Genomic DNA, 57,671 nt, shown 5'->3' on the forward strand with positions numbered 1-57,671 from the left:
TAGGTGATTGGTAATTGGTAATTGGTAATTGGTAAAAACCTTTTCCCAGTCCCCAATCCCCAATCCCCAGTCCCCAGTCCCCAATCCCCAATACCCAGTCCCCAGTCCCCAGTCCCCAATCCCCAATCCCCAATCCCCAATCCCCAATCCCCTGCTGCCAACAGAAACAACTGAAGATAAGGCATAATGGTTAAAACATAGCTCAAATACAAATTTCCATCCTGAAAACAGCAGCCATCAGGGCTGTAAACTCTGTCCCACTTATTGTTAAATAATTTTGTATGATTGTATCGCAGTCAGGAAATTACCCCATCAACAGCTTGAGTCCCATTGGCATTAGCTGTAACTACAGTAGCCCTAACAACATCGTACCGATGGTGGTAGAACAATCTGGTATGGGAGAAAGGGCTTTTGATATCTACTCACGCTTACTGCGAGAGCGGATTATTTTTTTGGGAACGCCCATAGATGATAATGTAGCCAATTCAATAGTTGCCCAATTGCTATTCCTGGACGCTGAAGATTCAGAAAAGGATATTCAACTTTACATCAATTCTCCTGGTGGCTCAGTTTACGCAGGAATGGCAATTTATGATACTATTCAACAAATACGTCCTGATGTTGTTACCATCTGTTTTGGTCTAGCAGCAAGTATGGGGGCATTTTTGTTAACCGCTGGGACGGCAGGAAAACGGATGTCTTTGCCTGATTCTCGGATTATGATTCACCAACCCCTTGGTGGCGCTCAAGGACAAGCAATTGACATTGAAATACAGGCACGAGAAATTCTTTACATTAAGGGCAACTTGAATCAGTTAATGGCTCATCATACTGGTCAACCCTTAGAAAGAATTGAAGCAGATACAGAACGCGACTTTTTTATGTCAGCAGAAGAAGCAAAGAACTACGGTTTAATCGATCAGGTTATTTCTAGACAAAACCTGCCTTCAGCAGGGGAAACCGTCACCATTCTGAAATAAGAGGCTTGGTATGTCTAAATACGACTCCCATTTAAAATGTTCGTTTTGTGGCAAGTCTCAGGAGCAGGTGCGTAAACTAATCGCGGGTCCGGGAGTCTACATCTGCGATGAATGCGTGGACTTGTGTAATGAAATCCTAGATGAAGAGTTACTTGATACAAGTGGTGCGGCTGCCCAACCTGCACCAAACGCAGAAGCACCTCAAAAACGCCGCACTAATTCTGCCAATCTCTCATTTAACCAAATCCCCAAACCAAGAGAGATTAAAAAATATTTAGATGAACACGTAATTGGTCAGGACGAAGCGAAAAAAGTTTTGTCAGTTGCAGTTTACAACCATTACAAGCGGTTAGCTATTGCTCAGTCTAAAGGTAATGGTAAAGGTGGGGCTGATGATGCGGTAGAACTACAAAAGTCCAATATTTTATTAATGGGACCGACTGGTTGCGGTAAAACCCTGTTAGCGCAAACTCTGGCCAAAATCCTGGATGTACCCTTTGCTGTTGCAGATGCCACAACTCTGACAGAAGCGGGTTATGTTGGGGAAGATGTGGAAAATATCTTGCTGCGACTTTTGCAGGTGGCAGATTTGGATGTGGAGGAAGCACAACGGGGAATTATCTATATTGATGAAATTGATAAAATTGCCCGCAAGAGTGAAAACACTTCCATTACCAGAGATGTTTCTGGGGAAGGGGTACAGCAAGCCCTGTTGAAAATGCTAGAAGGGACAATTGCTAATGTACCACCCCAGGGCGGACGCAAGCATCCTTATCAAGATTGTATCCAGATTGACACCAGTAACATCCTGTTTATCTGTGGTGGTGCGTTTGTGGGTTTGGAAAAAGTCGTAGATCAGAGAGTGGGTAAAAAGTCAATTGGTTTTGTGCAATCAGGGGAAGGGCAATCTAAAGAAAAACGGGCAGCAGATACACTCCGTCATCTGCAACCGGATGATTTGGTGAAATTTGGCATGATTCCCGAATTTATCGGGCGGATGCCAATGGTAGCCGTTGTAGACCCACTGGATGAGGATGCGCTCATGGCGATTCTTACCCAACCACGTAGCGCCTTGGTGAAGCAGTACCAAAAACTGCTGAAGATGGATAATGTCCAATTAGATTTTAAAACAGATGCGTTAAAAGCGATCGCTCAAGAAGCATATCGTCGCAAAACTGGAGCAAGGGCGTTGCGGGGTATTGTGGAAGAATTGATGCTGGATGTGATGTATGAGTTGCCATCTCGTAAAGACGTAACTCGCTGCTCAGTGACGCGGGAAATGGTTGAAAAACGTTCTACTGCTGAACTGATAGTACATCCCTCTTCACTACCTAAACCAGAATCAGCGTAATTGAGGAGTCAGGAGTCAGGAGTCAGGAGTCAGGAGGCAGGAGGCAGAAGGCAGAAGGCAGAAGGCAGAAGGCAGAAGAAGTTCTTTAATTTTGACTGTTCCCTGTTCCCTGTTCCCTGTTCCCTGTTCCCTGTTCCGAATTTTTAATTGTGAAAAATGGCTTATATAAATGTTCGGGGTGTTGAGCATTATTACGAATGGATGAAACAACCATCAGATGTGGTAAAGCCTGTGATGGTTTTTATTCATGGTTGGGCTGGTTCGTCTAGATATTGGCGCAGTACAGCTGAGGCTTTATTAGATAATTTTGATTGTTTGCTGTATGATATGCGGGGTTTTGGGCGTTCTCATGGTAAACCCACTATTAACCAAGCTGCGGAGTCTGTAGTTGAGTCGCAGTCTACCCAGGAAAAAGCTGCGGCTATTGCTGAGTTAAGTTATGAATTAACAGAATATGTGGAAGATTTAGCTGTTTTATTAAATGAGTTAAATCTTAATCGTGTCTATATTAATGCCCATTCAATGGGTGCTTCTGTTGCTACTTTATTTTTTAACCGCTACCCCGAACGAGTGGAAAAGGGGATTTTAACTTGTAGCGGTATTTTTGAATATGACGAAAAAGCCTTTGCTGCTTTTTATAAATTCGGGGGAATGGTAGTTAAATTCCGTCCTAAATGGTTAGGGAAAATACCCTTAGCTGACAGAATGTTTATGGCGAGATTTTTGCATAGTCCTATTCCCAAATCCGAAAGACAAGCTTTTTTACAAGATTTTATTGATGCTGATTATGATGCAGCTATAGGGACAATTTTTACTTCTGTGAGTAAGGAACAAGCGGAATTAATGCCCCATGAGTTTGCTAATTTGACTGTTCCTACGCTGTTGGTAGCGGGAGAATATGACATTATTATTCCGGCAGAGATGGGACGGCACGCAGCATCATTAAATGACAAAGTTGAGTTTGCTTTGATTCCTAATACTGCCCATTTTCCCATGTTGGAAGACCCAAAAACTTACTTGGAAAAGGTGCGCGAGTTTTTGAATAATTGATAATTGCATAGTGTGTTATTTTAGAGGTAAATAGGGGGTAAATTTATGATAGTTACTACTAATTTATCACAACTCTATGAAACTGATGACTATGAATGGTTATTAGCCAATATTGAATTATTAAAACAAGGTAGATTTAATGAATTAGATTTAGAGAATTTAATTGAGGAGTTGGAAGACTTGGGGAATGAAAGGAAAAATGCTGTAGAAAGTTTATTACAGCAAATTATTAGACATTTATTATTATACCAATATTGGCAGATTGAAGTTGAAAGAAATTCTGGACATTGGCAAGCTGAAATTTATAGTTTTCGAGATCAACTAAATGCTAAATTAACAGCAAATTTACGTAATCATTTAGTTGGACAAAGACTAAAAATTTATCAAAGAGCTTTAGGATATGTCCAAAGAAAAACTAATTATGAAGTTGATTTTCCTGAAGAATGTCCTTATACTCTTGAACAGTTGTTAGATATTGATTATTTTGGTTAAATTATATCTTATACCAAGCGATTAAAAATCGCAGCTACACAGACAAAACCCACCTTCGTGGGTTTAATTTCTTTCAGTCCAGGTAGGTGGACTTTGTTTGTATAGTAGCGTTCGCCTTTGGCGTGGCGTAGCCATATTATATTCGCCTTAAACTTTGCTATAATCAAATAATTAGGAGGTGAAAATATGAAAGTTCTGACTAATTTATCACAACTATATGAAATTGATGACTATGAATGGTTATTAGCCAATATTGAATTATTAAAACAAGGGCGTTTTGATGAGTTAGATTTAGAAAATTTAATTGAGGAGTTGGAAGACTTGGGGAATGAAAAGAAAAACGCCGTTGCTAGTCTTTTAGAACAAATTATTAGACATCTTTTATTACTGCAATTTTGGACAGAAGAAGTAGAAAGAAATGGTCATCATTGGCAAGCGGAAATTGTCAGTTTTAGAAACCAATTAAAACGCCGTTTAACTGGTAATTTACGTAATTATTTATCTCAAGAAATGCTAGATATTTATGCTGATGCTTTAAAATATGTCCAGGTAAAAACTAAGTTTAAAGTGGATTTTCCTAAACAATGTTCTTATTCTCTTGAACAGTTGTTAGATGTTGATTATTTTGGGTGATTGGGAATTGGTGAAATAAGAGGTGAAGTTATGAGTGTAATGAGTAATTTGGAGTATTTACAACAACTCTATGAAACTGATGACCATTTGTGGTTATTAGAAACTATTGAATTATTAAAACAAAGACGTTTTGATGATTTAGATTTACAGAACTTAATTGAGGAGTTGGAATCATTGGCAAAAAGAGATCAACATAAAGTTAAAAGTTTACTGGAACAAATTATAAGACATCTTTTATTACTGCAATTTTGGCAGGAAGAATATGATAGGAATAAAAATCATTGGCGTTCAGAAATTAGAAGTTTTCGAGTACAGTTAAAAGATAGATTAACAACTAATCTGTATAATTATTTGAGTTCTATTTTTACAACTGTTTATCAAGATGCTTTGGGTTATGTTCAGGAAAAAACAGGTTTTAATGTGAATTTTCCCCCACAATGTCCTTATTCTCTTGAACAGTTGTTAGATATTGATTATTTTGGTTAATAGAAATCCAGAAATCCAGTTTGAAAAGCGATTATAAATCGCGGCTACACAGACAAAACCCACCTATTCCTTCGGAACGCTCCGCGAACGTGGGTTCAGAAGCCTTGATTTTTCATTAGTCCACGTATCCCTTACGGGACCGAAGGAATAGGTGGACTTCGCTTGTGTAGTAGCGTATCCCTAACGGGAACCGGAGGCATCTTTATATTCGCTTTTCAAACATCCTCTCATAGCTAAAGTCTGTTAAAACCGACTATTTTATATATACCAGGAGTGTGTTTTATGAAATTCAATCGCAGTCAAGTTAAAAAATATCTGCAATTATCTGATTTTACATCTCTATTTATTGAAGAATTGGGTTGGGATTATGCTGAAACTTCTCCCATTTATTTAACTGTAGATGAAGAAAATTATACCATAGAAGCTACTGCCCAAAAACGCGGGATGATGGTTTATCATTGTGTTTCTGATAAGGGGATTTTACCTATTTCTAAAATTAGAAAAAAGATTGATACAGAAATTACAAGTTATAGTCAAGAACATTTAATTATTTATACTGATAAAAACCAAGAAAAACAAGTTTGGCAATGGGTAAAAAGAGAATCTGTAACTAAAACCAAAAGCAAAGAAACTACTTTTAATATTACTCAATCTGGAGAGTTATTAACTCAAAAATTAGAATCTTTATTTATTGATTTTGCTGAGGAAGAAAGTTTAACTTTAACTGACGTTACTAAACGCACTCAAAACGCTTTTGATATTGATAAGGTTACTAAAAAGTTTTTTGATGATTTCCAGTTAGAACATCGGAAATTTGTTACCTTTATTCAAGGAATAGATAATTTAAAAGATGCTAATTGGTACGCTTCGGTAATTTTGAATCGGTTGATGTTTATCTATTTTCTCCAGAAAAAGGGATTTTTAGATCATGGTAATACTAATTATTTACAAGATAAGTTAAAAATTAGTCAAACTAGAGGTACAGATTTATATTATCAAGAGTTTCTCACAACTTTGTTTTTTGATGGTTTTGGTAAAAGTGAGAAGTTCCGTAAAGATGAAACTCCCGCTTTAATTGGCAAGATTAAATATATCAATGGTGGTTTATTTTTACCCCATATTATTGAGGAGAAATATCACGGTAAAATTACCATTAGTGATGCTGGTTTTGAAGATATATTTAAGTTATTTTCTGGTTATACTTGGCATTTAGATGATACTCCAAGCGGTAAGGATGATGAAATTAATCCTGATGTTTTAGGGTATATTTTTGAGAAGTATATTAACCAAAAGGAGTTTGGGGCTTATTACACTAAACCGGAAATTACTAATTATCTTTGTGAACGGACTATTAATAAATTTATTAGTGAGAAAATTGGTAATGTTCAGGTTTTTGAACATCTGAATAATCAATTGTGTCAGCAATTATTAGATGATGTTTTACCTCAACTTTCAATTTTAGATCCTGCTTGTGGTAGTGGGGCGTTTTTGGTGGCTGCTTTACAACATTTAATTAAGATTTATACGGCGATTTTTGACTTTATTCAAGTTTCGGGAAATGAGTCAAATCAAGCTAGATTAAGTAAGATTAAAAAAGATCATCCTTCTTTAGATTATTACATCAAAAAACGGGTAATTACAGATAATCTCTATGGTGTGGATATCATGGAGGAAGCGGTGGAAATTGCAAAGTTACGCTTGTTTTTAAGTTTGGTTGCTTCTGCGAAAACTGTTGATGATTTAGAACCTTTACCTAATGTTGATTTTAACATTATGGCAGGTAATTCTTTAATTGGTTTAATTCGGGTTGATAATGAACGTTTTGATATTCAGGGAAATCTGAAAAATCCTGATATTTTACAACTATTAAATGCTAGGAAGTATCAAGATATTTTAAATGAAAAAAATGAAAGTATTAGGAAGTATAAGGAACACGCTTTTATTATCGGAGAGGTTGAAGGAACTGAACAAGAAGATCGTTTAGAAAGTTTGAGACATCATATTCATGATGTTAACCGAGAATCAATGATTAAGTTAAATGAATTGTTATTAAAAGAGTTTGGGAATTTAAAGATTAAATATGAGGAAGTGCAGTTAAAGGGAAAAGCTACTAAACGGGTTTTAAATATTGCTGATATGGAAGGGTTAAAACCTTTTCATTGGGGTTATCATTTTGATCAAATTATTGCTAAAGGTGGTTTTGATATTATTTTAGGTAATCCTCCTTGGGAAACTTTTCAACCTAATGGAAAAGAATTCTTTTCTCAATATAGTGACAATATTTTTAAAAATAAAATGTCTTTAAAGGAATTTAAACATGAAATTGATAAATTATTAGTCAATGAGGATATTAAAAATAATTGGCTACAATATCAAAGTAATTTTGTTCACACAAGAGAATATTTTAGAGTTGCTGAACAATATCAAAATCAAGTTCCTATTATTGATGGGAAAAGACATGGTAAAGATATTAATTTATATAAGTTGTTTGTAGAACAATGTTTAAATTTACTTTCTCCACATGGTGAATGTGGTTTGGTTATTCCTAGCGGTATTTATACTGATTTAGGATGTAAGCAATTGCGAGAAATGTTATTTTCTCAAACTAAGATAACTGGTTTATTCTGTTTTGAAAATAGAAAAGCTATTTTTGAAGGTGTTGATAGTCGGTTTAAGTTTGTGGTTTTGACTTTTGAAAATGGCAATAAAACTTTATCTTTTCCTGCTAAGTTTATGCGTCATGATGTAGGAGAGTTAAATAGTTTTCCTGATAATGATTGTATGAATATTTCTGTCGATTTAATTAAACAGTTATCCCCTGATTCTCTTTCGGTAATGGAGTTTAAATCTGATTTAGATATTGTCATAGCTGAAAAAATGAGTCGGTTTCCTTTGTTGGGTGAAGAAATTCAGGATAAATGGAATTTAGAATTACATCGTGAATTTAATATGACTGATGATGCTTATTTGTTTAAAACTGAACCAGAAAAGGGAAGATTACCTTTATATGAAGGGAAAATGATTCATCAATTTACCCATCAATGGAGTCAACCTAAATATTGGATAAATGAATCAGAAGCAAGAAAAGCATTTTTGAAAAAAAAGCAACATGATACAAACATAAAATTAGATTATCAGTATTATCGTTTTGCTTATCGTGCAATTGCTAGAAATACAGATATTCGTACTTTAATTGGAAGTATTGTTCCTAAAAATGTCTTTTGTGGTAATTCGTTAAATTTAGCAACGCCCAATTTCAATACTAAAGAACTATTAGTAATTTCTACTTTACTCAACAGTTTTGTTGTTGATTTCGCTTTGCGTCAAACAGTTTCTGCGAACATTAATATGTTCTACATTTATCAATTACCCGTACCCAGATTAACAGAAAAAGACGCATATTTTAACGAAATAGTAGAACGTGCGGCCAAACTAATATGTACAACACCAGAATATGATGAATTAGCGAAAGAAGTTGGTTTAGAAAGTCATAAAAACGGAATTACAGACGAGAGAGAAAGAGGGAAAATCCGCGCAGAATTAGATGGAATAATTGCCCATTTATATGGGTTAACAGAAGGGGAATTTAGTCATATATTGAGTACCTTTCCTATTGTTGCAGAAACGGTGAAAGATGCGGCTTTAAAGGCTTATCGGGAATTACAAGATCCCCGACTTCTTAACTAAATCTGGTGGATAAATGATAAATTAATCATAGAAGTCGGGGATCTGAATTAACCTCATATTAAAAGTTTATTCCTTGCGATCGCAAAATTTCCTCTAAATATTCTACTCTTTTTCTTTCTTGATCAGCACGTTGTTTTTCTTCATCAGCGCGTTGTTTTTCAATTGCTACTTTTTCATCTCCTATTAATAGAAGTTGTCCTTTTTCATCACACCATCTTAACCATTGATAGTTTTTCCCTTCAAATTCTCCTTCCCAAACAATTAAACCTAAACCTACTCCTTCTAACCAATTTGTAGATAATAATTGATAATTAACACCTATTAATTGATAGATGTAAAGATTTGATTTTCCTAAATAATAGAAAGGATCAAAAACCACATAATAACCTACTCTCGCTTGGGTATAATCTTTTAATTTAGTTCCTAATTCATTTCCCACTTTATTAGAAACTATTTCAATAACTATTTCTGGAGATTTACCAAAATTCCAAGTAAAATAAGATTGATCTTTTTTCTCTGACCAATCTTCTGGTAAAGTAACTTCTAAACTTAACATAATATCAGGAACAAGGGGAGGTTTATTCGCTGCATAAAATAAACCTACATTAGCAGTAGCTAAAAATGGTTCACTAACATTAAAAGAACTATAAAGAGAAGAAACTAATAAACGTTGTTGTTTTTCAGAAATTAAATTATCCACTGGTTCTCCATCATCAATAATCGCATCCGTTAGATCAGGAATAGCAGGTTTTTCAAAATCATCAGGACTAGGTTTACGATTGGTAATTTCTGAGGTTAAAGATTGAGTCATTATAGAATACTCCTGGGAGTAAGGGAGACAATATCTTATGTTAATTATTATATCATTTGATTGTTAATGATGAGAAAATTAAGTTGTAATTAGTTACATTTATTGAACTATTTAGGGCATAACAAGTATAAACAATACGTAATTAATAAAATCTTGAATAAACTTTATGCTCAACTGTCAAGAGGTAGAATCTATGTTAGGAATCACACTCAAGCAAACAAGAGTTTATCAAGAAATTAAAGAAGAAGGCCGGGAAGAAGGAAAAGAAGAAGGACGAGAAGAAGGACGAGAAGAAGGACTAGAGGAAGCAACTTTTAATTTAGTCATGCGACTGTTGAGTAAGCGGTTTGGTAAAATATCGCCGAAAATACGCGGTTCTGTTGCTGGTTTATCCTTACATATTTTAGAAGAGTTGAGTGAAGCATTATTAGATTTTAAGAATGTGGATGATTTACTTGCTTGGTTAGCAAAAGTTGCAGATTAAGATTTGATGATAATTAAAGATCCCCGACTTCTTTGATAAATCTTGTGAATAAATGATAAATTGATGATAGAAGTCGGGGATCTGGAAATGTGTTATAATATCTAAATTAGTAAAATGTTTAAGGAGTTAAAAAAATGAAACGAGAAAAACTAATCACTTTTTTAAAAGATCATGCAGTAGAGATTCGAGGTTATGGTGTAAAATCTCTCGGTTTATTTGGTTCGGTAGCGAGAGATGAAGCGACGCTTAAAAGTGATATTGATTTATTAGTAGAGTTTGAGGGAAAAGTGACATTTGACTGTTATATGGATTTAAAATTTTTTCTGGAGGATAGTTTAGGATATCCAGTAGATGTAGTTAGTAAAAAGATGTTAAAACCTCAAATTAGAGATGTAGTTGAATCAGAGGTTATCTATGTCTCGTAGTCTCAGATTGTATTTTGATGATATTTTAAATAGTTGCAATAAAGTTTTACGATATACGGAAGGTATGGAATATGCTCAGTTTTTTGAAGATGAATTAAGGTTTGATGCTGTACTGCGAAATCTGCAAATCATCGGGGAAGCAATTAAGCAAGTACCGATGGAAACTAGAGAGCGATATCCTTCAGTAGAATGGCGGAAAATAGCAGGTTTAAGAGATGTTTTAGCTCATGCTTATTTCAGTCTAGAAAATGAAACAATTTGGGATATCGTGCAGAATAAAGTTCCTATACTGCAAGCACAAATTGAGGATATTTTTCAACAAGAATTTGGTAATTAATAAAAACTATGCCCCGGATTTTTGATAATATTAATGATCAACTATTACCTATACTCAAAAAAAGCCTCCAATCTGCCAATAGGGCTGATTTTTGTGTGGGTTATTTTAACTTGCGAGGATGGAAATTAATACAAGAGGAAATTGAACAATTTAGCGGAGGAGAAAATAATAGTTGTCGGTTATTAATTGGAATGCAAAAACTCCCCAAAGATGAACTACAGGAAATGTTAGGTTTAGGAATATCTCATAAACCTATAGATACAAGTAAATCTTTGCAACTACAAAAACGCATAGTTCATGAATTTCGACAACAATTAATGATCGGAAAACCAAATAATGCTGATGAATTGGGTTTAAAAAGACTTAAATCACAATTAAAATCTCAAAAAGTAATTGTTAAACTCTATTTACGTCATCCTCTCCACGCGAAATTATATTTAGTTCCTCAAAATCATGCCAATTTACCCGCTATCGGTTTTTTAGGAAGTAGTAATTTAACCTTTTCAGGATTATCAGCACAAGGAGAATTGAATGTAGATATATTAGATCATGATGCTACCAATAAATTACAAACTTGGTTTAATGAACGCTGGGAAGATAGATTTTGTTTAGATATTTCTGACCAATTAGCAGATATTATAGATGAAAGTTGGGCAACAGACAAGTTAATTGATCCTTATTATGTGTATCTGAAAATGGCTTATCATCTCTCTCAAGAAGCGCGAGATGGTTTGAGTCAATATCAAATCCCTTCTGATTTTCAATTATTTCCTTTTCAAGCAGCAGCGGTGAAAATAGCCGCGCATTACGTTAACCGTCGTGGTGGGGTGATGGTTGGTGATGTGGTAGGATTAGGAAAGACATTAGTAGGAACAGCAATAGCGAAAATTATCGAAGAAGATTTTGGCATTAGTACCTTAATTATTTGTCCTAAAAATCTCGTTTCTATGTGGGAAAAATATCGAGAAGAATATGGTTTAAGAGGTGCAGTAATTTCTATTAGTAAAGTTACTAAAATCTTACCCACAATTCCCGCGCGTTTTCGGTTAGTCTTAATAGATGAAAGTCATAATTTAAGAAATAGAGATGGACAACGTTATGCAGCTATTAAAGAATATATAGAACAAAGCGGAAGTCGTTGTATTTTACTTACCGCAACTCCCTATAATAAAAGCTATTTTGACTTATCTGCACAGTTGCGTTTATTTATTCCTGAATCCAAAGATTTAGGAATTAAACCAGAACATTTAATTAGAGAATTGGGGAATGAAAAAGAATTTAAACGCAAATATCCCCAAACTGATATGCGAACTTTAGCAGCATTTGAAAAAAGCGAATCTTTTGAAGATTGGCAACAATTAATGAATCGTTATATGATTAGAAGAACTCGCAGTTTTATTAAAAATAATTATGCTGATACAGATCCTCTGAATGGACGCAAATATTTACAATTTACTGATGGTACTCGTTCATATTTTCCGGTGCGGATTCCTAAAACTGCTAAATTCACTATTAGTAATACCGAAAATGATCACTATGGAAAATTATATGCTAGTGAAGTTGTCGAAATTATCAATTCTCTCTCTTTACCCCGTTACGGTTTAGGAAATTATACTTTAGATAAATATAAACAACCTCCCACAGCAACAGAACAACAAATTTTAAATGGTTTATCTCGTGCGGGAAGAAGGTTAATGGGTTTTTGTCGCACGAATTTATTTAAAAGATTAGAAAGTAGTGGTATTGCTTTTTTAGAATCTTTAGAACGTCACATTTTACGAAATTATGTTTATTTACATGGGTTAGAAAATCAGTTAGATATTCCTATTGGTACACAAGATGCCGAGTTTTTAGATACTTATAATAATGATGAAGATGCTGATAGTGTTAATTCTACAGCTTTAGATTTTGAAATAGCTGATGATGATAATGATGAAACTGAGGAAATTAGTTTTGCAAGTTTAAATAATAAAGAAGCAGAATATAAACGCCAAGCACAAGCTATTTATGAACTTTATCAAAGTAAATATCCAAAACGGTTTAAATGGTTAAATTCTCGATTATTTAATGCTGAATTAAAAAAACATTTACAGGAAGATGCTTTATCATTATTAAAATTATTAAATAACTGTGGAGAATGGAATTATCAACAAGATCAAAAATTTCAAACTTTGCAAAAATTAGTCACAGAAACTCATGCAGATGAGAAGATTTTGATTTTTACTCAATTTGCTGATACAGCACGTTATTTACAAGAGTCTTTAGAAAAAGCAAATATTCCCCAAACTGCATTAGTCACCGGGAAAATTAATGATCCGACAACCTTAGCATATCGTTTTAGTCCAGAAAGTAACAAACAAAATATTCCCCAAAAACAACAAATTAGAATTTTAATTGCTACGGATGTTTTAAGTGAAGGTCAAAATTTACAAGATTGTCGGATAATTATTAATTATGACTTACCTTGGGCAATTATTCGTTTAATTCAAAGAACAGGAAGAGTTGATAGAATCGGCCAAAAAGCTTCGGAAATTCTCTGTTATTCCTTTTTACCTGCGGAGGGAGTCGAAGAGTTAATCAATCTGCGCGGAAGATTGGGGGAAAGATTACAACAAAATGCTAATGTAGTGGGAACAGATGAATTATTTTTTGAAGATACTCTTTCCTATCAAGAAATACTTGATCTTTATCATGAGAAATCAGGTATTTTAGATGAAGCAGAAGAAGGAGAAGTTGATCTGACTTCAGAAGCTTTTCAAATTTGGAAAAATGCTATAGATGCTGATCCGAGTTTAGAAAAAATCATCAAAAATCTGCCTAACGTCATCTATTCTACTCGCTATCATCAAGAAACAAATTTAGATCCTGAAGGGGTGTTAATGTATCTTAGAACTGCTGATGGTACAGATGCTTTAGCGTGGATAAATAGGGAAGGAAAAAGTGTTACTCAATCACAAATGAGAATTTTAAGAATGGCTAGATGTAATAGGGATACACCACCTTTAGAAAAGCATCCTCAACACCATGAAATTGTCTCCCAAGGGGCTGATTTAGTATTAGAACAACAAAAATCAACTGGAGGACAATTAGGAAGCTCTAAAAGCGCAAGATATAGAACATATTATAAATTAGATAATTATATTAAGAAAACAGAGATTAAAACACCTTTATTTACATTAGGAGAAGATTGGTTAACTTTGAAAAAGGCTGTTGAAGAAATCTATCTTTATCCATTAAAAGAAACCACTGTTGTGAAAATTAATCGACAGTTGAAAAGTGGTATTAGTGATGAACAATTAGCGACAATGATTATCTCTTTGCGTGATAATAATTCACTGTGTATTATTCATCCTGAAGACTCACAACAAGAAGCGCAAATCATTTGTTCATTAGGGTTATTTTCAGGAGAATAGACGACAGGATGCAGAGTAGGGGCGAAGCATTCGGGCGTTCAATTATCATTTTTTTCCAAGTCTATTTTCCAAATGCTTCGCCCTACGACATTTACGGGCGAAGCATTCGGGCGTTCAATTATCATTTTTTCCAAGTCTATTTTCCAAATGCTTCGCCCCTACGATTCCTCTTAAATTAAACCCAATTCACGTTTGAGTAAATTAATTGATAGAGAACCAATGTAGTTTTCACAGCGAATTAGTTTAGGTGGACGAATCAGGTCTTCTGCGACTATTTGCATTGTTGATTGTGCGGTAGAATGACTGACTTGATCTGTGCAAAAAATTATTTCTGAGCGTTTAACTATAGCATTTAGTTTATAAGCATCCTTGGGTTGAGAAGTCATGACTAATAATTCATCTCCCCGCAAACCGTGCAGTATGATTTCTGTAGCTCTAAGAATGCCTGGACTAAGACTGATGATGCCAATGCAACTAGATTTGAGCAGACCTTTGACAAGATTAAGTTCTTTACCATAGTCATGAATATCTAGAGGAATGACGCGGACGGCTTTGGGTGCAGCGATCGCTTCCACTTCTCCGATAAAATAACGACTAGTGACTAATGTGGCAGAAGTAGTTTGTTCCAGTACCGCAGCTAATTCTTCCATCGCTACGAGTTGGACAGGAATTTCTAGAGATTCTTCCAATTCATCAACCATCAATTCCCCAGCACCAATATCTTGTAATGGGACTACTACCAGCACCCTAGCACTACAACGCAAACGCCAGTCAACTTCTGCGAGAAATAACTCCCGTGCTTGGTTGAGAGAACAACCTTGACCTAGTAATTCATCTAAAGTTTCTTGAACTACTTTGTATGCTTCAGGATATTGCTTGAGAATTGGCAATTGTAACCGACTACCACTCTCATGGCCTTGAGTGCGGACATAAATTCCTGAACCTGCCTGACTTTCAACAAATCCTTCTTCTTCCAACTGACGGTAAACTTTACTAATGGTATTGCGATGTAATCCGGTTTGCATAGCTAATGCCCGTGTGCTGGGCAATTTATACGCAGGTGGATACTGCCCGGAGGCGATCGCAAAGCGAATTTGATTAAATAGTTGACTAGATGCTGGGATTTCACTGTCTGGCTGAATACGGAATTGAATCATTACCAATTCTCCTAATTAGTGGTAGCTGCACTTAACTATCTGTGTATACTACCTGTTAAATATATGATTTATTTCTGAAATTGCTCTAGGGGGAAATAGCTAATAGGACTTACATAAGTTTCACACCAAAAATCTGTTGTAGGGTGCGTCAGATATCAGGAATCTGTTTATTTGCAGAGTTTATGCTGTCTGACGCACCCTACCAATGTGCCAGTTGCGTAAGTCCTGGCTAATATACTCACTTTTGTTAATTGATAAGTTGGTTGAAAATAGCCTGAAGACACTGGCATAGTTATATCAAAGAATTAGATAATATTGGGGAAAATTATGATGACAGAGCAAGCAATAGAAACTAAAAAAGTTAAACTTTCCCAAGATGATTGTCAAATAGATGCCTATTTAGCAACACCAACCGCACCAGGTAATTACCCAGGAATTGTAGTTTTACAGGAAATTTTTGGCGTTAACGTTCACATTCGGGATGTAACAGAACGGATTGCTAAATTGGGGTATGTAGCGATCGCTCCTGCACTTTTTCAACGTCAAGCACCGGGCTTTGAAACAGGTTACACTGCTGAAGATATTGAAATCGGGAGAAAATACGCCTGGTCACAAACCACAGCCTCACAACTGTTGAGCGATATTCAAGCAGCTATAAACTACCTGAAAACCCTGCCCGAAGTCAAAAAAGATGGCTTTGGCTGTATTGGCTTCTGTTTTGGTGGTCATGTAGCCTACCTAGCAGCCACCCTTTCTGATATTAAAGCCACTGCATCCTTTTATGGTGCTGGGATTACCACCCGCACCCCCGGAGGTGGAAACCCCACTATCACCCGCAGTAGAGAGATTTCAGGGACTATTTACGCCTTCTTTGGTGTGGACGATGCCAGCATTCCCCAAGAACAAGTGGACGAAATTGCAGGAGAATTAAAAAAATATAACATTTCTCATCGTCTGTTTCGCTACGATGGATCTGATCACGGATTTTTCTGTGACCGTCGTGCCAGCTATAATCCTAAAGCTGCGGCTGATGCTTGGGAGCAAGTACAACAACTTTTTAGTCAACTGCTCTAACAATCTCACCGGTCCTTAGTCAGTAGTTGGTAGAAAACAACTGACCACTGACAAATAACAATTTACCTTCAAAAGTCATGAATTCCGAATCAAAACCTTCTCAAACAGCCAACTCGTCTTTTTCAATGGACGATTTTGCCAAAGCACTGGAAAAACACGACTACCAATTTCAAAAGGGACAAGTCGTACATGGTAAGGTGTTTCAACTTGACCATGATGGCGCTTATGTGGATATTGGTGGCAAGTCGTCCGCTTTTCTGCCCCGCGATGAGGCTTCATTGAGAGCAGTAACTGATTTATCGGAAGTGCTACCGATGAATGAGGAACTAGAGTTTTTGATTATCCGGGATCAGGATGCGGAAGGTCAAGTTACCCTTTCTCGCAAGCAGTTGGAAATTCAGCACAATTGGGAGCGACTGCTAGAAATGCAGGAAAATTCCCAGACTGTCCAAGTGCGGGTTATGGGTGTAAATAAAGGTGGTGTCACTGTGGATGTTCTCTCTTTACGGGGTTTTATTCCGCGATCGCACCTAGCCGAGCGTGATAACCTAGAAGCTCTCAAAGGTCAAAATCTCACCGTTGGCTTTTTGGAAGTTAATCGCAACACAAATAAACTCATTCTTTCCCAACGTTTAGCCACTCGTTCTAGTAATTTCAGTTTATTAGCAGTCGGTCAGTTGGTAGAAGGAAAAGTTACGGGAATTAAGCCTTTTGGTGTATTTGTAGATTTAGATGGCATGAGTGCTTTACTACATATCAAACAAGTCAGCCAAAAATTTATTGACTCTTTAGAAAAAGTCTTTCAAATCGGTCAACAAATTAAAGCTGTAATTATTGATTTAGATGAAGGGAAAGGTCGAGTTGCTATCTCTACCAGAGTATTAGAAAACTACCCCGGTGAAGTGGTAGAAAATATGGCAGAGGTGATGAGTTCAGCAGAAGCTCGTGCTAACCGTGCAGCTAATAAATCGGCAGAATAAGTGATTGGGGATTGGGGATTGCTATTTCTTGGTAAGTATTCAACTATAGTAATCGTTCATATCCAGATCCCCGACTTCTGAGAGTAATTTATCATTTATGGACACAATAAATAAAAGAAGTCGGGGATCTGATCGCCTTACCATAAAGCAATTAAAAATAATACAGCGCCAATCCCTCTATGGTGAAGGCTGACGCTGTACTGCTTTATACTTATCTGTTATCAGTTAGGGTCTTTATTTGCTTGACCCAATGTTATTAATACTTATAATCTCCGATTTTTCAGAAAACTCTAGATTTCTTAAGTATTTCTTTAGGTTTACTTTTGTAACGATTTATCAATGTTTATTAATTGTTGTGTGCTTGGAAGTAATAGAAGCACCGAGTATTTCTGATACCCAAACTTCAAAGTTACGAATAGGATGAGAACGGAGGACAGCATCAGCATGAACAATTGGTTCAACTAAAATACTAAACATTCCTAAGCGATTACCTACTATGATATCAGTAAATAAGCGATCGCCTACCATTCCCACTTGATGTGCAGGTAAATTCATTCCTGTCAATGCTGCCTTAATTTTACGGCGTGAGGGTTTAGCCGCACCCAGATAATAAGGGATATTAAGAGAATTGGCAATACTACCAATTCGCGCTTCACTTAAATTATTGCTGACCAACCACAATGCCGCAAAGCTACGGATTTCTTCTACCCATTGTTGTAATTCTGGGGAAGCTGCACTCGCAGTAATTGGTACTAAAGTGTCATCTACATCCAACACCAATCCTTTTAGCCCATATTGTTGGATAATATCTGGTGTCAGGTTTAGCACTGAACCGTCTAAAGTCAAGTCAGGTTGTAAGAGATTATTCCAAGTCATAATAATTGATACAGCAGAATTCAGGAGTAGAACCCTATGGTGACATAGCTTTGGGATGAAATTTTGTACATTATGTACTTACAATATGCTTTAATTCGTAAACAAAATACCACTGCCAATCACAGTATAAGATTAGCAATGGCAAAATTAGTTTTCAGTTATGAATTATTCAACCTGATTAAACAGATGTTCTTCTAATAAAGGTTGAACTTTCCGAAATTCTTCAGGAGAGAGTAATTCAGGCTTACCTGTTTTGGTAATTCGGGCAAAAAATAGCAGCGGGTCGAGGGGTGTATAAACTGCATACTCCTGATTCTGATGATAAAAACTGGCAAGTAGCTGTAGTTGTTCTGGTTCTAAATCTGCTTCTTGATCTTCATCTTCGATTTCGAGGGTAAAAATTTCCGATTCTTCTACTGGCGGCAACTCACCTACTACTGTCAAAGCATAAGCAGTATTTCTAATAATTAGATTCTGCTCAGAAAGAACTGCTTGTGCGGTACTAAAAAGTTCATCAATTGTGGCATCATCTTCCACCAAAATTGCTTCTTCTTCTTCACCGTCACCTTGCCAAGCAAAAATTTCTATGGGGGAGTCAACAGGTAGAAGTAAAATATATTCCTGCCCGTCTACGGAAAGTGAATGCTCAACATAACATTCGAGCGATCGCCCTTTTTCATCTGTCAAAGTAATAGCAGCAGCGTCAGTACGATCATTTTCTTCAGAAAATTCAGAGGAATACATAGTCATAATATGTAAATTTATCAATATCCCTAACTATGGAATTTATTGAACTGTTTTATGGTATCTAATGTCAACATTTTTCTGTGATTTTCTATATTTTTAACTATTGAACACTATATCACGTTCACAGGTATCAATCTTCAAAAAATCCTACGGATCTGTTAGAGGTATTACGTCTAGCATCTAACCACTGTTGCAAAATCAAAGCTGCGGCCTTACGGTCAATCAGTCCCTTATGACGTGATGGCGAGCGATTTTCTGCAATTAGCAGTTGTTCAGCTTGAAAAGAAGTTAATCGCTCATCCACATATTCCACAGGTAGTTTCAGAGCCTGAGTTAACCTATTTGTAAATTTTTGGACGTGACGAGCTTGAAACCCCAGCGAGCCATCCATTGTATAAGGTAGACCAACCACCAGAAGTTGCACTTGGCGCTCTTTCACAATTTGCTGTATTTTTTCCACATCTTCCGGGAAGGATTTGCGCTCAATTGTAGTGAGACCCGTGGCAATCAAACCAGTACCATCGCATCCAGCCAGGCCAATGCGTTTACTACCAACATCAACCCCCAAGGCTGATATAAAAGATTTTGATGGCGACTCAAGTATCACCTAATTATTCTCCTGCTGTGCCTCTGGTGGTTCAGATGGGCGAGATTTATCCAGATTATGAGATTGAGATTTTTGATGGCCAAAAACAACAATTTCCGACTTAGTTGGGACTGGACGGTCTGAAGTGGGCTGTTGTTTAGGAATCCATGACATTCCCCCTGGGATGGGTTTACGTGCTGGTTGTAGTCCTTGCAACACTTCTGTCCACTGAATTCCTTCCAAAGAAACCAATTTCGATTCCCGGATTTTATGCCAAACTGAGCGCGACATAATCAGGGTATGCTCAATGCGCTTGGCAGCAATTCTTTCCAAATATTCTTCCCGCTCTGGCTGATAATCTGAAGATGCTAATTGTAAACCCTGTTGGGGAAAATCCTGAGCGATGCGGGCTAATTGAGACAACAATTCTGGATACAACCAAGTATAAGCTGGGTGAACCGTCAGAGTCGCTACATGAGGATTTTCACCTTTGCGGTCAAGTTGCACCTGAAAATAGCCAATAGCTGCTTTGCGCTGGGGTTCAAATACGTAACCGCTGACAACTTCTGTTTTTGTCACCCATTGCTTGAAAGCATCAGAGAGAACGCCGAATAAACTGGTTTTGAAGTCATGGGTGTGGCGGTCAAACACCTGGCGTACTAAAGGCGGCATGGATGCTGTATCTAGTTGATACAACAATGGCGCATCGGCATTACTGACTGGTAAGAGGTTGGGTAAGTCTGGCTCGGCTTGTGCTAATTCCCGCAGTAACTCTGGGCTAATTTCCCAGTAGGTCATTTCTGCTAACCGCTGAAATCCATTTTGCCGATAAAGAGCTAGGGCTTCAATGTCATTAATATTAACTTCTAGTAGCCAGGTACGAGCTTCTAAAATTGATTCAAAACAATGCCTAAGTAGTTGTGAGCCTACCCCTTGCTTATCAGCAGTCCGGGCTAACATCACCCTGTCAATTCGCCAAGTGCTGCGGGTACGGTTGAACGGTGACACTTGAATCATCCCCAGCAGCATCCGTCCTTGCTCGGCGACAAATCCACAGAAGCGATACTGAAATGGGTTGGGAAACCAACTCAAAAACTTGAGTAAGCCAAACCAATGACGCAGCCATTGCATGGTAAAAAAGCTGCCCTTGGGAGATAGGTCTGCGAATGAATCTTGTGTTAGGTGTTCAATACCGTCTAGATCACGATATTGGACGGGACGAATTACGACGCTGAGATTTCGAGGAAGTAGTGAATTCATTTTAATTCAAGCCGCCATTTAGCCTTTACTAATTGCCAGGGGTAAGATATTGCTGCAATAATTATCTTAACGGCTTTTCTGTTCTAGCTATTGCTCCAAAAGAGTGATTTTCGCAACTACATACCGAAAAAAGCAGAAAAAGTAGAAATTGTGATTATACCATTGGCATAGACACAATCATATCTGCTTCTATTTTATGATTTTTTTGTGAAATTTTTCTATAATTTAGAATCGGTTCTATAAACCTTGACGAGAAGCCAGCTTTTCAAAGTTGGCTTGGGTTTGATGAAGTAACTGGTGGCGACTATCTTCTTGTATCTGTTTGAGGGCTGGAAGCAGGTTGCGAGCTTGGAGTGTCATGTGCAACTGTAAATGCGCCACATATTCACTGATATCTTGGTTTTCTACAGATGCCCCCGTTAATACGTTTGATTTCATTGCCACTGTGTTCTCCTTGATTCAGTCTTGTACAAATTTATAACATGACCAAAATCTATCATATTTGTTTTACTTAGCTTGTTGATTTGCAATGAACTGTAATAGTTGGGGACTAGGGACTGGTAATTGGGAAGATGGGGAGAATAATTAATTACCAATTACCACTGATAACTATCACCACTTCTCTACCCAATAGACAATTTCTGAAGTTGAATTATCAATAGCGACTCCATAGCTATGACCATGATTCCATTTAAAGCCGGGTTGACCTTGATCCTGCGCCTTTAGTACCAATATTTGATATGTATTCGGAAAGGCTTCAGTCCTGGATTTACTAGTATAAAAAAAAGTAGTGGGTACGCCATTCGTTTGTTTACTATGGTCGTTTGTATCACCTCCCTGATATTGATGTTCTGCAATTTTACTGTACTGTAAAAGTAATTTTTGAATCTGCTCTGGAGGCTGTTGCAAACGGATTTGAAAAAAACTACTTCCTGGGATTAAGCCAGGAGAGTAAGCCATAGAGACGGACTTAACACCACTTGGAATCTCAACAGGGAAATGTTTTATTTGATTAATATCAGGCCACTGATGATTGCGAATTTCTTGATAGCGTGATATATCAGTAATTATCTGTGCTGTTTGAGTATTGTTTGAAGTTTTTGTGAAGAGAAAACTTCCCGAAATTACACTGAAACTACCCACGGAGAATAAGCTAACTGTAGCGATTTTGACCAATAAAGATTGCTGCATTTAGTTAAGTGAATCTAGCTGGTAGATTAATATCCCAACTAATCAAACAACCGTCATGATAATTTTAAATCTATCGCTAGCAAGATTAAATAATTTTTAGAAGTCAGCAGTCAGAATGCTTGATAGATACAGATTTTTACAATAAATGTTTTGTTCAAATTATCACCCTCCTAGCTTTAGCTCAAGTTAATTAGTAAAATGAGTGACAATAAATCAGGACTTACGCAAAACAGAACGGAAGTAGGGGTAATTCATGAATTACCCCTACGCAAGAATCAGGTTTTGAGTTCAATCTTGCGTAAGTCCTATAAATAATACATGAAATTAATTAAGAAATTAGCCGGACAAGTTTACTAAACTACTTGATAAATGAATGATATATCTGATTAAAAGCAAGATAAAACCTATTTTTTCATATCTTGGCTACTTAACCAATAGTTGGAATATAGCCAAAAAAATTAGTTATGGTTATACAGTGATACTTGGTATTACTACTATAGGGACAGTCAGTGGTTTATTGATTGCTAATTATTATGAAGAAACTGCCCAAAAACAATTACTATTGTCTTATCAACAACAGTTACTTTTAAAAGATTTAAAAAATGCAGTAGTCACGGTAAGAATGTATCCACAAAGATTAGCTAATGTCTTAGAAAACTATGTGCTATTGGATTTTGAAAAAGATAATTTCTCTAATGAAATTAGTCAAGTTAATCAACAGTTATCGCGACTAGAAAATTTCATCAAAGCCAATCCTAAAGCTTTGGCAATAAATGATCAAGATTTCAATACTTTAGTGAGTAAATATCAAAATAATACACAGTTATATACTGCAACAATTCAAAGCTTTTGGAGATATATAGAAATAAATAGCTCGCAAAGTTCAACAAATAATTCTTCTCAGCCAATTTTGCTAATCTTGCTTAATGAACCAGAGTATATTAATCTCAATATTGAATTTGAGCAACTTGCAGAACAGCTAAATCAAATTACCAAAAATGCTGATGCTCAAAAAGATGAGGCAAATATTAGCTTTGATAAGGCCAAAAAACTGCGAATCCAAATTATTTTTAGTAGTATATTACTGTCATCTATCATAGCAGCAGCCCTAGCATTTTTTACTACTAAATTAATTACTCATCCCCTACAAACAGTTACTAATACTGCTAGAAAAATTACTGAAGAATCAAATTTTCAACTCAGGGCTAATGTTAGCAGTAATGATGAAGTAGGGACATTAGCAACATCCTTAAATAGATTAGTGGAATGGGTGGGAGATTATACCCAGCAATTAGAATTTATTCGCCAAACTTTAGAACAAAGGGTAGAAGAAAGAACTCAAGAACTACAACAAGCACAACGAACTTTAGAACAAAGGGTAAAGGAAAGAACTCAGGAACTTCAATTAGCATTACAAGACTTAAAAGATACTCAAGCGCAATTAATTCAAACAGAAAAAATGTCTTCGCTGGGGGAGATGGTAGCAGGGATAGCCCATGAAATTAATAATCCTGTGAATTTTATTTATGGTAATATTCAATGTGCGGAAAATTATTTACAAGATTTAATTAGTTTATTAAATTTGTATCAACAGCAATATCCTGATAATAATGGGATAATTGACGATAAAATCGATGAAATTGATTTAGAATTTCTCACTGAAGACTTGTCAAAACTGTTATTTTCAATGAAAGTAGGATCTCAACGGATTCGGGGAATTGTATTATCATTGCGGAATTTTTCCAGATTAGATGAAGCGGAAATGAAAGATGTGGATATTCATGAAGGTATTGATAATACTTTATTGATTTTAAATCATCGACTAAATCAAGAAATTCAAGTTATTAAAAAATATAGTGATTTACCTTTGATTGATTGTTATGCTGCACAACTTAATCAAGTATTTATGAATATTATTAGTAATGCTATAGATGCACTAAGAGAAGCGAAAAAGCCAGGTAATCAGGAAATAGTCATAGAGACAATACCAGTTGATGATAAATATATCAAAGTCAGAATTGAAGATAATGGAACAGGAATTTTACCGGAAATTATCAATAAACTATTTGATCCTTTTTTCACTACTAAGCCAGTAGGTAAAGGCACTGGCTTAGGCTTGAGTATTTGTTATCAAATAATTGAAAAACACCAAGGTAAAATAGAAGTAAATTCGACAGTTGGAGAAGGAACAGAGTTTGTAATTATTTTGCCGATCAAACAACAAGAAATTTAGAAAGAACCAAAAATCATGCCGGCTAAAATCAAAAAACCAATCCAGACATTTTGACGAAACATTTCCCCATAAGCAGGGTTGGGTAGTTCTGGGTTTCTCAAGCGGATAAATTGCCAAGACCAGCCAATAGTAGAAATTATTAAACTGATCCAGAAAAATCCATTGAGATGAGTTAAGAAACCTTCCCCAGCCAGGAGAATGATAGTACCAGCGAAGAAAATACCGATAGCTGTAGAGGCATATTTACCAAAAAATAGGGCGCTGGAGTTGACACCAATGCGCTGATCATCTTCGCGATCGCTCATGGCATAAATTGTATCAAATCCTAATGTCCAGAGAACAGTTGCACCCCACAGTAAGCAAGTGGGTGTAGAAATATTTTGTGTAACTGCACTCCAACTAATCAAAACGGCAAAACCCCAAGCGATGGAAAGTACCAATTGAGGTACAGGAAATATGCGTTTTGCGCCGGGATAAAGTAAAATTACAGGTACTGCTGCCACAGATAACCAAAAGCTCAAGGGGTTAAGATAGAAAGCGAGAACTGCTGCACAGGCTAGTGACACTATCCCGACAAATATACCAACTTTGAGGGAAAGGGCGCGGGAAGCCAGAGGGCGATCGCGTGTTCTCTCCACTTGCGGATCTATATCCCGATCCCATAGATCATTAACTACACAACCTGCGGCACTAGTGGCTAAAGTACCTAAGATAATTACCCCAACTAAAGGTAAAGGTGGTTTACCAGCAGCTGCCAAAAACACAGCCCACAGTGCAGGAATCATCAAAATTAACCTGCCTTCTGGTTTATGCCACCGTAACAGCCGAATAATGACCAACCATAATGGTTCTTGGTTGCTTAGGGGTGTTTTTAGCATATTCGCTCAATTCACATATCTTCACATCTATAGAATATCGTTATTTGCTAATTGTACACAAATCAAGTCAGATTACGGCTTTGGATACAAATTCATGACTTTAATTGTCAGTTGCCAATTGAGGATCATGTCACCAGATAATTAACCTGACAAGTCTATAGATTATAAGTAACAAGTATTTAGTCTGGATTTAACAGACACACCAGGTTTAACCGTCCATTGTTAAGAGAGAAAACATAAATGCTGAATGTAGTTTCAGCTGACTGGGGAAATATGCCACAACCAGTTAAGCAAAACCCGATTATTGCGGCTATTGATATCGGTACTAATTCTTTGCATATGGTAATAGTGCGGATTGAACCGACGCTACCAGCTTTCACAATGATTGCGAAAGAAAAAGAAACCGTGAGATTAGGCGATCGCAATTTAGAAACTGGAGAACTCAAACCAGAAGTGATCAAAAAAGCGATCGCTTGTTTAAAACGCTTCCAAGAACTAGCCAAAAGTCTAGAAGCAGAAAGCATCATTGCAGTAGCTACTAGCGCCGTCCGTGAATCCCCCAATGGTAGAGAATTTTTACACCAAATTGAAACAGAAATAGGCTTAAGTGTTGACTTAATTTCAGGACAGGAAGAAGCGCGACGCATCTATTTAGGTGTGCTTTCTGGCATGGAATTTAATCAACAACCGCATATCATTGTTGATATTGGTGGTGGTTCTACAGAAATAATTTTAGGCGACTCCGAAGAACCCCGCAGTCTCACCAGTACCAAAGTAGGTGCAGTAAGACTAACTGGGGAATTAATCAGCACCGACCCCATTAGCAATACTGAGTTTCAATATCTGCAAGCCTACGCACGGGGAATGTTAGAACGTTCTGTAGAAGACGTACTTTCTAAACTCCAACCTGGTGAAATTCCCAAATTGATAGGAACATCTGGCACAATTGAAACCATAGCCATGATTCATGCTAAGGAAAAAATGGGGGTTGTTCCTTCCACCCTCAACGGTTATAAGTTTAGTCTCCAAGACTTGCGGACATGGGTAACGCGCTTGCGACGGATGAATAACGTAGAACGGGCGGCAATTTCAGGAATGCCAGAAAAGCGGTCAGAAGTGATACTAGCTGGGGCAGTAATATTACAGGAAGCAATGACCCTGTTAAATGTGGAGTCAGTGACACTTTGTGAACGTTCCCTGCGGGAAGGTGTAATAGTAGACTGGATGCTGACACATGGTTTAATTGACAACAGACTGCGTTATCAAAGTTCAATCAGAGAACGTAATGTTCTCAAAATTGCCAAAAAATACCAGACTAACCTAGAACATAGCCAACGCGTTGCGGCCTTTGCATTGAGTTTATTTGATCAAACTCAAACCAAACTGCATAATTGGGGTAAAGATGAAAGACAATTACTTTGGGCTGCTGCCATTTTACACAACTGCGGTCACTACATCAGCCATTCTTCACACCACAAGCATTCATACTATTTAATTAGAAATGGTGAATTACTTGGTTATAACGAAACCGAGATAGAAATCATTGCCAATTTAGCCCGTTATCACCGCAAATCACCACCTAAGAAAAAGCACGAAAACTACCGGAATTTATTGCATAAAGAACATCGGCAAATGGTATGTCAACTGAGTGCAATTTTCAGATTAGCAGTAGCTTTGGATAGAAGACAAATCGGGGCAGTATCTCGCGTGCAGTGTGAATACTTTCCTAATATACAGAAGTTTCAAATGTTAATTTTTGCTTCTAGATTAGGTGATGATTGTGCCTTGGAACTGTGGAGTTTAGATTATAAAAAAGGAGTATTTGAGAATGAATTTGGTGTTAAATTAGTGGCAAATTTAGTTAACATTAGTGACATAAATCTTCCTTAGTTATTAGGGTGCGTTATATTGCATTAACGCACCTTCTAAAAAAGTTAATTTGGGGGCGAAGCATTCGGGTGATAACCTATCGCTGAAACCATTGATATTTTGTCCGAATGCTTCGCCCCTACAAGGGAAAAACAGATTACCTCGCATTTTACCTCGCATTACTGAATCGACGCTCTAGGCTGTATGTAAAAACCATTTTTAAGCTTAAATCTGAATTCTGACTTATGCAATATAAATTATCTCGCATGAATGCGGTACAATCACCAATTATTCCCGTAGTCGGGGAACTAATCAAAAACTCTCCCGGTACAATCTCTTTAGGACAGGGTGTAGTTCACTATAACCCACCACCAGAATCAATAGAACTATTACCAAAATTTCTCGCTGAACCAACAAACAATCTTTATAAAGCAGTTACAGGTATTCCCGAATTAATTGCAGCATTAACAGCAAAATTATCAACATTTAACAGCATTGAAATTAATAATCAAAATTGTATCGTTGTCACAGCCGGCAGCAATATGGGCTTTATGAATGCCATTTTAGCCATTACTTCACCTGGTGATGAAATTATCTTAAATACTCCCTATTATTTCAATCATGAAATGGCAATTACAATGGCTGCTTGTCATCCTGTATTAGTAAAAACAGACGAAAATTATCAATTAATTCCTGATGCTATCCAAGCAGCAATTACACCTAAAACCCGCGCTGTTGTGACAATTTCACCTAATAATCCCACAGGTGTAGTTTATTCAGAAGCAGCATTAAAACAAGTTAATCAAATTTGTCGGGAATGTGGTATTTATCATATTAGTGACGAGGCTTATGAATATTTTACTTATGATAGAGTAAAGCATATTTCACCCGGTGCATTTTCAGGAAGTAGTGAATATACAATTTCGCTTTATAGCCTTTCTAAAGCTTATGGTTTTGCTAGTTGGAGAATTGGCTATATGGTAATTCCTCAACATTTATTAAATGCTGTGAAAAAAGTGCAAGATACAATTTTAATTTGTCCTCCTGTCGTTTCCCAGTATGCAGCATTAGGGGCATTACAAGCCAAAGAAGATTATTTAAGAGATAATATCAAAACAATTGCCCAAACTCGGCAAATAGTTATTGATGCACTTAACCAACTCCAAGGTTTATGTACCATCACACCTGCACATGGTGCATTTTACTTTTTCCTAAAAGTCCATACCCAAATAGATGCTTTTGAGTTAGTGAAAAGATTAATTCATGAATATCAAGTAGCAGTTATACCTGGTACAACTTTCGGCATAGAAGACGGTTGTTATTTGCGTGTTGCTTATGGTGCATTAAAACAAGAAACAGCAAAAACAGGAATAGAAAGATTAGTAAAAGGAATAAAATCAATTATATTCTAAACAAACGATTGGGGACTGGCAACTGGGGGACTAGTTAATAAATAGTTTTTCTTAATCACCAATCACCAATCACCAATCACTAATCACCAATTACCCATTACCTAAATTAAACTCTACAAAATCTGGTAAACCTGGATAAATCATATTTTTATCTAATGCTGATAAAACCTGATTATTAGCATTAGTTGAATTTAAACAACGACAAACTAATTGGGCAACATCAGCACGATGAATACTACCTACAATACGCGGATTTGCGGTTAAAATACCATTTCCTGTAGGTGGTTCTGATTTTAACCCACCGGGACGAATAATTGTATAATTCAGTCCGCTATTCATTAAGTATTCTTCAGCTTGTTCCTTGAGAATTAAAACTGGTTTGAGTGCTTCTAAAGCTTGGGGAGGCATAGCAACTACACTATCACCGCTACCAATAGAAGTTACCAAAATAAACTTCTGTACTCCTGCTTTAACTGCGGCATCAATCAGATTTTTGTTACCAATAAAATCAGGTTTGACATCATCTGTAGGTAAACCACCAAGGGTACTAATCACAGCTTGAATAGGTTCATTTCCTAAAATTGCCCTTTCAACATCATCAACGTTTAAAGCATCTCCTAAAACTGGATGAACCCCAATAGCTTCTAATTCCTTAGCAGCAGTTTCTGTTCTCAGGAGTGCTTTTACCTTCATGTTGTCTGCTATCAAATATTTAGCGATTTCTTGACCAACACCTCGACTGGCCCCCACGACAAAAATGTAAGATGTACTTGACATATTGATTTTCTCAGATAGATACTTTGGTTACACATCTAATTAATATATCCTGCTTTGATCAATTTCATAAATTATCTGCTCAAAAATTTTGATTTATTGACATATACTGATTCTTGGCGATAACTGTTTCTCTAGAAACAGTAAGTTGTTTTTTAAATTAGTTAGAATTTATGGAAATCATTTAAATCTCTAGATCCTATGAATGAGTTGTGCAAATAGCTAATGAATATTCAGATGTATCTTGATCATCCACATCAATATAAATTTGTATTCTATTAGACCGTTAAATTTACTTGATTTTTATTTAAAAAGTAATAATATTGTTTAATTACGTTGGTATAAGTTACCTTAAGTATGCAAGACTGTGCCACTATCATGCAGATGGATTGGATTAGCTTACTAAAAGCCCAACAAACGGACTTCCTCCAACGGGTGAAGAAACCCAAGACAATTGATCTATCTCTCTTAGAAGGTCAAGTCAAAGGTTGTCACAGTGAAATTATGGTATTTGCGGGTGATTCATTGGCGAAAATTATTGACTGTTCCCGTCAACAAGCAGAAATTCTCGCCAAAAACCCGCCACCGATGCCTCCAGAATATCCTGAACCTCCCGACTGGACAATTCCCTTTCCTAAATATTTTCAAAGTCAAGCAGAAGATTATCTTGTCCGCGAACAAATTGTAGAACGGATCATCACAGAACGCTTGGGTAAATTGGTAAAAAAAGTGCCACAAGACACTTCAGAAAATATGGTTTTGGATGATGAAGGAAATTTACGAGGTGAAAGTAAATTTAGTTATTGGTTGACTAATAACCCAAAGATAAGTGTTCAAGTTCATGTTGCTGATGGAGAAAGTTTTAACGGAATTAAAAAAGACAAAATCCGCTGGTCAGTTACACAAGAAGATGTCAAAAACCACCAAGTCTTAATTTTTCTGTGTTTGTTGTATCCGGGGAATACTAAATTAGGATACCAGAAACAAACTGTTATGGCTGGTTTTTTGCCTACAAATCAACTAGAATTTTCTGAATCAAAACTGTATCTTCATCCCAGTAACTTATTGTATGCAGGAGGATTAAATTGGTATTTACAATCCCTCGATGGGAAGAAATGGAATGCACCTCTTGAAGAGGATAAAATCTTGGTGGAAATAGTGCAAACTTTGCCATCAGAACATCCACAAAAGCATATTATTGGTGATTGGGAATGTTGGCAAACATTAAAGGCACATACAAGAGGAATTAACTGTTTAGCTTATTCTATTAAGGCTTTAATAGTGAATGAATTTGGTGGTGATCATGTAAAAACTATCCCAATTTTAGCTAGTGGTAGTCGTGGTGAAACAAAGTTATGGGATTTGGCTAAAGGTCAATTAATTGAAACTTTGGCAGAATATCCTTGGTCTACTTCTGGTGTGGTAGATGAAGTTAATTCTCTGGCTTTTAGTACCGATGGACAAACTTTAGTGAGTGTAGGTGCAGATTCGACGATTAAAATTTGGCATACTGGGGCATTGGATTTAATTGATATCTTGCATACCCATCATGGTAATGTGCGTTGTGTTGCCTTTACACCAGATGGGAAAATGTTAGCAACTGGTGGAGATGATAGAAAAATAGTTTTTTGGAGTTTGCGCGATCGCCAAGTAGAAAATACTTTATGTTTAGATGATACCGCTGCCCATTCCATGGTATTAAGTCAAGATGGTAAAATTTTGATTACAGGTAGTTATCGGAAAATCAAAGTTTGGCATTTAACATCTTTACTAAATAAGAAAAACCAGCAAGAAATTAAACAAATACATACCTTAATGGGTCATTCTCATATCGTTAAGTCTCTGGCAATTAGTGCTAATGCTAAATTTTTAGTGAGTGGTAGTCAAGATAAAACTATTAGAGTTTGGAATTTAGAAACTAGAAAATTAATGCACACTCTCAAAAGTCATCGAGAAGGAGTTTATGCAGTTGCCTTTAGTCCTAATGAACAAATTATAGCTAGTGGCAGTGCTGATAAAACTATCAAATTGTGGCATTTGGAAACGGGGAAATTATTAGGAACTTTTTCAGGTCATACTAACACTGTGACATCTTTAGTATTTACTGCATCTGGTGAAATGTTAGTCAGTGGTAGTTTGGACAAAACCATTAAAATCTGGCAACGGAGTTAATATTACAAAAACAGGGAACAGTCCTCAGATCCCCGACTTCTTTTATTGATTGTGTCCATAAATGATAAAATGATCTCAGAAGTCGGGGATCTTATTCTTATTATTCAAAAATGATTTAGAATTGGTGTATACTTTCTCATTAATGATTATGACTATAGCCAGAGAACGCCAAATTACACTAGATGATTTTCTCAAGTTACCAGAAACTAAGCCAGCATCAGAATTTATTAACGGAAAAATTACACAAAAACCTATGCCACAGGGTGAACACAGTCTACTTCAAACCACTTTACTTGAAGTTATCAATGCTAAAACCAGAACTCAGAAAATTGCTATAGCTTTCCCAGAACTACGCTGTACTTTTGGTGGTGATACAATTGTGCCTGATATAGCGGTGTTCCGTTGGGAAAGAATCCCCAAAACTGCATCAGGGAAAATCAGCAACCGCTTTGAAATTCATCCTGACTGGGTAATTGAAATTCTGTCTCCAGATCAGCAACAGAAAAAAGTTCTAACTAAATTATTGCATTGTTCCCGCAATGGTACAGAATTAGGATGGTTGATGAATCCAGATGAAGAAAGTGTATTAGCTGTATTTCCTGGTCAAAAAGTGGAATTATATGAAAGTGATGATAAATTACCGATATTGGCAGGTATAGACCTGGAACTAACAGTCACAGAAATTTTTAGTTGGTTAAGCTTTGGTTAAGCTGAGAAATTCCTAAACACACCCAATCAATTTTTTGGGGTTGCAGATTTTTAGAATAACTTTTATACTCGTATGGGATGGATAGATAAAATTCTATCCTTATTTTTTTGATAATTTGGGTAAATGCCTATTTACTCTTTTAACTTAAAGACATCACTTGGGAACAAAACCTAATATTTTGATATGAAGGGAAAATCAAAGTATTAACAATTTGGAAAAATTTAGTATCTAAAAATGAATCAATCACCTGTTCTCAGTAATCCACTTTCAGACCAAAAAGCTAAAGCCAACTCTGCTTTTAGATTTACTCTTTCTAATGATATTTTTTCAGATCCAGATGTAATCAACCCCTTTGATAATTTAGTTATCTTTGGTGATAGTCTTTCTGATCAAGGGAATCTATATCAAGCTTCAGGAAATACTTTTCCACCTCTACCTTATTACCAAGGACGTTTTTCTAATGGACCAATTTGGGTAGATTACTTTGTTCCTAAGTTGAAATTCAACGATGAATCAGTAAAAAATTTCGCTTTGGGTGGAGCGACTACAGGCATAAGTAATGTTTTAAATGGTTTTACAATACCAGGATTACTAACACAAATTGAGCAATTTAAAACTTTCAATACTAATACTCCGGTTGATGCAGATACACTATATTTGATCTGGATTGGCTCTAATGATTTTCTCACACCTCCGGCTGATCCTGTCCAAACTATTACCGATGCGATCGCAAATATTAGTAATGCGATTACCACATTAAGTATTTTAGGTGCAAAAGAATTTGTAGTTGGTAACTTACCAAATGTAGGTGCTACACCTTTAAGCATTGCTAATAATAATTCTGCCGATGGTACAGCAATTTCTCTTGCTTTTAACAATGCTTTAAGTCAAGCATTAGATAATTTAGAAATCGCTCTGAGTATTAACTCAACCTTAGTAGATATCTTTGGTTTGAATGAAGTTATTCAAGCTAATCCTGAAATTTATAATCTCACTAATTTCACCGAACCTCTGATTGAAGCAACGGGTAATGTTAATCCTGATGAATACGCATTTTTTGATGAAGTTCACCCCAGTAATGCATTGCATCAATTAGCTTCCCAAAGATTTGAAAATACATTGCTTAATGAAGGAATTATTCCTGATTTAATTAGATATTCAGCAACATTAGCAGATGGTAGTGAATTACCACATTGGTTGAGGTTTAATTCCATAACAGGAGAATTCATTGGTACACCAACAGATGAAAACGTTGGTTCAGTAGATGTAAAAGTGATTGCTACAGATAAAGAAGGTTTGACAGCTACTGATATCTTCTCTATTGTCATTGAAGGTACAAATCCTTCCATATTTGTAGGTACTCCCAATGCAGATATAAAGATAGCTGGAGTTGACTTTGATGGCATTAACAACATAATATTCACTGGTGCAGGAAATGATCAAGTTGATATTCCCTTTGGCGGAAGTTTAGCTGGTAATAATCGGATTGCTACTGGTAGTGGTAATGATATTACTTTTGTGGGTAATGGCGATCGCTCCTTTGGTGGAAGTGGAAATGATGAACTAGATGCTACAGATGCTAGTAACTACCGTCTCTCTGGTGGTAGTGGTGATGATATCTTCTACCTAGGTGAAAATGGCCGCGCTTTAGGTGGAGATGGAAACGATCAGTTCTTTGTCCAAGATGGTGGGAATAATCTTATCGCTGGTGGTGCTGGTGCTGATCAGTTTTGGGTTGTTAATGGTAGTTTACCAATAACCAAAAATACCATTACAGATTTCACAATTGGAGTTGATAAAATCGGCTTTGGTGGTGTGGAAGTTCTCAATTTTGGTCAAGTAATCAAAGCACAAATGGGTGCTGATACCTTGTTGAAAGTTGACACTACAGCAATCGCTTTGTTAGTAGGAATTAACGCTAATAGTCTCACAGCAAATGATTTTGCTTTTTCTGCCAGTGTAGTTTCAATATAACAGTTAGTAGGGGTAAAGCAAAAGCTCATTGGTGTCAACTTAACGCAAAACCCCCATCCCGCAAGGAACTCAAGTTCCTTGCTAATAGCGAAAGTCATCTAAAGATGACTAAATACTAGGAAAATTTATTAGTCCGTTTTAACGGACTTGAGCTATGAGACAGGGAATTTATTCCCTGACGGGTGTGGAAGCCAACAGATAAGCTATTTTTAGCTTAAGTTGACACGAGTGAGCATTACTAAACCCTTACAGTTATTGTACAAATCGAAGAATTGAATTATATAAAAAACTGGTTTGGTCAAAAATATTAGATATGGAACCTAATGGTGAAGAAATTCCAGAACCTATTGCGGAAAAAACCTACAGTGGTAAATTTCAAGTTCGTATTGAAACTGTTTAATATGCAAATCAGGGTGATTTTTTTGGTGTTACAAAGGCTGAAAGTATCGCCTGTTATGAGTTTCAGCGATTTACACACACAAATTGTATCATCGTCATCCACACCACTCCGCAAATCCCCGAAACCCTATATTTTTCGTTGAGTGGTGTGGAATGTTTACCAGACAAGGATTTGAGCTATGTACTTGACGTTTTTTCTGGCTATGTATATATTGTATTTAAGAGTGGTGTGGATTTGGTGGCTGAAATCCTTACTGGGTAAAGCTCCCTAGACGAACTCTTTCCCGATCTGTTTAGATTGGAATTAATGGAAACTTTTTTCATCTTCTTTGAAAGCTGCATTTGATGCTCCTTTCCCGATCTGTTTAGATTGGAATTAATGGAAACGTTGATTCGATTCCGCTCGGAAGATCTATTCTATCTTTCCCGATCTGTTTAGATTGGAATTAATAAAACTCAGATCCCCGACTTCTCACATCAGTTCATCATCTATGAACGAGATAAAAAAAGAAGTCGGGGATCTTAATATTTAGTTTTTAAAAACTTTTTATTTGAACAATCACCTAAATTCTCATTAATTAAAAAACCAAAAATGCAGGGGTTTAGCATTGCTAAATCCTGCTGTTTATAGAGATTACAGCAGTTTTCATGTCTTTAGACCACAGTAAGGGCGAAGCATTCGGATGATAATCTTGGGTAAAAACCAATAATTAATTGTCCGAATGCTTCGCCCCTACATTATATTTATTCAACTCTAAACCAACAGCGTTTGCATCAAAGGTTGATCACCATTTAACTTACCAGTTCGCAACCATTCAGCCATTTCATCAGGTGCTTTTGCTTGAGTTAGTTTCTCTCGTAAATAACCCCTATTCTCAACTTAATAACAAAGCAAATAGTCCACATAAAGCAATCCCATCAAATACACCAGCACCTCCAATACTCAACACTCCCGCACTCATAGATTGAATGTCTTTGAGATGTAGCAAATCAGCACCGATGAGAGTGCCGAGAACACCACCAGCAAAGGCTACAGGAGCCGCATGAGGTGAGGCTATGACTATTGCGGATATGGCCGCAGTGAGGGGCGCTAACAAAGGATTCATTTGAATACCAATGCCTGGAACTACCCGCGCCGCAAAGTAACTCACAACAGTCACAATGGCAGTAACTAATAAAATTGCCAGTCCATTTCCCTGGGAAAATTGGTATAATGCCAAAGCTACGGGTATTAGTCCACCGCCCACATTCAGAGCTACTACGGTAGAACGCTGCACTTTCCTTAGCGGAATACCCCAAAATTCCCTTAACCACAGTGCCGCAAATTCATCCGCTAACTGTACTGGAGCTTCTAGACGGTAGATTGGAATATTGATGGTGCTGGTAATCATTACTAGCAGCAATAATAGAAAAGCAATGTTAGGAGAAAACCCCAACTTGGCCACTGCAATTTCCACCACGTCTACTGCAACAGCAAACCAAATCAATGGCAGTAGCAGTAACAAAACCAGAAATAACATTAATGAAACTGGTAGATAGATCATGGGGGATAATAAAATAGATTGACTTGGGAAACCAAAGCATCAAATCCAGTCTTGGAAAAATCTCCAATTAACTAAAAAATGCTTTGATTCCAGCAATTGCGAATCATAAATTTACAGTATGGTGACAGTTACAGGTTCTGAATGTGGTCAAGTCAAGTTTTGTATCTGATATCTATTCTAAAGATAGGATAGTAAACTCTAAATTCATGTATACCTCACCAAAAAAATGTGTATTTCCGTACTTTGATGAACAATCAACTAGGTTTTCTGCTTAAACTACTTCTACTCTCAACTTTAATCTCATTTTTGATTAAGTATGTCTGTCCAATGTTTTTGATTCCAGAAACATCAACAAACGTGCTTATTTTAGTTATGTTGCCTACTCTGATTATGATAACTGTCTTGCTTTGGCGAATGCCAGCACAAAAAAAAATTAACTAAAAATCTCTAAGTGAAGCCTTAAAATTAGCTAACTTAGCTGCATAGCTAAAAAATTTCATCTCACCAAGCTTTGGGAGTTAATCAGTGAAACTGGGTCAATGGATAGGTTTAATTGCTTTAGTTCTATCTTTATATATATTATGGCAACTACGCGAAGTGCTGCTACTGATATTTGCTGCTGTTGTTTTAGCAACTGCTTTAAATCGGTTAGCACGAAGTTTGCAAAACTTGGGAATGAAACGTGGATTTGCTGTTTTTTTGTCAGTAACTATATTTTTTGCTGGTATAATCGGCTTTTTCTGGTTAATTGTTCCACCTTTTGCCCAGCAATTTCAAGAGTTAACCTTGCGAGTTCCCCAAGGTTTTGAGCGTTTTAATAGTTGGATTGATGAACAGATAACTCATCTTCCTGAGCAATTAGTCACTTTCATCCCGGATCTTAACGGCTTGATTGCAGAAGCACAACCTTTATTTAATCGGGTATTAGGAAACTCTTTTGCTTTTGTTTCTGGCTCTTTAGTAATTGTTCTAAATATTTTATTAGTGTTAGTTTTAACAGGAATGTTTTTAGCTAATCCTAGTGCTTATCAAAAACTATTTATCAGACTGTTTCCGTCATTTTATCGGCGACGAGTAGATGGCATTTTAAGTCAGTGTGGAATTTCCTTAGAAAGATGGGTTTCAGGAGCTTTTATTGCTGTTTTTGTAGTGGGATTGATGAGTTTATTAGGCTTGTCAGTTTTAGGTGTTAAAGCAGCTTTGGCCTTGGCAGTTTTAGCGGGATTTATGAATTTAATTCCCAACTTGGGACCAACTATGAGCGTAGTTCCAGCAATGGCGATCGCACTTTTGGATTCTCCTTGGAAACCTTTTGCTGTCTTGATTCTCTACTTTTTTATTCAGCAAGCTGAGAGCAATTTTATCACTCCTGTCGTCATGGCACATCAGGTATCTTTATTGCCAGCAGTCACCTTAATTTCTCAATTATTTTTCGTTACCTTCTTTGGCTTTTTAGGCTTGTTTTTGGCATTACCTTTAACTGTTGTCGCTAAAATTTGGGTACAAGAAGTATTAGTTAAAGATGTCTTGGATGAGTGGACGCATAATCATAATTTAGATAGTGAGTTGGTAATGGTTTCTGAATCTCCTGATATCAACGACACTCAGGACGTGGAAGTGACAACAAATGATGAATAGTAAATACAGGTTAAGATATAGGTATCATCTAGGAGTAATCAAGATGGTTAACACAGCAGTAAGAAGTCTCACTTTTGAAGAATACTTAAATTATGACGATGAATCTGGTTTTAAATCGGAACTGGTTGATGGACAGTTGGAAATTATGAACCCACCTACTATTGAACATTTTTTGATTTGCAAATTTTTAGAAAAAACTCTAGATGGTGAAGTTCTGCATTTGAATTTACCTTGGTTGTGTTTTAGGGAAACTGGGGTGAGAACGAGTAGAAATAAATCGCGATTGAGTGATTTGTGTGTGGTGACAGTGGAAGATGCGAAGGAATTGAGAAATACTTCTGCTGTGTTTGAGTCAGCACCATTATTAATTGTAGAAGTTGTGAGTCCAGAATCGGTAAAAAGAGATTATCGTTATAAAAGATCGGAATATGCAGCTTTAGGAGTTCCTGAATATTGGATTGTAGATCCTTTAGAATCTAATATTTCTGTGTTATTGCTAGAAGAAGGATTATATGAAGATACGGTATTTACTGCTAATCAAAAAATTATATCGCGGACTTTTTCTGAATTAAATATTACGGTTGAGCAGGTTTTGAATGCTGGTAATTTGGTGTAAATTGTATAGTAGGTTAGGTTTTTTGGCATCTAACCTACAGTAAAAATGTGATTTTTTTAATAAACCTTGTTAAATTCTAATCATGGGTTGTTCCATCTGGCATAATTGCACCTGTGAGCTTTGCATTTGTTAGATTTGCACCAGTTAACTTAGCGCCATTCAAAACTGCTCCTGATAAATTAGTTCCAGATAAATTTGCGGCACGAAGGTCTGCTAACGTTAAATTAGCACCTTGCAGGTCAGCGTAACTAATATCTGAATTACGTAAGTCAGCTTCAGTTAAATCAGCACTTTTCATAGTTATATTTTTCAAGTTTGTATTCTTTATATTTGCCTTAATCAGACTAGAAAAACTTAAGTCTAAACCCTTTAAATTTAATTCTTCAAGTTTAGATCGATCTAGTTTTACCGCACTTAGTTTTGTACCTGTTAAATCTGCTTTTATAAAATTGGTATCAGTCAAATTAGCCCAACTCAGATTAGTATAACTGAGATTTGCATTACTTAAATCACATCCTTGTAGGTTAGCATCAGTTAAGTCTAAATTTCTCAAATCCATACCAGACAAATTAGCATTTTCTAAAGATATGGTGGGATTCATAAAATATCCACCTGTTTGCACAGGATCAAAGTTTTTTGGGAAAATAGTATTTGGATCAAAAAATGCGTGATTAAGATTTACTCCTTCGAGATTTGTTCCTTCTAAATTGGCTCTTAATAAATTGACATTACTTAAATTGGCATTACTTAAGTTTGCTCTTATTAGATTAGCTTTTCTCAAATTTGCACCACTGAAATTTACTCCACTGAGGTTAGCTAAACTGAGGTTCACTTCTCCATCTAACTGAGCATGACTGAGATTAGCTTCACTCAAATTAGCTTCACGCAAATTTGCACCACTAAATTTAGCTTGAATAAGATTAGCTTTAGTTAGATTCGCTTCACACAAATTTGCACCACTGAAATTAGCATGACTGAGATTAGCTTTTTTTAAGGATGCTTTTTCTAGATTGGCTGATGTAAGTATTGTCTGATGAAGATAAGCGTCGTCTAAATTAGCAAAACTAAAATTTGCATAATCAAATCTACCTGCACTCATATCTGCTCCTCTCAAGTTTGCACGATTTAGTTTAGTGGAACCAGCCGTTACATCAGTGAGATTAGCAAAACTCAAATTAGCATCAGTTAAGTTAGTATTAAATAAGTATGCTTTTGTCATATTAGCACCGCTCAGATTTACATTGCTTAAATTTACATGATGCAACTGTGTACCAGTGAGATTTGCATTAGTTAAATTAGCGTGAGTTATCTGAATCTTACTACTTAAAGTTTTTCCACTCAAATTAACACCAGCTAAATTAATCGCAGTAAAATCCCGTTCTCCAGCTTCATACCTGCGCCAAAAATCTTCTGTACTAACAGGAATATCCTGATAATCTTCTTCTGCTGCATAAAACCTGTTAACTAACCACATTACCCTCTCCAGTTGAAATTCCAAATCCTTGAAATCATTGCTATCTTGCATTTCTTCTACAACTACATCTATTTCCTCTTCTTTCTCAATTTGACCAACATCAACATTTTTAACAATAGCTGTTTTCTCTACCAGTAAATCTTGATTGTGTTGTCGTTCTACTCTTTCAAAAAACTCTTTTACTATTTCTATATCATCTAAAGTTTTTATCTCAGTTAAATTTTCACCATCATGCAAACTTTCACTCACATTAGATGACAAATTTAAACGTCGTTGCAACTCAGCTACTTGAGCAGTTAAATTTACTATCTCTTGTTGCATAGTTTGAATTTGCTCTAATTCCGGTCTATTGTTAAATTCTTGTTTCAGTTCATCAAAATACTGTTTTAGCCAAGCAATATTTTTGCGTCTTAGTTCCTGTTCCCGTTCAACCTGAGAAATGCGATCTGCTAAAGATGCTAAATTCAGTTCTGAATCCGAAGTATTCATGAATTTTGACCTAACTGTATTGTGTCTACTTTTATAGTTTTCCCAAAATCAAGGCTAAACTAACAAAAGCAGTAACAGTAGGTTGGGTTGACTCAAGGAAACCCAAAACCAACAAATTTAAAATCTATCAACAAAACGGCGGCTTTTCTTGTTCCCATGCTCTCTGGGGAAACATAAGTTTAATTTCCCAATTATCATGAAAACAGATACAATTTTCTCTAGCTTATAACCGGAGGTAGAACCTCCCAGATAGCATTCCCAGTTCAGAGACTGGGAACGAGATGATTTTTATCAGTTCTAGAATTAAAATTAACTTTGTTCTCTAATTTAACCGCATCCGTGACTACTACTCCCCTTTCCCCCAACTTCTCACAAACAGCTTCAGTTCCCGATACCTTGGGACGTTTTGGCCGCTTTGGTGGTAAATACGTTCCTGAAACCTTAATGCCCGCTTTAGCTGAACTAGAAACAGCTTATCAGCAATACCGTAAAGACCCTAGCTTTCAAGCAGAACTCCAAGGTTTACTGCGAGATTACGTAGGACGTGCCACACCTTTATACTTTGCCGAACGCCTGACAGCCCATTATGCCCGTCCAGATGGCACAGGGGCGCAAATTTACTTAAAACGTGAAGATTTAAATCATACAGGCGCTCATAAAATTAATAATGCCCTTGGTCAAGTATTAATGGCCAAGCGCATGGGTAAAAAGCGTATTATTGCTGAAACCGGTGCAGGACAACATGGTGTAGCCACAGCGACGGTTTGCGCTCGTTTCGGTTTGGAATGTATTATTTACATGGGTGTTCACGACATGGAACGCCAAGCTTTAAATGTGTTTAGAATGCGGCTGATGGGGGCGGAAGTTCGACCTGTGTCTGCGGGTACGGGAACTCTCAAAGATGCTACCTCTGAAGCCATCCGCGACTGGGTAACGAATGTAGAAACTACTCATTACATCCTGGGTTCTGTCGCTGGTCCCCATCCTTACCCGATGATGGTACGTGATTTTCATGCGGTTATCGGTGAAGAAACCCGCGCTCAAGCAATGGAAAAATGGGGCGGTTTACCAGATATTCTCATGGCTTGTGTCGGTGGTGGTTCTAATGCTATGGGACTATTTCACGAGTTTGTCAAAGAGCCATCTGTGCGGTTAATTGGTGTGGAAGCTGCTGGTGAAGGTGTGAATACTGGCAAACACGCGGCGACATTGACAAAAGGACAGGTTGGTGTATTGCATGGAGCAATGAGTTATCTTCTGCAAGATGAGGACGGACAGGTAATTGAGCCACATTCGATTAGTGCAGGTTTGGATTATCCCGGTGTGGGTCCAGAACACAGCTATATGAAGGATAATGGCAGGGCTGAATATTACAGTGTTACAGATGCTGAAGCTTTGGAGGCATTCCAACGCCTATCGAAATTAGAAGGAATTATACCAGCATTGGAAACATCTCATGCGATCGCCTATCTAGAAACTTTGTGTCCTCAACTTTCCGGCAGTCCTCGGATTGTGATTAACTGTTCTGGTAGAGGTGACAAAGATGTGCAAACAGCAGCTAAGTTTTTAATTCAGGATTGATCATCAATCATGTTGAAAAACACTATTTCTGTTATGGGTGCAGGTTTATCGGTTTTAGTCAGTGGTGCAATGGCTAGTTCCGCACCTAATTTTTCTCTCGTATCAATTCCTAGCTACCAGATTGCCCAAAATACGGTTAACACTGCGGCAATTGAAGCATCAGTTTTCCAGCAAATTAATCAGTATCGCGCTTCTCAGAAGTTACCTGCACTAACTCGTAATTCTAGTATTGATACTCAAGCGAGAATTCACAGTCAAAATATGGCTAGTGGTAAAGTTGCTTTTGGACATGGAGGATTTTCAGCGCGAATCAAAGCGATTAATATTCCCTACAGTGCCGCTGCGGAGAATGTGGCCTACAACCAGGGAGCTAAAGATCCCGCTACTACGGCTGTTCAAGGTTGGCTCAAAAGTTCAGGCCATTTGAGCAATATTCAAGGTAATTATAACCTCACTGGTATTGGTGTGGCGAATAATAGCAAAGGACAAATTTATTTCACACAAATTTTCCTGCGCTCAAGATAGGTAAGTATTCAGCTATAGAACTCGTTCATACCCAGATCCCCGACTTCTAACATTAATTTATAATTTGTGGACACAATAAACAAAAGAAGTCGGGGATCTTATCGCCCTACCTGAATTCTTACCAAGATAGCTGTTTTGAACAATACCTATTTACTAATATTAGTATCCATGACATCTATCAGTGGATACTATTTTTTATATATATTTTTGATTAATAATGTAGTGACAATAACATTTAATGAGGTAAGACATCTACCACAGGCATATACTTGGATAGTGTTTTTTTTGGGCATAAAATTTAAGTCATGAAATTGGCAGATTTTTAGGAAAAGAAAATGTCATTTTCAGGAAAGTAAACTCAGAAGGCTGAATTATCCAATATAGGTATTGCAGGTAAATGAAGTACAAATTTTTTTTACTTTCCATGTAATAAAAGGGTTTGATTGTTTACTGCTGTGCGTTTGTAGCATTGCTAAACCCTTGCTGACAGATGCTGTAATCCTTCAGATCATGAATACTTGACAGTATCCTGGTACTTATTCTGAGCATCAGAAGATAGAGTATATATCTCATAAATCCATACACTACCTAATTGTCTATGTTCCGACAAACTGCTTTTGGCATGGCTTTAAGTACGCTTGTCCTTGCTAGTGGATTGATGACTGCTCCAGTTCCCGGTAATAATTCTCCTAAAAAAATCGGTCAAACTCAGTCATTGAATACTTCTATTCAGGCGGCTATGTCAAATTTTAGTTCTGAAAATTCTACTTTAGAAAAATTAGTTTTTGAGCAAATTAATCAATATCGAGCTTCTCAAGGACTGTCAAAGCTCACTTTAAATGCAAGTATCACTCAACAAGCAAGAATTCACAGTCAAAATATGGCTAAGGGTACAGTTAAGTTTAGTCACTATGGATTAGAACAACGCATTAAAGCTATCCCCCTTAAATATGAAAGTGCTGCGGAAAATGTGGCTTTCAATGTTGGATATAACGAACCAGCAAAGCAAGCTGTGATTGGCTGGCTCAACAGTCCTGGACATTTGAAAAATATTCAAGGACAATTTAAGCTGACAGGGGTGGGAGTGGCCACTAATGCTAAAGGTGAAGTTTATCTCACACAAATATTTATCAACACCAGATAGATTTTATTGCTGATTTTTTGTCCAATTTGCACAATAATAATTTAGTGTCTGATACAGTGATTTAACTGATAGACACTATAATTTATTTGGGAACGATTAATGACTTTACAGGATTTTCAGGTGAGCGATCGCGATTTAGATACAGTCACCCTTGCTGAATATTTACAATCTGATGCGATCGCTGTTGATACCGAAACTATGGGATTATTACCACATCGCGATCGCTTATGTCTCGTTCAGTTGTGCAACCCTGAAGGAAAAGTTACAGCCATCCGCATCGCTAAAGGACAAACAGAAGCTCCCAACTTAAAACAACTCTTGGAAGCCACCCACGCCATCAAAGTATTTCACTTTGCCAGATTTGATATTGCTACTTTACGCCACAACCTAGAAATTCAAGTTCAGCCTGTTTTTTGTACCAAAATTGCCAGTAAATTAGCTCGTACCTACACGAATCGTCACGGTTTAAAAGATGTAGTCCAGGAATTAGAACAAGTAGAACTAGATAAAAGTTTCCAAAGTTCTGATTGGGGTAATGCGGTTAATTTATCTCAAGCTCAATTAAGTTACGCTGCTAATGATGTCCGCTACTTATTGAGTGTACAACAAAAGCTCACTCAAATGTTGCAAAGAGAAGAACGTTGGGAATTAGCTCAAGAATGCTTTCAAGTTCTACCAACATTAGTTTCTTTGGATTTATTACAATTCAAAGATTTGTTTGAACACTAATTTGGTAATTGGTAATTGGTAATTGGTAATTGGTAATTGGTAATTGGTAATTGGGTTATTAACTTCTCCATCTCACCAATCATTTCTGCTGATTTTCTAAGTGAGTTTTCATGCGAGAGATAACATTATAGTCATCTGCACCAGCGGGAGTTCTTGATTCAATAATACCTTCTGTTGGTCCACCAATCGCTTTCCATGCACCAAGTCCACCTTTGAGTTGGGATACATTTTCAAATCCAACTGCACGCAATATTTGGGCAGCTTGAGCAGTTTGTCCCTCGTTTGCACCGTAAACATAAATATCACGGCTTTTATCTAAAGATATCACTGCAATGTCTGTTAGGTCATTTATGGGCATAGGCATTGCTCCCATAATATGACCTTCATTATAAATTGAGCGATCGCGCACATCCAGAATAGTAAATGCAGGTTCACCCCATTCCAAACGAGACTTAACTGCATAAACATCAGACTCTGCTTCTATTGGTGGTTGTGCAGGAATAATACCACTTATCAGATTATTAGGCATAGATTTTATCCTGTTTTTCTTTTATTTAAATTTATTTACGTCAATAATAAATTAACAAAATCCAAAGGTTAACTTGTCTTTCTGAGGTATGAACATATTCAAATTTCCCTATCTATCTTCAGATATATTCAATTTAACTATAGCAATCCTATTTGATTTGTGAATATTGCCAGAGTCATATCCCCAACTTTTTAGAAAAGTCGAGGATTTTGATTTACCTACAATATTCTGTATATCTGCAATTTAGGTTTTGATGATTTTTTGAAAATTATACTAAATTTAATACTAAGATAATCTTTTTTTAAAGAAACTATAATATCAGGGATATTAGGAAAGTTCGGCATCATGTATTTTATAAAAATCAACAGAAAATTTGGAATTCAATCCTTTTCTGATGTATGAAAATTTATATTCCTAACAAGGGAATACTTTCATAATCATCTTTGACTCTTAATTCAACTAATATCTGAGTGGATATGGCAACACCTAATAATAATAGACAATCTAATTTTTTCAGATTTATTTTGACTCTTGATCCTGTATCTAAGATGATTTTTATCAGTCTTGGACTGGCCAGCATTGGTACATTTGCCATTATTATTTGGAATTTAAGTAGTCGTTTCACATCTCCTCAAATTACTATTGCAGCTGGAGATAAAACCGGAGAAAGCTATATCATCAGCGAAGCCATCACAAAAGTAGTTGAACGCAGATCCAATATCAAAATTACACTACAAGCAACCGGGGGTACATCAGAAAATCTAGAGCTGTTATTAGCTGGTAAAGCTGATTTAGTAACGGCTCAAGCTGATGTAGTTTCTCAAAAACTTGGCACTTTAGCCAACGATAAATCTATACTTTTAGATTACAAGAAAAAATCCACAGCTAAAACAGTCGCCGTATTATATAGGGATCTATTTCAGTTAGTTGTCAAAGATCCCAAGATTAACCAATTTGTTCAACTCAAAGGGAAAACGATTGCTTTAACTCCTAGTGGTGGACAGTATGAGTCTTTTATGAAGATAGCAGAACATTATGGTTTAAGCCAAAAAGATTTTAGAATTACAGGCTTAGATATGAGTGGCAGACCTATTAAGAATTATGATGATAATTGGGCTGATCAAGATTTTCAAAAAAACCGAGCAGATGCAATATTTCGAGTTCGCGCTGCCGGGAATAAATCCATCTCTAACATTGTCAATAATTACCAGGGAAAATTAATACCAATTCCCCAGGCAGAAGCCATGAAAATCAAGCAACCTGCTTTAGAAAGCGCCATTATTCCTCAAGGTGCATATAGAGGAAATTCAGCTATGCCGCCCACTAATTTGCCCACAGTAGCAATATCAAGACTGTTATTAGCTAGTGATCAAGTAGATACCCGTATTATCAGAGAAATAACCCAAATTATATATGAATATCGCCAAGAAATAGCCAATGAAATTGCTAAAGAACACGCCGAAGTTCAACCATTAGTTGCTAATATTAATCAACCCAGTGATGGTAGTAGCACTGACATCACTTTACATCCAGGCGCATTATCTTTCTATGAGCGAGACAAACCTTCTTTTATTCAAGAAAATGCCGATTATGTAGCTTTAATATTAACAGTTATTGTACTCACAGTTGAATGGATTAAACAAATCAAATTATGGGTAGAAAAAGGCAAAAAAGATGAGGCTGATGAGTATCTTAAATTAGCTATTAGCCTCATGAAAGAAGGTCAATACCAGCTAGAAGATAGACAGAAAAAGCTGGACACAACATTTGATGAAGCAGCTAAAGCTTTAATTGATGAAAAAATTTCCCAAGAATCATTCCGAACTTTTAATGAAGCTTATAAAACTACCAGAGAAGCTATAGAGAAAGATCGGAAACTTGCTCAATTAATGATTGAACAAAGACAAAGAGAAAATTCTGCTAAATATATCAAAATAGTAGTCAAATTGTTGCAATATCGCCAGAAAGATAAAGATTTATTGCAACAAAAGTTAGACCAAATTCTGGAACAGGTAGTAGGAGATTTAGTAGCAGAAAATATCTCCCAGGAATCATTTCGGACTTTTATTGAGGCTTATAAAGCTACGCGAGATGCAATTGAACGTAATAATTGAGACTCCTAACTCCTCAATTTTGAATCTTTACCTATCTATAACTAGGAGTCTACATTTTATACAAAAAGTTTTCTAAAAAATACCAAAATCATACATTACCGAATATATTCTAGAAAGAGTATTATAAAGTTTGCATAAATTTCCGGGAAAATTAAGTGTATACAAAGAATACCGCATAGTTCCTACTGGTTTAACTAGGAGCTAATATCCTCCTCAAAACAACAGCTAAAACCACCTAACGCCACAGAAAATCACCAAATCAATTAATAAACTACATTGGATTATGGATACGCTGCCCACGAATATTCCCAAAATTATGATTGTAGATGACGATTTCAGTGTGAGAAATCTTGTCTACCGATTTCTAAGTCGCAAATACCAAATAGAATCAGCCGTAGACGGTCAAAGTGCTATGGCATTATTTGAGCAATTTAATCCAGCCTTGGTAATTCTAGATTGGAATTTGCCAGATGCCAATGGCTATAAGCTTTGTCAAGAAATGCAAAGTCGTACCAATGTTTTGGTTTTGATCCTCACTAGCCGGAATGATGAAGCTGATAAAATCAAGGTTCTGGCTGCTGGTGCAGATGATTTTATGACAAAACCATTTAGTTTGGCAGAAGTGGAAGTCAGAGTAGAAGCCCTTTTGAGACGTGTACGTTATATTCATCCTCATCAATCACAACGTCTAATTTTTAAACAATTAGCAATTAATCCAGAAGGTAGAGAGGTAAAACTGAACGATAAACCTTTGGCTTTAACCGCCTTAGAATTTAATATCTTACATTTTTTAGCCAGCCATCCTGGTCAAGCTTGGAGTCGTCCCCAACTAATTCAAAAAATTTGGGGTTGTGATTATGTCGGAGATGGACGAGTTGTCGATGTGCATATTGGTCAGCTGCGTAAAAAAATGGAAGCTGATTCTAGTACACCAGAGTTTATTAAGACGGTGCGTGGCTACGGTTATAAGTTTGAACCACCAGAAGGTAGTAGAGTTTAAACTCTAATACCCAAAAAACAACTCATTCAGAGATTTATTAGGTTCTGCGTTAATAATTTGGTTGTACACCTGAATTCACTAAGGAATTTGACGGAGGCTTGATCACTTAGTTGGTGTGAGTTGGGATTATTGCAGCTAAAGTCGGTCAGGGAACTTGTATCTACTCAAGCCTCATCACAATTTTAGATGTTAAATTCTGCAATTATGAATTTGAGATTGAGGTTTAACAATTGTGAATAAGCAGCTATTGCAGAAAAATAAAATAATCTTAATTATTCACAGTGGGAAGCAGTTTTAACGATAAATTTACATCTTAATATAATATTATGATTGGGTTTCTCATATTGCAAATATTCTTTAAATGTAGTAATTTCAATGAAACTAACAGTAATTACCTTCAATCTCCGGTACGACAAACCAGATCCAGGGGTGCATCAGTGGGAAAAACGTGTAGGTGCGATCGCATCCGTGATTCAACACTACCAACCTGATTTATTGGGTACACAGGAGGGTAAAGCCCATCAACTGAGAGATTTACAAGCATTGATACCTGAATATAACTTTATTGGGGGCGATCGCACGGGAACAGGAACAAGTGAACACTGTGCTATTTTCTATCATCCCCAACGCTTGAAATTGCAAAAAACCCAAGATTTTTACCTCAGCGATACCCCAGAAATTCCTGGTAGCATTACTTGGGGAACTCGTTTACCACGTATGGCAACTTGGGCTAATTTTCAAGTCGGTAATCCGAGTATTTCCCTCACTATCCTTAACACTCATTTAGATCACGAAAATGCTCAAGCTAGAGAATTAGGTGCTGCATTAGTTAATCAACGGTTAATGGAATTTCCCCCAGATGACTATCTACTTCTAACTGGGGATTTTAACGCCAATCCCAATACTACAGCGCGGCAGATTTTCGCCGATAATCACAAAATCCAAGATGCTTTAGCAACGCTGACTTTAGAAAAACAGAAAACTTTTCATGATTTTACAGGCGAAGCCTGGGATGCCATTGATACTATATATTGCGATCGCCGTTTTCAGATCGAACAAGTAATTATTGACCATCAAAAATGGGCAGATGTTTGGCCATCCGATCACTTTCCTGTGATTGTGCAATTACAGTCATTATTCTAGATAATAGATTTATATAAATGTTTATTAGTAATTTTCTCTCGAAGATAGCAATCCTCTTTGATTTGTGAATATTGCAAGAGTCAGATCCCCGACTTCTCTAAGAAGTCGGGGATCTTGTTGTTCATAACTATCAGCATTTGGAATAAAAAAAGTAAACGCACCTTGTCAATAAAGCCAAAGTGCGATCATGATTTAATCCGCGCAGACGGACTTTAGTTGTGTAGTTCCGCAATTTCTGATCAAGAGTTAAATATCAATCTCACTCAACTCACGGGTGATATAGTCAAAAGGCTCGTCTACAAACGCTGTATTAGCCACACCCGCCGCCGCAGCTTGCTCTCTAGCAATATCCTTCATAATCTGAATACCGCGCACAGTAGGGCTAATAGGTACACCCAAAGAATTGTAAGTTTCCCTTAACCCTTGCAATACACGCTCATCCAACACATTCATATTAGCTGCAACTAGAGCATAAGTAGCATAGCGCAGATAATAATCCATATCACGCAAACAAGCTGCATAACGACGAGTTGTATAAGCATTACCACCAGGACGAATCAATTCTGGTAATTCTTCAAACAATCTAGAACCAGCTTGCTTAACAATAGCTGCCGCATTAGAATTAATCGCCGCCGCTGCTTGCACTCTAGCCGTACCAGTTTCAAAGTAAGACTTGAGGCTATCAATCGCATTCCGGTCAAAATATTTTCCGGCTACGTCATAATTCTTAATTAAAGTTGTAACTGCATCGCGCATTCTTGTTTCTCCCAATTGTTACTATCTATGGTTTGATATTAATTTGGCTGCATTCATGCACCAGTCAAGTTTTGTGCCATTCAGATGAAATAGATACGGCACAAAAAACATCCATCCATTACTTAAGGATTTTATGCCAAAGTTGACCACGATAAGATGAAGTTTCTTGTTTTGTGCAGATTCAGAAAGAAAGGTTAATATAACCTGTAATCCAGACAATCTGTAACAAAAACCACAAACTCTGATCAAGTCAACTATTTACGATATTCCAGGTGGTGTGTCACAACTTGGGTGATGAGCAGGGTTAAAATGCTTTTGCAGAGTCTGGTTTTATTTTAGGAAATTGGGTACAGAAGGAGTAACAATGACAACCCCACAAGAAGTCTTGAAGATGATTCGAGACAAAAACATTCAGATGATTGATCTGAAATTCATTGATACACCTGGAACTTGGCAACATTTGACCATGTACCAGGACCAAATTGATGAAAGTTCATTCTCTGATGGCGTACCTTTCGACGGTTCTAGTATTCGGGGTTGGAAAGGTATCGAAGAATCTGACATGACAATGGTACTCGATCCCAACACCGCTTGGATCGACCCATTCATGAAAGAGCCAACTCTAAGTATCATTTGTAGTATTAAAGAACCCCGCACAGGCGAATGGTATAACCGTTGCCCCCGCGTTATTGCCCAAAAAGCAATTGACTATCTAGCTTCCACCGGACTTGGTGACACTGCTTTCTTTGGTCCTGAAGCTGAATTCTTCATCTTTGATGATGTCCGTTACGACCAAACCGCTAACTCCGGTTACTACTATGTAGATTCCGTAGAAGGTCGTTGGAATACTGGTAGAGAAGAAGGCCCCAACCTGGGCTACAAAACCCGCTTCAAAGAAGGTTACTTCCCAGTTCCACCAACTGACAGCTTTCAAGATATGCGGACAGAAATGTTGCTAACAATGAAAGACTGTGGCGTACCTATTGAAAAGCAACACCATGAAGTGGCAACAGGTGGTCAGTGCGAACTTGGTTTCCGTTTTGGTAAGTTAATTGAAGCTGCTGATTGGCTGATGACTTACAAATATGTAATCAAGAACGTGGCCAGAAAATACGGCAAAACCGTCACCTTCATGCCAAAACCAATTTTTGGCGATAACGGTTCCGGTATGCACTGTCACCAATCTATCTGGAAAGGTGGTCAACCTCTGTTTGCTGGTGATAAATATGCTGGTATGAGCGAAATGGGACTTTACTACATTGGTGGTATCCTCAAACACGCTCCTGCATTGTTGGCAATTACCAACCCCACCACAAACTCTTACAAACGTCTCGTACCTGGTTATGAAGCACCAGTAAACTTGGCTTATTCCCAAGGTAATCGTTCTGCTTCTGTGCGGATTCCTCTGTCTGGGGATAATCCCAAAGCCAAGCGTTTAGAATTCCGTTGTCCAGACGCTACTTCTAACCCTTACCTAGCGTTCGCAGCTATGCTGTGTGCTGGTATTGATGGTATCAAGAACAAAATCCATCCTGGTGAACCCTTAGATAAGAATATCTATGAACTTTCTCCAGAAGAATTGTCTAAGATTCCTTCTACTCCTGGTTCTTTAGAATTGGCTTTAGAAGCATTGGAAAATGACCACGCTTTCTTAACCGAAACTGGTGTGTTCTCAGAAGATTTCATCCAAAACTGGATTGACTACAAGCTTGCTAATGAAGTTAAGCAAATGCAGTTGCGTCCTCATCCCTACGAATTCTTCTTATATTACGATTGCTAATTGCCATCCGTAGTTAAGTATCAAATATTTAAGCCACCCTCAAGGGTGGCTTTTTTGCACAAAAAAAATATTAGCTCATGGAAGCATGACTGGAGCTATAAAGGGTTTGTGTAGTTGGATCTATTTTCCCTTGAATCGGATTCCAATAGTTGGATAGTTCTTGGGGAAGACCAAGTTCCTGTGTAGCACGCATCAGCATTGATTGTTGACGATTCTTAACTTGCTGATGTTGACGTACCATTAACGCACGGGATTTTTCTTGAATAGACATAACCTGATCCTCTCTAGTTTTTTAGTAATAGATAATTAAATCTTTTGTTCTGACATATATATATTATCTGGAATTCTGTATCATAAACTACGGAATTGCAATTTTGTCACAAAAATTTATAAATAGGGTTTGCTGAGAAAGTCTTCTCGTTGAGGTTTAGGAGTCAGGAGTCAGAAGTCAGGAGGAGATTTGAAAACTTCTTTTCCATCTCTCGAACTCTACAAAATTGCAAGGTTTTTGAGACACAAGACGCTATATTTTTGCACCTACTTTCCTGTTTATCCACCTCCAACCTTTGATTTATCTGGGTTTTACATTTATATGCCTGACGGCACGCTCCGCGAACAGCATCCCCTAACTAGGGGAATAGGTACAGAATTTTCTCCCCTGCTCCCCAGTTTCCAATTAAGCCGTCACAAGTTTTTCCCCTCTTAGCATCCGGGTAGCTGCTTCTAGTAAAGCTTCTTCTAGATAGGGTTTAGTAAAGTAACCACTAGCACCTAGTTGAACCGCCATTTGCCTATGTTTGTCTGCACCTCGTGAGGTAAGCATGGCAATAGGTAAGTGATTCAAGCTACTATCCGTTTGGATGAGTGAGAGCAATTTCAGCCCATCACAGCGTGGCATTTCGATATCACAGAAGACGATATCGCAAGGTAAACCGGAACGAAGTTTATCCCAAGCCTCTTGACCATCACGGGCTTGTTCAACGCGATAACCTGCCTTAATAAAAGTCAGAGAAAGTAATTCCCGCACAGTAATTGAGTCATCAACAATTAGCACTGTCGGATCAATCTTCACATCTTGAATTGTCTGTGTAGGAGGAGCCGTTTTTCTTTGCCAAGAACTACCACCAATTTGTTTAGACATCTTGCCTTGGAAGATGTCAATGATTTCTAAAACATCGGCAATAGGCATAATGCGACCATCACCAAGCACTGTAGCACCAGCAACACCACTGGGTTTGGGTGCTGGACCTTCAAATTGCTTAATGACTATTTCTTGTTCACTTAATACCTGGTCAACTTGAAGAGCAACCATTGTATTACCTGAGCGGACAACAACCACGGAAATCATGTCATCATCTCGCGTGTTGCTATAGATATTACCGCGACTAATCTGGCGATTGAAGGCTAAAATGTCCTTTAAAGGTCGGAATGCTAGGGCTGTATCTCGCCACAAAATAAACGATTGCCCATCACTATCTTTCTTAATATCCGTGGCAGCTATATCTATTGTGTCTTCCACACCATCCATTGGGAAAGCAATTCTTGATTTATCGGAGATACAGAATAGAGCTTTACAAATACTCAAGGTGAGTGGTAAGCGAATAGTGAAGGTAGTTCCTTTACCTAGTAATGAATCAGTGCTAACTGTGCCACGAATTTCGTTAATATCGTTTTGAACTACGTTCATGCCTACGCCCCGGCCTTTGATATCATCAATTTCATCGGCTGTACTGAAACTGGGCAGAAACAAAAGTTCATAAACATCTTGGCGAGTCATGTTTTGTGCTTCTTCTGGTGTGATCACACCTTTTTGAATTGCCTTGAGTTTCACTTTTTGATGATCAATGCCAGCACCGTCATCAGTGACAGCGATGACAGTTTGGTTGCCTTGGTGGAAAGCGCGGATCGAAATTATTCCCACAGGTGGTTTACCTGCTGCGGTGCGAACTTCTGGGGTTTCAATCCCGTGAGCGATCGCATTATTAAGCATATGGGTAAGCGGGTCAGTCAGATGATCCAAAATCATCTTGTCAATTAATGTATCTGCCCCTTCGGTCTCCAATTCTACTTGTTTTCCATACTTAATCCCGTTATCCCGCGCTCCTCGGCGCAAGCGGTCAATAGCTTGAGCAAAAGGAACCATTCGGGCTTTAGTCAGTCCCTCTTGTAGCTGAGTAGTCACTTGACGGAACTGTCGCGCTACTCGTTCGGTTTCTTCAGTCACAAAGTCAATATCGCTTCCTGACTCCCGAACTCGGACAATATATTCTATTGTTTCTTGAGAGAGGGTATGAAAGAGGCTAAACTGATCCATCTCTAGTTCACTAAAACCTCTGTCATTGGAATTATGAGAACGACCTTGGTCTCTGATCGATCTAGTCCGGCTACTCAACAGAGAAGCTTCTAGGAGCGATCGCTCATATAACTCTTGCATCCTTGATCCCACATCGGAAAGATGTTGAATTTGAATCAGCAAGTTATCTAATGACTGTCGCAGACGCTCATGATCCTGTTCTAAAGTATTGCGATTGACTACCAATTCCCCAACTAAGTTGCTCATCTCATCCAGTTGTTTAACTGGAATTTTCATGCTTTCTTCTTTGACACGGCGAATAGTTGGACGTGGTGTTTTACTACTGTTAGATTTTGCTGCTCTTGCAGGTGATTTCATTGTTTGATCCGCTTCGGCCAACAAAATCTCCAAGTCTTTAAATTCATCAGGCATTTCTGAAGACCCAGCAGCATTTTGAGCTTTTCTAACCACAGGTTGGCTCAGTTTTGATGGAACTTCCGCCATCTGTTCGGCTTCAGCATTATCTATACTCAATAATGCATCTAAAGCGGCAAAATCAACTTCTGGCAGGGAGTCTGAATTGCTTGTTTCTGTTACTAATTCCTCGTCTAGTAATGCTTCTAAGGAAGCAAATTCATCTACTGTATTTTCCGAACTATCTGCTGTTTCTGCTGTTGTAGTTTCTAACTCTAGTTCTTGAGAATCTTCTTCTATTAGCGTTAGCTCAATTTGCTCAGATACATCTGCTGTGACGGACTCTTCTTCTAAGTTCAATTCTAGGAAATTGTCATTGAAGAGATGCTCAATATCTTCATTTAATGCCTCTGACTGTGTTTGGTTATTGAAGCTAAATTCGAGAGTATGATCAGCAGTTACCTGGTCATCATTAATAGATTGAATTACTGTTAAATCGTCTAAAGAAACTGGTTCATCTTCATTGCTGTTGTTATCAAAACTAGCAAACCAATCCCAGTCCAAATCAGCATCTGTCTGAGCAGATGGATTAGTAAACTCTGGCATGAAATCTAGTGCTTCTGGTTCTTGAGAGAAGCTGTGAATTTCTGGTAAGGACAACTCATTATCATGATCTACTGTGTTGGAACTAGATGGAGATTCTGCTAAATCAGCAAATAAGTTATCTTCACTATCAGTTGTCAACGAAGGATATTCTATCTCTTTTTCCTGGTTTTCTGTAAAATCAAAATCTCCCAAGTAAAAGCTGAGGTTAATATCTGACTGCTGACTATCAGCTAAAGTTTCTCCAGAGGCTGCAAATAAACTTTCTTCTAGTTCCTTAGCCACATTTTGTGCGACTTCAGCAGTTATTTCCGGTGCTAAATCCATCTGATCCCAGAAGGTGTTGAGATCGTCTTCATTGTGAGAAACTTCTGCTCCCGTGTTTAGAGGTAAAGCAAATAAATCACCTATTTCTAAATCATCTGGTGTTTCTGTTGTTTCTTCTTCTAGTTCACCTAATAAATTATCCAAAGACAGGCTTTCTAGTTGAGTTTGGGTGAGTGATGATGCAGTTTCGTCAATAGTCAGTTCTTCTAGAAAATCAGTATTTATATTGGTTATTAACTCATCAAAACTGTTCTCAATTACAATGATTTCTGATTTAATTTCTGGCTCTTCAGGCAATGATAATAATTCATCTTCTTCTGATACCAATCCCAAAATATTATCCACTGCTTCATCATTAGTGGTAATTATTGGTGCAGTTTCTTCAGGAGATGGGGATGCGTCTGTAAAACTTACTGTTAATTCTTCAGTAATGTCAGATTGGAAGAATTCTAGATGGGAATTGCTGGTAGAAATATCGCTAATTTCTGGAGTCTGAGGAGTTGTCGTTTGATGTTGTGGTTCTGAACTTTCTGATTCTAAAAAGTCTGCGCCGAATAATAGATTTAGGTCTTCTGTGGTATTATTGGCAGGAGTTTGTAGTTCCTGACTGCTAGTATGATGATCCAATAACAACAAGTCATCTAAATCGTCATTACTATCGTCAACTTGACTGTTACTAATTCCTAATTGATTGCTGTTAGTTTCTAGGATTTGTTCTTGTCGCCAAGTTTCATCTAGTTCATCAGTCTCCCCTTTAAATAAATCTTCTAAAGTATTTAACTCAGCAATACCTACTTCTGGTCCATTCATGTCAAAAATATTATCGCTATGATTAAGCGTTTCCTCTTGATCAGTGAATAAGGAATGGACAGAATCAGCTTCTAAATCTAAATCTACATCTATGTCATTTAATGATATTTCCGGTAAGCTATCAAAGTCGTTATCGTTTGTATTTGCTGCTAAACTAAATTCTTCTATTGGTTCAAATGTAATTGTGCTGTTGGGCAGCACATTATCTGTATTTATTTCTAGTGTATTCCTAACTTCTGTATTTGTTTGTGGTTGCTCATCTGCCCAATCGAATGTTAGTTCTAACAACTCAAGTTCTGGAATTAGCTCTAGTGATTCTAATTCTTGACTAATAGTTATTTCTGATTCTCTACCTTGAATAACTAATTCTTGAGCTTGCTTGATTTCGGTAATAATAATTTTGGCTAAAGTGAGATAACTATTATCGGGATTGGCGATCGCATTGGTTGCTGATTGACATAATTTACCCCATTGGGGCAAATTAAATTTCTCCCCAAGTTGAACTAATTGCTGACAGCATTCCTGCAAATTGTCCCTAGATGAAGGTGTGCTGCTTTGTTTAAACAGTTGCAGCATTTCCCGTAGGGATTGTAGGACTTGACTTTGATACTCTGACCAATTAGCATTTTGGCTGACTACTAACGGTTTTTGTGGTTCTTTTGGAGGTACAATCTCCTGTTTTGGCAGTTCTATCTGTGTAAACACAATAGGGGTATCACCGCCTTGGGATTGTAATAATAGCTCTAAGTGCTGATTCAGTCCTAAAAATATCGGTTCACTTTCTGACATCAAACTATTTGCCGTTTCCTCTGACAGTCCAAATGGACTACTCAGATGATCTAACAAAACTTTTAAAGTATCAGAGACACTAAGAAATAAAGACTCTAATTTTTGATCGACCTGAACTGGATGCTCTTTGAGAACTTTAAAACAATCTTCCAGTCTGTGAGACGTGTGCTGGATACTACTCAATCCTAGCATAGCCGCCCCTCCTTTAATGGAGTGAGCAGCCCGGAAAACTTCGTTGACCATTTCTGGATCGTTCAGGGTATCTTGCAGCTTCAGTAGCCCCTGTTCAATGGTGTTCAGGTGGTCTCTGGCTTCTTCGATAAAGTAACCTAAAATCCGTTGTTGTTGTTCAGGCTGCATAAACAAGGATGAAGAATAAAGGATGAATAATTAATGCAGGATTCAGGTATAGTTTTGGATTTGGGATTGAACAATCTAAAATTTAAAATCGCAAATCCAAAATTGAATTTTTCCTTTACCTGGATTCAATGGTTTCCACTCGGAAGCGTTCCACAGAGGCTATCAAGTCGCGGGATACTCCCACCAAGTGTTGTAAAGCTCCTGAAACTCGCTGTGCTTCTTGGGAGGTTTCTTGGGCTGTGAGTTCGACTGATTGCATCACCTGAGCTACAGCGCGAGATGTTTCTGTTTGTTCTACGGTATCACTGGTAATTGAACCTACTAGACGGTCAATATGATCAGCTACTTTAATGATGTTTTCTAGTGATCGCTTGGCTTCTTCTGCTAGTTTTGTCCCTTTAATTACCTGTTGTGTCCCTTCTTCCATCGCTGTCATTACCGAGCTAGTTTCGCTCTGGATTTGCATGACGATTTGTTCAATCTCTTTCAAAGACTTGGCGGATTTATCTGCTAACTGGCGGACTTCATCAGCGACAATTGCAAACCCCCGTCCAGCTTCTCCGGCTCTCACTG

At 37.2% G+C, this 57,671-nt stretch carries 47 protein-coding genes (1 of these 47 running past the window's edge); 29 read left to right on the plus strand and 18 right to left on the minus strand.

From position 1 onward, the window contains the following. The coding region (locus VB694_RS12220) for a hypothetical protein (protein ID WP_323360592.1) at positions 1 to 206 on the minus strand (206 nt) is incomplete at its 3' end. A gap of 75 nt (positions 207 to 281) precedes the next feature. Between VB694_RS12220 and clpP the strand changes: the two genes are divergently transcribed. The 7 genes from clpP (at position 282) to VB694_RS12255 (ending at position 8,679) form a co-directional block, all read left to right on the plus strand. Then, positions 282 to 980 (plus strand): ATP-dependent Clp endopeptidase proteolytic subunit ClpP, encoded by a 699-nt coding sequence (gene clpP, locus VB694_RS12225; RefSeq protein WP_323360593.1) that lies wholly within the window; start codon positions 282 to 284, stop codon positions 978 to 980. Between the two features lie 10 nt (positions 981 to 990). Further along, positions 991 to 2,331: an ATP-dependent protease ATP-binding subunit ClpX gene (gene clpX / locus VB694_RS12230; RefSeq protein WP_323360594.1), complete on the plus strand. Its 1,341-nt coding sequence runs from the start codon at positions 991 to 993 to the stop codon at positions 2,329 to 2,331. Between the two features lie 156 nt (positions 2,332 to 2,487). Next, the gene (locus VB694_RS12235) at positions 2,488 to 3,381 is read left to right on the plus strand and encodes an alpha/beta hydrolase (protein ID WP_323360595.1); all 894 of its coding nucleotides are present in this window, start codon (positions 2,488 to 2,490) and stop codon (positions 3,379 to 3,381) included. A 45-nt stretch (positions 3,382 to 3,426) separates the two neighbouring features. Then, on the plus strand, positions 3,427 to 3,873 hold the full coding sequence (locus VB694_RS12240; protein WP_323360596.1) for a DUF29 domain-containing protein: 447 nt from the start codon (positions 3,427 to 3,429) through the stop codon (positions 3,871 to 3,873). Between the two features lie 186 nt (positions 3,874 to 4,059). Continuing rightward, positions 4,060 to 4,506, plus strand: a complete 447-nt coding sequence (locus VB694_RS12245; RefSeq protein ID WP_323360597.1) for a DUF29 domain-containing protein — start codon at positions 4,060 to 4,062, stop codon at positions 4,504 to 4,506. A 39-nt stretch (positions 4,507 to 4,545) separates the two neighbouring features. Beyond that, the gene (locus VB694_RS12250; RefSeq protein ID WP_416233482.1) at positions 4,546 to 4,992 is read left to right on the plus strand and encodes a DUF29 domain-containing protein; all 447 of its coding nucleotides are present in this window, start codon (positions 4,546 to 4,548) and stop codon (positions 4,990 to 4,992) included. Positions 4,993 to 5,274: 282 nt separating this feature from the next. Then, complete coding sequence (locus VB694_RS12255) at positions 5,275 to 8,679, plus strand: Eco57I restriction-modification methylase domain-containing protein (RefSeq protein ID WP_323360599.1); 3,405 nt, start codon at positions 5,275 to 5,277, stop codon at positions 8,677 to 8,679. 58 nt (positions 8,680 to 8,737) lie between these two features. On the opposite strand, the gene VB694_RS12260 is transcribed toward VB694_RS12255, so the two are convergent. Then, positions 8,738 to 9,490 carry a Uma2 family endonuclease gene (locus VB694_RS12260; RefSeq protein ID WP_323360600.1) on the minus strand — a complete coding sequence of 251 codons (753 nt, stop codon included), beginning with the start codon at positions 9,488 to 9,490 and terminating at the stop codon, positions 8,738 to 8,740. A gap of 193 nt (positions 9,491 to 9,683) precedes the next feature. On the opposite strand from VB694_RS12260, the gene VB694_RS12265 reads away from it, so the two are divergent. The 4 genes from VB694_RS12265 (at position 9,684) to VB694_RS12280 (ending at position 14,149) form a co-directional block, all read left to right on the plus strand. After that, on the plus strand, positions 9,684 to 9,974 hold the full coding sequence (locus VB694_RS12265; protein WP_323360601.1) for a DUF4351 domain-containing protein: 291 nt from the start codon (positions 9,684 to 9,686) through the stop codon (positions 9,972 to 9,974). A gap of 134 nt (positions 9,975 to 10,108) precedes the next feature. Then, positions 10,109 to 10,399, plus strand: a complete 291-nt coding sequence (locus VB694_RS12270; protein WP_323360602.1) for a nucleotidyltransferase family protein — start codon at positions 10,109 to 10,111, stop codon at positions 10,397 to 10,399. After that, entirely contained in the window at positions 10,389 to 10,736 is a 348-nt protein-coding gene (locus VB694_RS12275) for a DUF86 domain-containing protein (protein ID WP_323360603.1), read from the plus strand. Before VB694_RS12270 ends, VB694_RS12275 begins: the two co-directional genes overlap by 11 nt. 8 nt (positions 10,737 to 10,744) lie before the next feature. After that, positions 10,745 to 14,149 (plus strand): helicase-related protein, encoded by a 3,405-nt coding sequence (locus VB694_RS12280; RefSeq protein WP_323360604.1) that lies wholly within the window; start codon positions 10,745 to 10,747, stop codon positions 14,147 to 14,149. Between the two features lie 170 nt (positions 14,150 to 14,319). Here the strand turns inward: VB694_RS12280 and VB694_RS12285 are convergent, their stop codons facing one another. After that, the gene (locus VB694_RS12285) at positions 14,320 to 15,306 is read right to left on the minus strand and encodes a GntR family transcriptional regulator (protein ID WP_323360605.1); all 987 of its coding nucleotides are present in this window, start codon (positions 15,304 to 15,306) and stop codon (positions 14,320 to 14,322) included. A 330-nt stretch (positions 15,307 to 15,636) separates the two neighbouring features. Here VB694_RS12285 and VB694_RS12290 point away from each other — a divergent pair, with 330 nt between their 5' ends. Together VB694_RS12290 and VB694_RS12295 are read left to right on the plus strand one after the other, a co-directional pair. Further along, the gene (locus tag VB694_RS12290; RefSeq protein WP_323360673.1) at positions 15,637 to 16,380 is read left to right on the plus strand and encodes a dienelactone hydrolase family protein; all 744 of its coding nucleotides are present in this window, start codon (positions 15,637 to 15,639) and stop codon (positions 16,378 to 16,380) included. Positions 16,381 to 16,457: 77 nt separating this feature from the next. Continuing rightward, positions 16,458 to 17,360, plus strand: a complete 903-nt coding sequence (locus tag VB694_RS12295; RefSeq protein WP_323360606.1) for a S1 RNA-binding domain-containing protein — start codon at positions 16,458 to 16,460, stop codon at positions 17,358 to 17,360. A 336-nt stretch (positions 17,361 to 17,696) separates the two neighbouring features. Here the strand turns inward: VB694_RS12295 and VB694_RS12300 are convergent, their stop codons facing one another. The 6 genes from VB694_RS12300 to VB694_RS12325 all read right to left on the minus strand — a co-directional run bounded on the left by VB694_RS12300 (position 17,697) and on the right by VB694_RS12325 (position 22,020). After that, a complete protein-coding gene (locus tag VB694_RS12300) occupies positions 17,697 to 18,236 on the minus strand; it encodes a YqeG family HAD IIIA-type phosphatase (protein ID WP_323360607.1) in 540 nt (179 codons plus the stop codon). Between the two features lie 165 nt (positions 18,237 to 18,401). Continuing rightward, a complete protein-coding gene (locus VB694_RS12305; RefSeq protein ID WP_323360674.1) occupies positions 18,402 to 18,980 on the minus strand; it encodes a DUF3727 domain-containing protein in 579 nt (192 codons plus the stop codon). A gap of 133 nt (positions 18,981 to 19,113) precedes the next feature. After that, complete coding sequence (gene ruvX, locus VB694_RS12310) at positions 19,114 to 19,587, minus strand: Holliday junction resolvase RuvX (RefSeq protein WP_416233483.1); 474 nt, start codon at positions 19,585 to 19,587, stop codon at positions 19,114 to 19,116. Positions 19,588 to 19,590: 3 nt separating this feature from the next. Further along, complete coding sequence (locus VB694_RS12315) at positions 19,591 to 20,829, minus strand: GNAT family N-acetyltransferase (RefSeq protein ID WP_323360609.1); 1,239 nt, start codon at positions 20,827 to 20,829, stop codon at positions 19,591 to 19,593. A 237-nt stretch (positions 20,830 to 21,066) separates the two neighbouring features. Next, positions 21,067 to 21,267 (minus strand): hypothetical protein, encoded by a 201-nt coding sequence (locus tag VB694_RS12320; RefSeq protein ID WP_323360610.1) that lies wholly within the window; start codon positions 21,265 to 21,267, stop codon positions 21,067 to 21,069. A gap of 174 nt (positions 21,268 to 21,441) precedes the next feature. After that, positions 21,442 to 22,020 carry a hypothetical protein gene (locus tag VB694_RS12325; RefSeq protein ID WP_323360611.1) on the minus strand — a complete coding sequence of 193 codons (579 nt, stop codon included), beginning with the start codon at positions 22,018 to 22,020 and terminating at the stop codon, positions 21,442 to 21,444. A gap of 373 nt (positions 22,021 to 22,393) precedes the next feature. Here VB694_RS12325 and VB694_RS12330 point away from each other — a divergent pair, with 373 nt between their 5' ends. Beyond that, positions 22,394 to 24,253 carry an ATP-binding protein gene (locus VB694_RS12330; protein ID WP_323360612.1) on the plus strand — a complete coding sequence of 620 codons (1,860 nt, stop codon included), beginning with the start codon at positions 22,394 to 22,396 and terminating at the stop codon, positions 24,251 to 24,253. On the opposite strand, the gene VB694_RS12335 is transcribed toward VB694_RS12330, so the two are convergent. After that, positions 24,250 to 25,131, minus strand: coding sequence for a 4-hydroxybenzoate solanesyltransferase (locus VB694_RS12335; RefSeq protein ID WP_323360613.1), 882 nt, complete (start codon positions 25,129 to 25,131; stop codon positions 24,250 to 24,252). The genes VB694_RS12330 and VB694_RS12335 overlap by 4 nt on opposite strands. 240 nt (positions 25,132 to 25,371) lie before the next feature. Between VB694_RS12335 and VB694_RS12340 the strand changes: the two genes are divergently transcribed. After that, the gene (locus VB694_RS12340; protein ID WP_323360614.1) at positions 25,372 to 27,021 is read left to right on the plus strand and encodes a Ppx/GppA phosphatase family protein; all 1,650 of its coding nucleotides are present in this window, start codon (positions 25,372 to 25,374) and stop codon (positions 27,019 to 27,021) included. 224 nt (positions 27,022 to 27,245) lie between these two features. Beyond that, a complete protein-coding gene (locus VB694_RS12345) occupies positions 27,246 to 28,412 on the plus strand; it encodes a pyridoxal phosphate-dependent aminotransferase (protein ID WP_323360615.1) in 1,167 nt (388 codons plus the stop codon). Positions 28,413 to 28,502: 90 nt separating this feature from the next. On the opposite strand, the gene VB694_RS12350 is transcribed toward VB694_RS12345, so the two are convergent. After that, on the minus strand, positions 28,503 to 29,189 hold the full coding sequence (locus VB694_RS12350) for an SDR family oxidoreductase (RefSeq protein WP_323360616.1): 687 nt from the start codon (positions 29,187 to 29,189) through the stop codon (positions 28,503 to 28,505). A 375-nt stretch (positions 29,190 to 29,564) separates the two neighbouring features. Between VB694_RS12350 and VB694_RS12355 the strand changes: the two genes are divergently transcribed. The 3 genes from VB694_RS12355 (at position 29,565) to VB694_RS12365 (ending at position 34,041) form a co-directional block, all read left to right on the plus strand. Continuing rightward, a complete protein-coding gene (locus VB694_RS12355; RefSeq protein ID WP_323360675.1) occupies positions 29,565 to 31,358 on the plus strand; it encodes a WD40 repeat domain-containing protein in 1,794 nt (597 codons plus the stop codon). 148 nt (positions 31,359 to 31,506) lie between these two features. After that, positions 31,507 to 32,067 carry a Uma2 family endonuclease gene (locus VB694_RS12360; protein ID WP_323360617.1) on the plus strand — a complete coding sequence of 187 codons (561 nt, stop codon included), beginning with the start codon at positions 31,507 to 31,509 and terminating at the stop codon, positions 32,065 to 32,067. 234 nt (positions 32,068 to 32,301) lie between these two features. Further along, positions 32,302 to 34,041: an SGNH/GDSL hydrolase family protein gene (locus VB694_RS12365; protein WP_323360618.1), complete on the plus strand. Its 1,740-nt coding sequence runs from the start codon at positions 32,302 to 32,304 to the stop codon at positions 34,039 to 34,041. Positions 34,042 to 35,315: 1,274 nt separating this feature from the next. Here VB694_RS12365 and VB694_RS12375 read toward each other — a convergent pair. Next, positions 35,316 to 35,984: a DUF1614 domain-containing protein gene (locus VB694_RS12375; RefSeq protein ID WP_323360619.1), complete on the minus strand. Its 669-nt coding sequence runs from the start codon at positions 35,982 to 35,984 to the stop codon at positions 35,316 to 35,318. Positions 35,985 to 36,509: 525 nt separating this feature from the next. Here VB694_RS12375 and VB694_RS12380 point away from each other — a divergent pair. Together VB694_RS12380 and VB694_RS12385 are read left to right on the plus strand one after the other, a co-directional pair. After that, positions 36,510 to 37,622 carry an AI-2E family transporter gene (locus VB694_RS12380; RefSeq protein ID WP_323360620.1) on the plus strand — a complete coding sequence of 371 codons (1,113 nt, stop codon included), beginning with the start codon at positions 36,510 to 36,512 and terminating at the stop codon, positions 37,620 to 37,622. Between the two features lie 43 nt (positions 37,623 to 37,665). Continuing rightward, positions 37,666 to 38,238 carry a Uma2 family endonuclease gene (locus tag VB694_RS12385; protein WP_323360621.1) on the plus strand — a complete coding sequence of 191 codons (573 nt, stop codon included), beginning with the start codon at positions 37,666 to 37,668 and terminating at the stop codon, positions 38,236 to 38,238. 76 nt (positions 38,239 to 38,314) lie between these two features. On the opposite strand, the gene VB694_RS12390 is transcribed toward VB694_RS12385, so the two are convergent. Further along, on the minus strand, positions 38,315 to 40,201 hold the full coding sequence (locus VB694_RS12390; protein ID WP_323360622.1) for a pentapeptide repeat-containing protein: 1,887 nt from the start codon (positions 40,199 to 40,201) through the stop codon (positions 38,315 to 38,317). Between the two features lie 339 nt (positions 40,202 to 40,540). Between VB694_RS12390 and trpB the strand changes: the two genes are divergently transcribed. The 4 genes from trpB to VB694_RS12410 all read left to right on the plus strand — a co-directional run bounded on the left by trpB (position 40,541) and on the right by VB694_RS12410 (position 44,180). After that, complete coding sequence (trpB, locus tag VB694_RS12395; protein WP_323360623.1) at positions 40,541 to 41,782, plus strand: tryptophan synthase subunit beta; 1,242 nt, start codon at positions 40,541 to 40,543, stop codon at positions 41,780 to 41,782. 9 nt (positions 41,783 to 41,791) lie between these two features. Beyond that, the gene (locus VB694_RS12400; RefSeq protein ID WP_323360624.1) at positions 41,792 to 42,307 is read left to right on the plus strand and encodes a CAP domain-containing protein; all 516 of its coding nucleotides are present in this window, start codon (positions 41,792 to 41,794) and stop codon (positions 42,305 to 42,307) included. A 598-nt stretch (positions 42,308 to 42,905) separates the two neighbouring features. After that, entirely contained in the window at positions 42,906 to 43,451 is a 546-nt protein-coding gene (locus VB694_RS12405) for a CAP domain-containing protein (RefSeq protein ID WP_323360625.1), read from the plus strand. A 99-nt stretch (positions 43,452 to 43,550) separates the two neighbouring features. Further along, entirely contained in the window at positions 43,551 to 44,180 is a 630-nt protein-coding gene (locus tag VB694_RS12410; RefSeq protein WP_323360626.1) for a ribonuclease H-like domain-containing protein, read from the plus strand. A gap of 79 nt (positions 44,181 to 44,259) precedes the next feature. Here VB694_RS12410 and VB694_RS12415 read toward each other — a convergent pair whose 3' ends face one another. Next, positions 44,260 to 44,709, minus strand: coding sequence for a rhodanese-like domain-containing protein (locus VB694_RS12415; protein ID WP_323360627.1), 450 nt, complete (start codon positions 44,707 to 44,709; stop codon positions 44,260 to 44,262). A 476-nt stretch (positions 44,710 to 45,185) separates the two neighbouring features. Here VB694_RS12415 and VB694_RS12420 point away from each other — a divergent pair, with 476 nt between their 5' ends. The 3 genes from VB694_RS12420 (at position 45,186) to VB694_RS12430 (ending at position 48,966) form a co-directional block, all read left to right on the plus strand. Then, positions 45,186 to 46,823 carry a TAXI family TRAP transporter solute-binding subunit gene (locus tag VB694_RS12420; RefSeq protein ID WP_323360628.1) on the plus strand — a complete coding sequence of 546 codons (1,638 nt, stop codon included), beginning with the start codon at positions 45,186 to 45,188 and terminating at the stop codon, positions 46,821 to 46,823. A gap of 283 nt (positions 46,824 to 47,106) precedes the next feature. Next, positions 47,107 to 47,823: a response regulator transcription factor gene (locus tag VB694_RS12425; protein ID WP_323360629.1), complete on the plus strand. Its 717-nt coding sequence runs from the start codon at positions 47,107 to 47,109 to the stop codon at positions 47,821 to 47,823. Between the two features lie 375 nt (positions 47,824 to 48,198). Next, positions 48,199 to 48,966: an endonuclease/exonuclease/phosphatase family protein gene (locus VB694_RS12430; RefSeq protein WP_323360630.1), complete on the plus strand. Its 768-nt coding sequence runs from the start codon at positions 48,199 to 48,201 to the stop codon at positions 48,964 to 48,966. Positions 48,967 to 49,212: 246 nt separating this feature from the next. Here the strand turns inward: VB694_RS12430 and apcB are convergent, their stop codons facing one another. Next, positions 49,213 to 49,722, minus strand: a complete 510-nt coding sequence (gene apcB, locus VB694_RS12435; protein ID WP_323360631.1) for an allophycocyanin subunit beta — start codon at positions 49,720 to 49,722, stop codon at positions 49,213 to 49,215. Positions 49,723 to 50,086: 364 nt separating this feature from the next. Between apcB and glnA the strand changes: the two genes are divergently transcribed. Then, complete coding sequence (gene glnA / locus VB694_RS12440; protein WP_323360632.1) at positions 50,087 to 51,502, plus strand: type I glutamate--ammonia ligase; 1,416 nt, start codon at positions 50,087 to 50,089, stop codon at positions 51,500 to 51,502. 70 nt (positions 51,503 to 51,572) lie between these two features. Here glnA and VB694_RS12445 read toward each other — a convergent pair whose 3' ends face one another. From VB694_RS12445 to VB694_RS12455, 3 genes are all read right to left on the minus strand, one after another. Beyond that, positions 51,573 to 51,773 (minus strand): hypothetical protein, encoded by a 201-nt coding sequence (locus tag VB694_RS12445; RefSeq protein WP_323360633.1) that lies wholly within the window; start codon positions 51,771 to 51,773, stop codon positions 51,573 to 51,575. A gap of 405 nt (positions 51,774 to 52,178) precedes the next feature. Beyond that, entirely contained in the window at positions 52,179 to 57,098 is a 4,920-nt protein-coding gene (locus VB694_RS12450) for a response regulator (RefSeq protein WP_323360634.1), read from the minus strand. Between the two features lie 115 nt (positions 57,099 to 57,213). After that, a protein-coding gene (locus VB694_RS12455) for a methyl-accepting chemotaxis protein (RefSeq protein ID WP_323360635.1) crosses the window boundary here: on the minus strand, positions 57,214 to 57,671 show its final stretch. The gene runs 2,569 nt beyond the window's last position; 458 of the gene's 3,027 nt are visible here — the last part of the coding sequence; its start codon lies off the right edge, out of view; the stop codon is at positions 57,214 to 57,216.

Source organism: Anabaena sp. UHCC 0451 (genome assembly GCF_034931405.1).
Lineage (GTDB): Bacteria > Cyanobacteriota > Cyanobacteriia > Cyanobacteriales > Nostocaceae > RDYJ01.

Bases quoted from the DNA above. Each gene is read 5' to 3' on its own strand.
- VB694_RS12285 (WP_323360605.1), bottom strand. From the start codon at position 15,306: ATGATTCAATTCCGTATTCAGCCAGACAGTGAAATCCCAGCATCTAGT.
- VB694_RS12235 (WP_323360595.1), top strand. From the start codon at position 2,488: ATGGCTTATATAAATGTTCGGGGTGTTGAGCATTATTACGAATGGATG.
- VB694_RS12325 (WP_323360611.1), bottom strand. From the start codon at position 22,020: ATGCAGCAATCTTTATTGGTCAAAATCGCTACAGTTAGCTTATTCTCC.
- VB694_RS12335 (WP_323360613.1), bottom strand. From the start codon at position 25,131: ATGCTAAAAACACCCCTAAGCAACCAAGAACCATTATGGTTGGTCATT.
- VB694_RS12390 (WP_323360622.1), bottom strand. From the start codon at position 40,201: ATGAATACTTCGGATTCAGAACTGAATTTAGCATCTTTAGCAGATCGC.
- VB694_RS12355 (WP_323360675.1), top strand. From the start codon at position 29,565: ATGCAGATGGATTGGATTAGCTTACTAAAAGCCCAACAAACGGACTTC.
- VB694_RS12240 (WP_323360596.1), top strand. From the start codon at position 3,427: ATGATAGTTACTACTAATTTATCACAACTCTATGAAACTGATGACTAT.
- VB694_RS12365 (WP_323360618.1), top strand. From the start codon at position 32,302: ATGAATCAATCACCTGTTCTCAGTAATCCACTTTCAGACCAAAAAGCT.
- apcB (WP_323360631.1), bottom strand. From the start codon at position 49,722: ATGCGCGATGCAGTTACAACTTTAATTAAGAATTATGACGTAGCCGGA.
- VB694_RS12385 (WP_323360621.1), top strand. From the start codon at position 37,666: ATGGTTAACACAGCAGTAAGAAGTCTCACTTTTGAAGAATACTTAAAT.
- VB694_RS12400 (WP_323360624.1), top strand. From the start codon at position 41,792: ATGTTGAAAAACACTATTTCTGTTATGGGTGCAGGTTTATCGGTTTTA.
- VB694_RS12260 (WP_323360600.1), bottom strand. From the start codon at position 9,490: ATGACTCAATCTTTAACCTCAGAAATTACCAATCGTAAACCTAGTCCT.
- VB694_RS12255 (WP_323360599.1), top strand. From the start codon at position 5,275: ATGAAATTCAATCGCAGTCAAGTTAAAAAATATCTGCAATTATCTGAT.
- VB694_RS12290 (WP_323360673.1), top strand. From the start codon at position 15,637: ATGACAGAGCAAGCAATAGAAACTAAAAAAGTTAAACTTTCCCAAGAT.
- VB694_RS12430 (WP_323360630.1), top strand. From the start codon at position 48,199: ATGAAACTAACAGTAATTACCTTCAATCTCCGGTACGACAAACCAGAT.
- VB694_RS12445 (WP_323360633.1), bottom strand. From the start codon at position 51,773: ATGTCTATTCAAGAAAAATCCCGTGCGTTAATGGTACGTCAACATCAG.
- VB694_RS12420 (WP_323360628.1), top strand. From the start codon at position 45,186: ATGGCAACACCTAATAATAATAGACAATCTAATTTTTTCAGATTTATT.
- VB694_RS12340 (WP_323360614.1), top strand. From the start codon at position 25,372: ATGCTGAATGTAGTTTCAGCTGACTGGGGAAATATGCCACAACCAGTT.
- clpX (WP_323360594.1), top strand. From the start codon at position 991: ATGTCTAAATACGACTCCCATTTAAAATGTTCGTTTTGTGGCAAGTCT.
- VB694_RS12305 (WP_323360674.1), bottom strand. From the start codon at position 18,980: ATGTATTCCTCTGAATTTTCTGAAGAAAATGATCGTACTGACGCTGCT.
- VB694_RS12450 (WP_323360634.1), bottom strand. From the start codon at position 57,098: ATGCAGCCTGAACAACAACAACGGATTTTAGGTTACTTTATCGAAGAA.
- VB694_RS12265 (WP_323360601.1), top strand. From the start codon at position 9,684: ATGTTAGGAATCACACTCAAGCAAACAAGAGTTTATCAAGAAATTAAA.
- VB694_RS12295 (WP_323360606.1), top strand. From the start codon at position 16,458: ATGAATTCCGAATCAAAACCTTCTCAAACAGCCAACTCGTCTTTTTCA.
- VB694_RS12350 (WP_323360616.1), bottom strand. From the start codon at position 29,189: ATGTCAAGTACATCTTACATTTTTGTCGTGGGGGCCAGTCGAGGTGTT.
- VB694_RS12270 (WP_323360602.1), top strand. From the start codon at position 10,109: ATGAAACGAGAAAAACTAATCACTTTTTTAAAAGATCATGCAGTAGAG.
- VB694_RS12415 (WP_323360627.1), bottom strand. From the start codon at position 44,709: ATGCCTAATAATCTGATAAGTGGTATTATTCCTGCACAACCACCAATA.
- clpP (WP_323360593.1), top strand. From the start codon at position 282: ATGATTGTATCGCAGTCAGGAAATTACCCCATCAACAGCTTGAGTCCC.
- VB694_RS12345 (WP_323360615.1), top strand. From the start codon at position 27,246: ATGCAATATAAATTATCTCGCATGAATGCGGTACAATCACCAATTATT.
- VB694_RS12275 (WP_323360603.1), top strand. From the start codon at position 10,389: ATGTCTCGTAGTCTCAGATTGTATTTTGATGATATTTTAAATAGTTGC.
- VB694_RS12300 (WP_323360607.1), bottom strand. From the start codon at position 18,236: ATGACTTGGAATAATCTCTTACAACCTGACTTGACTTTAGACGGTTCA.
- VB694_RS12375 (WP_323360619.1), bottom strand. From the start codon at position 35,984: ATGATCTATCTACCAGTTTCATTAATGTTATTTCTGGTTTTGTTACTG.
- VB694_RS12405 (WP_323360625.1), top strand. From the start codon at position 42,906: ATGTTCCGACAAACTGCTTTTGGCATGGCTTTAAGTACGCTTGTCCTT.
- VB694_RS12250 (WP_416233482.1), top strand. From the start codon at position 4,546: ATGAGTAATTTGGAGTATTTACAACAACTCTATGAAACTGATGACCAT.
- VB694_RS12320 (WP_323360610.1), bottom strand. From the start codon at position 21,267: ATGAAATCAAACGTATTAACGGGGGCATCTGTAGAAAACCAAGATATC.
- VB694_RS12315 (WP_323360609.1), bottom strand. From the start codon at position 20,829: ATGAATTCACTACTTCCTCGAAATCTCAGCGTCGTAATTCGTCCCGTC.
- glnA (WP_323360632.1), top strand. From the start codon at position 50,087: ATGACAACCCCACAAGAAGTCTTGAAGATGATTCGAGACAAAAACATT.
- VB694_RS12425 (WP_323360629.1), top strand. From the start codon at position 47,107: ATGGATACGCTGCCCACGAATATTCCCAAAATTATGATTGTAGATGAC.
- VB694_RS12280 (WP_323360604.1), top strand. From the start codon at position 10,745: ATGCCCCGGATTTTTGATAATATTAATGATCAACTATTACCTATACTC.
- VB694_RS12410 (WP_323360626.1), top strand. From the start codon at position 43,551: ATGACTTTACAGGATTTTCAGGTGAGCGATCGCGATTTAGATACAGTC.
- VB694_RS12360 (WP_323360617.1), top strand. From the start codon at position 31,507: ATGACTATAGCCAGAGAACGCCAAATTACACTAGATGATTTTCTCAAG.
- VB694_RS12330 (WP_323360612.1), top strand. From the start codon at position 22,394: ATGATATATCTGATTAAAAGCAAGATAAAACCTATTTTTTCATATCTT.
- VB694_RS12245 (WP_323360597.1), top strand. From the start codon at position 4,060: ATGAAAGTTCTGACTAATTTATCACAACTATATGAAATTGATGACTAT.